Annotated in this window: 52 protein-coding genes and 1 tRNA gene (1 of these 53 only partly in view); 27 read left to right on the top strand and 26 right to left on the bottom strand. The window is 62.9% G+C overall.

Annotation, left to right across the window (positions count from 1 at the left end; all coding sequences use genetic code 11):
* Positions 1-105 precede the first annotated feature (105 nt).
* Positions 106-1,038, top strand: coding sequence for a LysR substrate-binding domain-containing protein (locus ACZ9H4_RS27990; RefSeq protein WP_476121920.1), 933 nt, complete (start codon positions 106-108; stop codon positions 1,036-1,038).
* A 31-nt stretch (positions 1,039-1,069) separates the two neighbouring features.
* Here the strand turns inward: ACZ9H4_RS27990 and ACZ9H4_RS27985 are convergent, their stop codons facing one another.
* Positions 1,070-2,200: a 4-hydroxyphenylpyruvate dioxygenase family protein gene (locus ACZ9H4_RS27985; RefSeq protein WP_408146920.1), complete on the bottom strand. Its 1,131-nt coding sequence runs from the start codon at positions 2,198-2,200 to the stop codon at positions 1,070-1,072.
* A gap of 311 nt (positions 2,201-2,511) precedes the next feature.
* Complete coding sequence (gene pcaQ, locus ACZ9H4_RS27980; RefSeq protein ID WP_408146918.1) at positions 2,512-3,501, bottom strand: pca operon transcription factor PcaQ; 990 nt, start codon at positions 3,499-3,501, stop codon at positions 2,512-2,514.
* 108 nt (positions 3,502-3,609) lie between these two features.
* Between pcaQ and pcaH the strand changes: the two genes are divergently transcribed.
* Together pcaH and pcaG are read left to right on the top strand one after the other, a co-directional pair.
* Positions 3,610-4,314, top strand: coding sequence for a protocatechuate 3,4-dioxygenase subunit beta (gene pcaH, locus ACZ9H4_RS27975; protein WP_476121917.1), 705 nt, complete (start codon positions 3,610-3,612; stop codon positions 4,312-4,314).
* A gap of 3 nt (positions 4,315-4,317) precedes the next feature.
* Positions 4,318-4,905: a protocatechuate 3,4-dioxygenase subunit alpha gene (gene pcaG / locus ACZ9H4_RS27970; RefSeq protein WP_408146914.1), complete on the top strand. Its 588-nt coding sequence runs from the start codon at positions 4,318-4,320 to the stop codon at positions 4,903-4,905.
* 184 nt (positions 4,906-5,089) lie between these two features.
* On the opposite strand, the gene ACZ9H4_RS27965 is transcribed toward pcaG, so the two are convergent.
* Both ACZ9H4_RS27965 and ACZ9H4_RS27960 read right to left on the bottom strand, forming a co-directional pair.
* Complete coding sequence (locus tag ACZ9H4_RS27965) at positions 5,090-6,319, bottom strand: serine hydrolase (RefSeq protein WP_476121915.1); 1,230 nt, start codon at positions 6,317-6,319, stop codon at positions 5,090-5,092.
* Positions 6,320-6,471: 152 nt separating this feature from the next.
* Positions 6,472-6,735: an H-NS family nucleoid-associated regulatory protein gene (locus ACZ9H4_RS27960; RefSeq protein ID WP_408327631.1), complete on the bottom strand. Its 264-nt coding sequence runs from the start codon at positions 6,733-6,735 to the stop codon at positions 6,472-6,474.
* A gap of 431 nt (positions 6,736-7,166) precedes the next feature.
* On the opposite strand from ACZ9H4_RS27960, the gene ACZ9H4_RS27955 reads away from it, so the two are divergent.
* The 3 genes from ACZ9H4_RS27955 to ACZ9H4_RS27945 all read left to right on the top strand — a co-directional run bounded on the left by ACZ9H4_RS27955 (position 7,167) and on the right by ACZ9H4_RS27945 (position 8,828).
* Complete coding sequence (locus tag ACZ9H4_RS27955; protein WP_408146908.1) at positions 7,167-7,802, top strand: LysE family translocator; 636 nt, start codon at positions 7,167-7,169, stop codon at positions 7,800-7,802.
* 306 nt (positions 7,803-8,108) lie between these two features.
* Entirely contained in the window at positions 8,109-8,312 is a 204-nt protein-coding gene (locus tag ACZ9H4_RS27950) for a cold-shock protein (RefSeq protein WP_121320308.1), read from the top strand.
* 291 nt (positions 8,313-8,603) lie between these two features.
* Positions 8,604-8,828, top strand: coding sequence for a hypothetical protein (locus ACZ9H4_RS27945; protein ID WP_408146905.1), 225 nt, complete (start codon positions 8,604-8,606; stop codon positions 8,826-8,828).
* A gap of 129 nt (positions 8,829-8,957) precedes the next feature.
* Here ACZ9H4_RS27945 and ACZ9H4_RS27940 read toward each other — a convergent pair whose 3' ends face one another.
* Complete coding sequence (locus ACZ9H4_RS27940; RefSeq protein ID WP_476121912.1) at positions 8,958-10,589, bottom strand: acyl-CoA synthetase; 1,632 nt, start codon at positions 10,587-10,589, stop codon at positions 8,958-8,960.
* Positions 10,590-10,747: 158 nt separating this feature from the next.
* On the opposite strand from ACZ9H4_RS27940, the gene ACZ9H4_RS27935 reads away from it, so the two are divergent.
* The gene (locus tag ACZ9H4_RS27935) at positions 10,748-11,494 is read left to right on the top strand and encodes a Crp/Fnr family transcriptional regulator (protein ID WP_476121910.1); all 747 of its coding nucleotides are present in this window, start codon (positions 10,748-10,750) and stop codon (positions 11,492-11,494) included.
* 113 nt (positions 11,495-11,607) lie between these two features.
* On the opposite strand, the gene ACZ9H4_RS27930 is transcribed toward ACZ9H4_RS27935, so the two are convergent.
* From ACZ9H4_RS27930 to ACZ9H4_RS27895, 8 genes are all read right to left on the bottom strand, one after another.
* On the bottom strand, positions 11,608-11,961 hold the full coding sequence (locus ACZ9H4_RS27930) for a transposase (RefSeq protein ID WP_408155675.1): 354 nt from the start codon (positions 11,959-11,961) through the stop codon (positions 11,608-11,610).
* A 399-nt stretch (positions 11,962-12,360) separates the two neighbouring features.
* The gene (locus tag ACZ9H4_RS27925; RefSeq protein ID WP_408146896.1) at positions 12,361-13,524 is read right to left on the bottom strand and encodes a porin; all 1,164 of its coding nucleotides are present in this window, start codon (positions 13,522-13,524) and stop codon (positions 12,361-12,363) included.
* Positions 13,525-15,222: 1,698 nt separating this feature from the next.
* Positions 15,223-15,310, bottom strand: a tRNA-Ile gene (locus tag ACZ9H4_RS27920).
* A 151-nt stretch (positions 15,311-15,461) separates the two neighbouring features.
* Complete coding sequence (rpoD, locus tag ACZ9H4_RS27915) at positions 15,462-17,849, bottom strand: RNA polymerase sigma factor RpoD (protein WP_476121907.1); 2,388 nt, start codon at positions 17,847-17,849, stop codon at positions 15,462-15,464.
* Between the two features lie 92 nt (positions 17,850-17,941).
* A complete protein-coding gene (gene dnaG, locus ACZ9H4_RS27910) occupies positions 17,942-19,810 on the bottom strand; it encodes a DNA primase (RefSeq protein ID WP_476121905.1) in 1,869 nt (622 codons plus the stop codon).
* Between the two features lie 78 nt (positions 19,811-19,888).
* Positions 19,889-20,335, bottom strand: coding sequence for a GatB/YqeY domain-containing protein (locus tag ACZ9H4_RS27905; protein WP_476121952.1), 447 nt, complete (start codon positions 20,333-20,335; stop codon positions 19,889-19,891).
* Positions 20,336-20,559: 224 nt separating this feature from the next.
* A complete protein-coding gene (gene rpsU / locus ACZ9H4_RS27900; protein ID WP_028196180.1) occupies positions 20,560-20,772 on the bottom strand; it encodes a 30S ribosomal protein S21 in 213 nt (70 codons plus the stop codon).
* Between the two features lie 68 nt (positions 20,773-20,840).
* Positions 20,841-22,058 carry a BaiN/RdsA family NAD(P)/FAD-dependent oxidoreductase gene (locus ACZ9H4_RS27895; RefSeq protein ID WP_408146890.1) on the bottom strand — a complete coding sequence of 406 codons (1,218 nt, stop codon included), beginning with the start codon at positions 22,056-22,058 and terminating at the stop codon, positions 20,841-20,843.
* Positions 22,059-22,189: 131 nt separating this feature from the next.
* Between ACZ9H4_RS27895 and tsaD the strand changes: the two genes are divergently transcribed.
* Positions 22,190-23,218 carry a tRNA (adenosine(37)-N6)-threonylcarbamoyltransferase complex transferase subunit TsaD gene (gene tsaD / locus ACZ9H4_RS27890; protein WP_476121950.1) on the top strand — a complete coding sequence of 343 codons (1,029 nt, stop codon included), beginning with the start codon at positions 22,190-22,192 and terminating at the stop codon, positions 23,216-23,218.
* A gap of 91 nt (positions 23,219-23,309) precedes the next feature.
* Here the strand turns inward: tsaD and folE2 are convergent, their stop codons facing one another.
* From folE2 to ACZ9H4_RS27870, 4 genes are all read right to left on the bottom strand, one after another.
* A complete protein-coding gene (gene folE2 / locus ACZ9H4_RS27885; protein WP_408327613.1) occupies positions 23,310-24,116 on the bottom strand; it encodes a GTP cyclohydrolase FolE2 in 807 nt (268 codons plus the stop codon).
* Positions 24,117-24,416: 300 nt separating this feature from the next.
* On the bottom strand, positions 24,417-26,324 hold the full coding sequence (dxs, locus tag ACZ9H4_RS27880) for a 1-deoxy-D-xylulose-5-phosphate synthase (RefSeq protein WP_408155685.1): 1,908 nt from the start codon (positions 26,322-26,324) through the stop codon (positions 24,417-24,419).
* A gap of 87 nt (positions 26,325-26,411) precedes the next feature.
* Complete coding sequence (locus ACZ9H4_RS27875; protein WP_476121901.1) at positions 26,412-27,293, bottom strand: polyprenyl synthetase family protein; 882 nt, start codon at positions 27,291-27,293, stop codon at positions 26,412-26,414.
* The gene (locus ACZ9H4_RS27870) at positions 27,290-27,598 is read right to left on the bottom strand and encodes an exodeoxyribonuclease VII small subunit (protein ID WP_121320277.1); all 309 of its coding nucleotides are present in this window, start codon (positions 27,596-27,598) and stop codon (positions 27,290-27,292) included. The genes ACZ9H4_RS27875 and ACZ9H4_RS27870 overlap by 4 nt, the downstream gene beginning before the upstream one ends.
* Positions 27,599-27,885: 287 nt before the next feature.
* Here ACZ9H4_RS27870 and ACZ9H4_RS27865 point away from each other — a divergent pair, with 287 nt between their 5' ends.
* Both ACZ9H4_RS27865 and ACZ9H4_RS27860 read left to right on the top strand, forming a co-directional pair.
* Positions 27,886-28,992: an aromatic ring-hydroxylating oxygenase subunit alpha gene (locus ACZ9H4_RS27865; protein ID WP_408155687.1), complete on the top strand. Its 1,107-nt coding sequence runs from the start codon at positions 27,886-27,888 to the stop codon at positions 28,990-28,992.
* A 179-nt stretch (positions 28,993-29,171) separates the two neighbouring features.
* Positions 29,172-30,041, top strand: a complete 870-nt coding sequence (locus tag ACZ9H4_RS27860) for a sulfurtransferase (protein ID WP_408146881.1) — start codon at positions 29,172-29,174, stop codon at positions 30,039-30,041.
* 102 nt (positions 30,042-30,143) lie between these two features.
* On the opposite strand, the gene ACZ9H4_RS27855 is transcribed toward ACZ9H4_RS27860, so the two are convergent.
* The 3 genes from ACZ9H4_RS27855 to polA form a co-directional block, all read right to left on the bottom strand.
* On the bottom strand, positions 30,144-31,016 hold the full coding sequence (locus tag ACZ9H4_RS27855) for a dienelactone hydrolase family protein (RefSeq protein WP_476121898.1): 873 nt from the start codon (positions 31,014-31,016) through the stop codon (positions 30,144-30,146).
* A gap of 82 nt (positions 31,017-31,098) precedes the next feature.
* Positions 31,099-32,454 (bottom strand): NAD(P)/FAD-dependent oxidoreductase, encoded by a 1,356-nt coding sequence (locus ACZ9H4_RS27850; RefSeq protein WP_408146877.1) that lies wholly within the window; start codon positions 32,452-32,454, stop codon positions 31,099-31,101.
* A gap of 155 nt (positions 32,455-32,609) precedes the next feature.
* Complete coding sequence (gene polA / locus ACZ9H4_RS27845) at positions 32,610-35,351, bottom strand: DNA polymerase I (protein ID WP_476121896.1); 2,742 nt, start codon at positions 35,349-35,351, stop codon at positions 32,610-32,612.
* Position 35,352: 1 nt separating this feature from the next.
* Between polA and ACZ9H4_RS27840 the strand changes: the two genes are divergently transcribed.
* The 3 genes from ACZ9H4_RS27840 to ACZ9H4_RS27830 all read left to right on the top strand — a co-directional run bounded on the left by ACZ9H4_RS27840 (position 35,353) and on the right by ACZ9H4_RS27830 (position 37,477).
* Positions 35,353-36,096 (top strand): LOG family protein, encoded by a 744-nt coding sequence (locus ACZ9H4_RS27840; protein WP_408146873.1) that lies wholly within the window; start codon positions 35,353-35,355, stop codon positions 36,094-36,096.
* A gap of 272 nt (positions 36,097-36,368) precedes the next feature.
* Positions 36,369-36,950 carry a chromate transporter gene (locus ACZ9H4_RS27835; RefSeq protein WP_408146871.1) on the top strand — a complete coding sequence of 194 codons (582 nt, stop codon included), beginning with the start codon at positions 36,369-36,371 and terminating at the stop codon, positions 36,948-36,950.
* A complete protein-coding gene (locus ACZ9H4_RS27830) occupies positions 36,947-37,477 on the top strand; it encodes a chromate transporter (protein ID WP_408146870.1) in 531 nt (176 codons plus the stop codon). The genes ACZ9H4_RS27835 and ACZ9H4_RS27830 overlap by 4 nt, the downstream gene beginning before the upstream one ends.
* A gap of 151 nt (positions 37,478-37,628) precedes the next feature.
* Here the strand turns inward: ACZ9H4_RS27830 and ACZ9H4_RS27825 are convergent, their stop codons facing one another.
* Entirely contained in the window at positions 37,629-39,155 is a 1,527-nt protein-coding gene (locus ACZ9H4_RS27825; protein WP_408146868.1) for an AMP nucleosidase, read from the bottom strand.
* A gap of 200 nt (positions 39,156-39,355) precedes the next feature.
* Between ACZ9H4_RS27825 and ACZ9H4_RS27820 the strand changes: the two genes are divergently transcribed.
* The 7 genes from ACZ9H4_RS27820 to ACZ9H4_RS27790 all read left to right on the top strand — a co-directional run bounded on the left by ACZ9H4_RS27820 (position 39,356) and on the right by ACZ9H4_RS27790 (position 45,199).
* Positions 39,356-39,751, top strand: a complete 396-nt coding sequence (locus tag ACZ9H4_RS27820) for a hypothetical protein (protein ID WP_175165477.1) — start codon at positions 39,356-39,358, stop codon at positions 39,749-39,751.
* 238 nt (positions 39,752-39,989) lie between these two features.
* Positions 39,990-40,985, top strand: a complete 996-nt coding sequence (locus ACZ9H4_RS27815; RefSeq protein ID WP_408146865.1) for a homoserine kinase — start codon at positions 39,990-39,992, stop codon at positions 40,983-40,985.
* Entirely contained in the window at positions 40,976-41,782 is an 807-nt protein-coding gene (locus ACZ9H4_RS27810; protein WP_121320253.1) for a BPSS1780 family membrane protein, read from the top strand. Before ACZ9H4_RS27815 ends, ACZ9H4_RS27810 begins: the two co-directional genes overlap by 10 nt.
* A gap of 171 nt (positions 41,783-41,953) precedes the next feature.
* Complete coding sequence (locus tag ACZ9H4_RS27805; protein ID WP_408146861.1) at positions 41,954-42,406, top strand: MarR family winged helix-turn-helix transcriptional regulator; 453 nt, start codon at positions 41,954-41,956, stop codon at positions 42,404-42,406.
* A 171-nt stretch (positions 42,407-42,577) separates the two neighbouring features.
* On the top strand, positions 42,578-42,997 hold the full coding sequence (locus ACZ9H4_RS27800; protein ID WP_408155697.1) for an organic hydroperoxide resistance protein: 420 nt from the start codon (positions 42,578-42,580) through the stop codon (positions 42,995-42,997).
* A 198-nt stretch (positions 42,998-43,195) separates the two neighbouring features.
* Positions 43,196-44,695, top strand: a complete 1,500-nt coding sequence (locus tag ACZ9H4_RS27795; protein WP_476121891.1) for a cryptochrome/photolyase family protein — start codon at positions 43,196-43,198, stop codon at positions 44,693-44,695.
* 45 nt (positions 44,696-44,740) lie between these two features.
* A complete protein-coding gene (locus tag ACZ9H4_RS27790; protein WP_408146855.1) occupies positions 44,741-45,199 on the top strand; it encodes a TspO/MBR family protein in 459 nt (152 codons plus the stop codon).
* A gap of 102 nt (positions 45,200-45,301) precedes the next feature.
* Here the strand turns inward: ACZ9H4_RS27790 and ACZ9H4_RS27785 are convergent, their stop codons facing one another.
* Together ACZ9H4_RS27785 and ACZ9H4_RS27780 are read right to left on the bottom strand one after the other, a co-directional pair.
* Positions 45,302-45,478 carry a DUF3563 family protein gene (locus tag ACZ9H4_RS27785; protein ID WP_074766744.1) on the bottom strand — a complete coding sequence of 59 codons (177 nt, stop codon included), beginning with the start codon at positions 45,476-45,478 and terminating at the stop codon, positions 45,302-45,304.
* Between the two features lie 108 nt (positions 45,479-45,586).
* Entirely contained in the window at positions 45,587-46,783 is a 1,197-nt protein-coding gene (locus tag ACZ9H4_RS27780; RefSeq protein WP_408155701.1) for an extracellular catalytic domain type 1 short-chain-length polyhydroxyalkanoate depolymerase, read from the bottom strand.
* Positions 46,784-47,149: 366 nt separating this feature from the next.
* Between ACZ9H4_RS27780 and ACZ9H4_RS27775 the strand changes: the two genes are divergently transcribed.
* From ACZ9H4_RS27775 to ACZ9H4_RS27760, 4 genes are all read left to right on the top strand, one after another.
* The gene (locus ACZ9H4_RS27775) at positions 47,150-47,851 is read left to right on the top strand and encodes a phosphatase PAP2 family protein (RefSeq protein WP_476121888.1); all 702 of its coding nucleotides are present in this window, start codon (positions 47,150-47,152) and stop codon (positions 47,849-47,851) included.
* Between the two features lie 134 nt (positions 47,852-47,985).
* Positions 47,986-48,759: a molybdate ABC transporter substrate-binding protein gene (gene modA / locus ACZ9H4_RS27770; protein WP_408146848.1), complete on the top strand. Its 774-nt coding sequence runs from the start codon at positions 47,986-47,988 to the stop codon at positions 48,757-48,759.
* Positions 48,760-48,783: 24 nt separating this feature from the next.
* Positions 48,784-49,458: a molybdate ABC transporter permease subunit gene (gene modB / locus ACZ9H4_RS27765; protein ID WP_408146846.1), complete on the top strand. Its 675-nt coding sequence runs from the start codon at positions 48,784-48,786 to the stop codon at positions 49,456-49,458.
* Position 49,459: 1 nt separating this feature from the next.
* A complete protein-coding gene (locus ACZ9H4_RS27760; protein ID WP_408146844.1) occupies positions 49,460-50,161 on the top strand; it encodes a sulfate/molybdate ABC transporter ATP-binding protein in 702 nt (233 codons plus the stop codon).
* A gap of 69 nt (positions 50,162-50,230) precedes the next feature.
* Here the strand turns inward: ACZ9H4_RS27760 and ACZ9H4_RS27755 are convergent, their stop codons facing one another.
* Positions 50,231-51,067: a TOBE domain-containing protein gene (locus tag ACZ9H4_RS27755; RefSeq protein ID WP_476121885.1), complete on the bottom strand. Its 837-nt coding sequence runs from the start codon at positions 51,065-51,067 to the stop codon at positions 50,231-50,233.
* Positions 51,068-51,275: 208 nt separating this feature from the next.
* Here ACZ9H4_RS27755 and ACZ9H4_RS27750 point away from each other — a divergent pair, with 208 nt between their 5' ends.
* Both ACZ9H4_RS27750 and ACZ9H4_RS27745 read left to right on the top strand, forming a co-directional pair.
* Positions 51,276-52,949, top strand: coding sequence for a methyl-accepting chemotaxis protein (locus tag ACZ9H4_RS27750; protein ID WP_476121883.1), 1,674 nt, complete (start codon positions 51,276-51,278; stop codon positions 52,947-52,949).
* Positions 52,950-53,015: 66 nt separating this feature from the next.
* Entirely contained in the window at positions 53,016-53,660 is a 645-nt protein-coding gene (locus tag ACZ9H4_RS27745; protein ID WP_408146838.1) for a hypothetical protein, read from the top strand.
* A 128-nt stretch (positions 53,661-53,788) separates the two neighbouring features.
* On the opposite strand, the gene ACZ9H4_RS27740 is transcribed toward ACZ9H4_RS27745, so the two are convergent.
* Complete coding sequence (locus tag ACZ9H4_RS27740; RefSeq protein WP_408146836.1) at positions 53,789-54,172, bottom strand: tautomerase family protein; 384 nt, start codon at positions 54,170-54,172, stop codon at positions 53,789-53,791.
* 101 nt (positions 54,173-54,273) lie between these two features.
* On the opposite strand from ACZ9H4_RS27740, the gene ACZ9H4_RS27735 reads away from it, so the two are divergent.
* Positions 54,274-55,128, top strand: coding sequence for a LysR family transcriptional regulator (locus ACZ9H4_RS27735; RefSeq protein WP_476121881.1), 855 nt, complete (start codon positions 54,274-54,276; stop codon positions 55,126-55,128).
* Between the two features lie 145 nt (positions 55,129-55,273).
* Here ACZ9H4_RS27735 and ACZ9H4_RS27730 read toward each other — a convergent pair whose 3' ends face one another.
* Positions 55,274-55,501: the end of a hypothetical protein gene (locus ACZ9H4_RS27730; RefSeq protein ID WP_476121879.1), read on the bottom strand. The gene runs 312 nt beyond the window's last position; the window shows 228 of its 540 coding nt (coding positions 313-540); its start codon lies off the right edge, out of view — the gene reads right to left on this strand; it ends in the stop codon at positions 55,274-55,276.

Here is a 55,501-nt window from a genome sequence, read left to right as displayed (position 1 = left end):
GGCGCAAAAAGGCGGCACGGCATTCTGAAGGCGAGATTATTCAAAATCCGCCGGGGCACCGTAAAGCGAGATAAAATCGCCACTTGATGCGTTTTTGGAATCAACGTGCGAAAGTTCAAGATCCCCAACATGGGCGCGCTGCTTGCTTTCGAAGCCGCCGCGCGGCACGAAAGCTTCACGCATGCGGCGCGCGAGCTGTTTCTTACCGAAAGCGCTGTGTCACGGCAGATCAATACGTTGGAGAGCAATCTTGGCGTGCGGCTGTTCGTGCGCGTCAAACAGCGCGTGGTGCTGACGAAAGCGGGCAAGGTGTATGGCGCGCAGGTGCGGCGCTCGCTGGAACAGCTCGACCGCGACACGTTGTCGATCATCGCGCATGGCAGCGGCGGCGGTTATCTGGAACTGGCCGTGCTGCCGACATTCGCATCGCAATGGCTGATTCCGCGGCTCGCGGCATTCAATACGCAGTACCCGGATGTGCGCGTGAACATGGGCGTGCGCACCGGCACGTTCCCGTTCGCCGAAACCCATTTCGAAGCGGCGATTCACTACGGCAAGCCGACCTGGCCGGGCACGTCGGCGGATTTTCTGTTCTGCGAGGAAGTGGTGCCGGTGTGCGCGGCGAGTCTGCTGAAGCGGCCCGTGCGGCACGCCGCCGACCTGCTGGACTATCCGCTGCTGCACTCCACCACGCGGCCGGATGGCTGGGCGGCATGGTTCGCGAGCCTGGAGGTCGACGACAACCGGACCATGCAGGGCGTGCGTTACGAACTCCACACGATGTTGATCAGCGCCGCCGCGGCCGGTCTCGGCATCGCGCTGGTGCCGCGCTTTTTCGTCGATACGCAGCTCGAGCAGCTTGGGCTCGTGATACCGCTCGACACGCCGGCGGTCGCGGACTCGGCGTACTACCTCGTCTATCCCACCGAACTCAGCCACGGCAAGCCGCTCGCGAGTTTCCGCGAATGGCTGTTGCAGGAAGCCGCGTCCTACAGCGCAATCTATCCCGAGTTGGCGGGCAAGCCCGATACCGATTAAGCGGGCAGGCGCCCGCACAGGCGGCCGGGTATCAGGCGCCGGCTTCGCGTGCCTGCGCGAGCGCGCTCAGATTGCCTTCGCCGAAACCGTGATGCCCCTGGCGCTGCACGATCTCGAAGAAGATCTCGCCGGTGCGGCGGCGCACGAAGGTCTGAAAAAACAGCAGCGGCACGCCGTCGGCACCGATCTCGCCATCCACCAGCACATGCGTGCACTTGAGCCGCTCGACGTCGAGCCCATGGCCCGGCAGACGCGCGTCGAGTTGATCGTAATAGCGCGGCGGCGGTTCGACGAACTCGACGCCGTTCGCGAGCAGTTGCTCGACGCACGCGAAGATATCGTCGGTGGCGAGCGCGATATGTTGCACGCCTTCGCCCGGATGGTCCGGTAAATACTCGTGCATCAGATTGGTTCGGCGCGTGCCCTCTTCATACAGCGGCACGCGGATCGCGCCGCACGGCGACACCATCACGCGCGATTCGGCCGACACGTGCCAGTTCGCGTGCAACTCGTGAATCTCGCGGAAGTTGAGCAGGTCGCGATAGAAGTCGAGCCATTCCTGCATCCGGCCTTCACCGACCGTTTGCGTCAGGTGGTCGACCGCGACGAGGCCGATGCCCGTATGGCTCAGATCGGCGTGCGCCGTGTCGATCTCGATGGGCCGGAAGTCGATGTCGAAGATCGAGATGTCGCCGAGACCGCCGCGCTGGCCGCCGCGCCCGCGCCAGCGGTCGACGAAATAGATATGCGAGTCGCCGATGCCCTGGATCGCCGGAATCAGCAATTCGCCCGCGCCGATCTTCTCGCCTTCGAACGCCCAGGCGCCGAGTTCGATCGCGCGATCGAAGGCGCGCTGCGCGTCGGCCACGCGAATGCCGATCGCGCAGATGCCCGCGCCGTACTCCTCGGCGTAGCGCGCGGCAAACGAATCGGGCTCCGCGTTGATCAGGAAATGCATCTCACCTTGCCGATACAGCGTGACGTCCTTGCTGATATGCCGCGCGATCGCCTTGAAGCCGAGTTTGGTGAAGGTATCGCCGAGCGCTCGCGGGTCGCGCGCGGCGAACTCCACGAATTCGAGGCCGGCGGTACCGAGCGGATTGTGCTCAGGCGCCGACACGGCGCGCAGCGCGGCGTCTGGAGTGGGCAAGTCGCTGGGCATGTCAATCTCCTTGTACAGTCTTTCGACGCTGTGTCCGGTGTTTCTGAGGTTCGGTGCAAACCGCCGGCTATCAGGGGCGGGTAGCCGCAGGGCGGCGCCCGCTGCATGGTGTACTGCGGCACACGCGGCTCCGGCGGCGTTTGCACCGTGTTTGTACACCGGTTGGCGGCGCGTTCGCAACCTTCATTTTGTACTGAACGGTTCATACGGCGGGAGCGGCGCTCCTTGCACCGAGCCGGTGGCGCCGCCGTTTGTGCTCTTCTCACTGCTCCGACCGGTCGCCCCCATCGCACGGAATCGTGCCGTTCGCATCAAGCCGCCGATGCCTTGCGTCGGCTACGTTTGCGCACGGGCTTATCTGAAGCGGCCGCCGCCATCCGCTGCTGCGCGACCTCGCGCACCGCGTCGATGAACGCCCGCGCCACCGGCGACGGCTGCGTGTCCGAGCGCCGGATCAGGCCGACCGGCTCGCCGGTGCCCGCGAACGGCAGCGGCAAACGCGCCAGCATGCCGTGCGCCAGCTCGTATTCCACCGCGCTCAGCGGCACGAACCACACGGCGTCATTCTCGAGCGTCAACGCGCGGCCCGTCGAGACCGACAGCACTTCGACGAACGCCGACAGCGGCTGCACGCCCCACGCGATCAGCAGACTGTCCGCCGATTGCCGGATCAGTGTGCCGAACGGCGGCAGCACCACCGGAAAATCTTCCAGCGACGTCGCCGGCAAACCCGGACCCAGCGCCAGCGGATGCCCCGCCCGCACCACCGCCACCAGCGGCTCGGTGAACAACTGCTCGAAACTGAGGCCGACCATGCGCTCGGGATCGGCGAGGCGCCCGATGGCAAATTCGATCGTGCCCGCTTTCAGGCGCTCGAGCAATTCCGGGTTCGCACCGTTGGCAAGACGCACGATCACGCGCGGCCAGAGCGCCGCGAACCGTTTCAGCACCGGCGGGATCAGCGCCGCCGCGACGGTCGGCAGAATGCCGATCTCCAGCGTCGCCGCCGCGGCGCCTTCGGCGCGCGCCAGCAGGTCGACGCCCTGGCGCAGCGCGCTGACGCACGCGCTCGCGTGCGGCATGAAGAGTTGCCCCTCACGGGTCGGCACAGCACCGTGGCGGCCGCGCTCGAACAGCTTCACGCCGAGAAGGGTTTCGAGTTCGGCAACCGTTTTGGAGACCGCGGGCTGGGTGATCGACAGGCTGTCGGCGGCCCGCTGGACGCTGCCGAACTGGGCGACGGCCAGAAAACACTGCAGATGACGGAATTTGACGCGGCTATCCGCGAGACTGCGTTGCATAACGTAAGGTTATACGAAAAGGGCGAAAACGTCATTTTGCATAACCGCTCGGGTTGGATAAAGTCCCTCCATAACGTCGTATCCCACAATCCCTCGAAGGAGACACTCATGGAAGATTCCTTTCTTACCCCGCGCGATTTCGCGTCCCATCCCCCGTACACCTATTCCAACTATGGTTCGTCGACCAAGCGTGGCCCGACGCGTCAGCTGATTCCGCTCAAGGAACGGCTGCGCGACCAGCGCGTGCCGGTCTACGGCATGGACGACCTCGGCGCGCTCGATCACGATCTGACGCGCAACGCGGTGCGCAACGGCGAACCGCTCGGCGAGCGCATCATCGTGACGGGGCGGGTGCTCGACGAAGGCGGCCGCCCGGTGCGCAATACGCTGGTCGAAATCTGGCAAGCCAACGCAGCCGGCCGTTATGTGCACAAGGCCGATCAGCACGACGCGCCGCTCGACCCGAACTTCCTCGGCTCAGGTCGCTGCATTACCGACAACGAAGGCCGCTACCGCTTCCTGACGATCAAGCCCGGCGCGTATCCGTGGGGCAATCATCCGAATGCATGGCGCCCCCAGCACATCCACTTCTCGCTGTTCGGCAACCACTTCGGCTCGCGTCTCGTGACGCAGATGTACTTCCCCGGCGATCCGCTGCTGGCCTTCGACCCGATTTACCAGGGCACGCCGGAGCACGCCCGCGAACGCATGATCTCGAGCTTCTCGCTCGACACGACGCAAGAGGCCTATGCACTCGGCTACGATTTCGACATCGTACTGCGCGGCCCGAACGAAACCCCGATGGAGCGCTAAGCCATGACCACTCTGAAGCAAACGCCTTCGCAAACCGTTGGACCTTATTTCGCCTACGGTCTTTGCCCGCAACAATACGACTTCGATTTCAAGAGCCTGTTCACGCACGTTCTGGCCGACCGCGAAGCGGCCGGGGAGCACATCACGATCATCGGCCAGGTGTTCGACGGTGACGGCAAGGTGATCGGCGATGCGATGGTCGAGATGTCGCAAGTGGACTCGAACGGCCACTATCCGGAATCGCGTGAGGAAGTCCAGAAGACCGGCTTTCGCGGCTTTGCACGCGTCGGCACGGGTACGGATCCGCACAAGCGCTTTTTCGTGGAAACGGTGAAGCCGGGCCGCGCGAACCCCGATGAAGCGCCGCACGTGAATGTGATCCTGACGATGCGCGGCATGCTGCTGCACACGTTCACGCGTATCTATTTCGAAGACGAAGCGCAGGCGAATGAACGCGATGCGGTGCTGGCTGCAGTTCCGGCCGACCGGCGCGGTACGCTGATCGCGCGTCGCGAACCGAATACGGCGAACGTGTACCGCTTCGACATTCACATGCAGGGCGACAAGGAAACCGTGTTTTTCGACCTGTAAAGTGAGCTGCGAAGCAGCATGTGAAGCGGCCTGTGAAGCAGCCTGTGAAGCGCACATTTAACACTTTCAGATAGCTTTCACATACACTGAACGTGATCCGTCCAGCGACTGGATCGCGAAACTCCAAGTAGTTCAGCCCGCCTCGCGCGGGCTTTTTTTTGTTCTGCGTTTGCCGAAAGACGGCTCAGTGCAGCGAGCAGCGCAGCCAGTGGCCGATTCTGATCACGTCGGCAATATGATCGTGCGCGCCCGGCGCGCCCAGCACGACGATGTCGATGGGCCGGCCATGCACCATCATTCGCACGACGACGCAGTGCCCCGCCTCGTTGATGAAGCCGGTCTTCTGCAAGACGATCGACCGGTCTCCGCCCCGTACCAGCGCATTGGAGTTGTGATAACTCAGTTGTGCCCGGCCGCCGCCGGGAAAAACGATTTGCGCGCGATCGGTCGAATACGCGCGGATCAGCGGATAGCGGCTGGCCGCCTCGACCAGCCGCGACAAGTCGCGTGCGGTCGAGACATTCTGCGGCGACAGCCCCGTGCCATTGACGAACGACGTATGCCACATGCCGAGCGCGCGGGCCTTTGCGTTCATCGCCGCGACAAAGCCCGGCCGGCCGCCCGCGTAATCGCGGCTGAGTGCGGCCGCCGCCCGGTTCTCCGACGACATTAGTGCAATGTGCAGCATGTCGTCGCGTGACAGCCTGGAACCGACGCTCAGGCGCGAGCCCGTGAACTTGTCGAAATCCTGATCCTGCACCGTGACGTTGAGCGGCTTGCTCAGCGCATGCTTTGCATCGAGCGAGACGACCGCGGTCATCAGTTTGGATACCGAAGCAATCGGCATGACCTGGTCGGCCTGCTTTTCGGTGAGCACGGTATGCGTTCGTTCGTCGACGACGTAGACGGCTCGCGCGCGAAGCAATGCGCGCGAGCGGGGCGTATAGCCGCAGCGAGCGAGGAGCCGCGGCCCGGCCTGCGCTGACGCGCGCGACGCCGACGGATGCCGGTCGCTGTGCCGAGCCGCCGGCGCCACGGAGCGCATCGCGTGGCGAGTCCCCTTCGTATTGCGCGCGGCCTGCCGGCGAGGTTTGGATGTGAGCTTGCCGATGTGCACGGGCTGCCCGGCGCTCGTCACGTGCTTGCGCTTGCGCGCGACGCGACGCCGGCCCTTGCCGGTGGGGGGCTTTTTCGCCTTACCGGAATTTCGGATTTTCGCCTTGGACGCGTGCGGCACGGACGGCGCAACTTGCCGGTTCATGCGAGCTGCGGAATGCTTAGTCGCTTCAGAGGCCGCACCGAACGACCAGCCGATATTCAGCCACAACAGACCGAACACCACGCCGTAGCGCAGACACGCAAGGAAACAATGAGAGGGAGATGCAGATGAAAAAATTCGACGACCGTACGGCATGAAGCTTCCAGTTCTGTGCCGCGTGAGCCCGAATGGAATGGTCACGGAGTCGGCAACGACCCGCCCGATGTTAAAGCTAATAGCCGATGCGATCAACGGCCAAGGCGCACGCCGCCCGATGAACAGACGAGGTGCGTGCGGCAAAAATTCGGTTAGCAGCGGAAATGATCGATGTTCTGCCCGGCGTAAATCGCGCGTGCAAGCCAGTCCGGTTTATCGCCGTGACCGTCCCACGTATTGCCAAAGGCGTCGCGATACAGCACTGCGCGAACCGCGTTCGCGTCGGCTTCGAGCGAGTCGGTGAGCGCTTCCATCGTAATGCCGTAATCATCCATGCGACGGAGGATCCACTCGATCAGACGCTCGCGCGCGTTCCCATCGAGGTCGAACAGCCGTTGTTCTTCTCGCTCTTTCATAACGTATCGATGTCGCAGCTAATCATGCTCGCGTTGCACAGAAAGGATTCCGCAAAACAATGCGAAGTCTATGTGTGATTCAGATGGATAGCGTGCAATTCGAATTCACACCAATGTCACGATGCGTCAAAACCGCATCGGGAAATCATGCCTTTAAATCTTGGAGTAAGGAGAATTTGCAGGCAAGCGGCTCGAATTGCGCTCGTGCCTCGCCCGTGATGTCGAGGGAGCTTCAGCGTATGGCAGCCGATTCTAGCATCCAATTTATTCTGTTTGCCGCAACGCGGTACTCGTATGCGAGTGGGGCTTTTCCATTTCTCATTCCTTTATTGCGCTATCCGTGGACACTGCAATAGCCGCCTATTCAGGAACGAACCGGGCTGTGTCATGCTATGTTTCATCAATTAACACCCCGCGCAGGAGACACGACAATGCCCGCCTCAACCGCCATCCTCACCATTCTCGCCGCGCTGCTGCTAGGCGCCATGAGCCCGGGACCGAGCTTCGTCATCGTCGCTCGCAATGCGATCGGGCTGTCACGCGGCGACGGTCTCGCGACGGCGCTCGGCATGGGCATTGGTGGCGTGTTTTTCAGCGGCATCGCGTTGCTCGGCCTCTACACGTTGCTCGCCACGGTCGAATGGCTTTACGTCGGCCTGAAGGTTGCCGGCGGCATCTACCTGATCTATCTAGCGTCGAAAATCTGGCGCGGTGCGGCCAGGCCGCTCGCGTTCGATGCGGCGCAAGCCGCCTCCGGCAATCCGCGTAAATCTTTCTGGATCGGCTTGAGCACGCAACTGAGTAATCCGAAAACGGCCGTCTACTACGGCAGTATCTTCGCGGCGCTGCTTCCGCAGCATCCGCCGCTATGGTGCTACTTTGCGCTGCCGCCTGCGATCTTCGCGATCGAGGCCGGCTGGTACACGATCGTCGCGTTGTGTTTTTCGAGCAAACGGCCGCGCGAAATCTATCTGCAATGGAAGGCCTGGATCGATCGCATTGCCGCGACCGCGGTGGCCGCGCTGGGATTGCGCCTGATTCTGAATGCACACAAAGTGGGCATCTGAAAGCGCCGCCGCCCATTCGAACTCCCGAATGGCATGCCGCGTTGATGGGCGCGGCATGCGCGCCACCGGGACCCTATCGGCAGCCGCCACGTGACGGCGATTTAGCGCACCTCGCAAAACAGTTACAAGTTATGTGTTGACGCTGACACGTCTGCGCGGTTAATGTGGCACCCGAAGTTCAAGAAGTTCGATTGCTGTTCATCAATGTCTCGCTCCCTCAGCGGTATTCGTTGTCCTCTCCCTCCTTGACGCTTCACGCGCTCTTCAACAGAGCAAATTCTTCAATTTTTTCCTCAAGGATTCTTCATGGATACCGGTATCGTTAAGTGGTTCAATGACAGCAAAGGCTTTGGCTTCATCACCCCGGACAAGGGCGGCGACGACCTGTTCGCACACTTCTCGGAAATTCGCAGCGACGGCTTCAAGACGCTGGCTGAAAATCAGAAAGTGAGCTTCGAAACGAAGCAAGGCCCGAAGGGTCTGCAAGCGGCTAACATCAAGCCGCTGTAAGTTTGAAGGGCTCGGTGTCCGGCAACGGACATCGGGCTGCAGCGATATCCTCGCGGAGCTTTTGTCTCCCACAGTTGGCGCGATCGCTTTTAGCTGCATTCGATTTCGAGCAGCTTGCCTAAGCGCCAAACGCCTCGTTGCACCTCATTCTCCCCTCCGGCTTCAACGCCCATTTTTCGCACCCCGACTGCGTCAGGATTCGGCTCGCAATGGCTTGAATCAGCTCGTCCGCGTAACTCGTATCACGGGTTCGTACGGCCGGCGCGCACTCGAACATCATTAAAATATAAAATGCAAAGCAAACATATTCATCATTACAACGGCTATGCCGTCCAACCCTCGGCGCATCGTTTGCCCGACGGCAGTTTTTCATCCAACCTGTTGCTCGAACGCGCCGACAGCGCACGTACCGACGGGCGCTACCAGTTCTATTCTCTCGACTACTTCACGAGCGAAGAACAGGCTCTGCAGCACTCGGCACGCTGGGCGCATCATTGGGTCGACACGCGCGGTTGAGCGCACGGCTACGCTGCACGGTGACGTGCTGAGAGCGCATGTCTTGCGGGCGCGATCCAGCGCCCTCAGTATCCGTAGCGCCGGTAGCGATAATCGCGCGCGCCGGCACGCCGTTGCTCAAACAGCGCGCTATTCGCCGCGCTCCGCCTTGACCCGCGCACGCAGTTCGAACTTCTGAATTTTTCCCGTCGACGTCTTCGGCAATTCGCCGAAGCGCACTGCTTTCGGCAGCTTGTAGCCGGCCAGAAACAATCGGCAGTGCGCGATGATCTCCTCTTCGGTTGCCTGAGCGCCCTCCTTGAGTTCGACGAACGCGCACGGCACCTCCCCCCACTTCGGGTCGGCCATCGCCACCACGGCGGCGACCGATACCGCCGGGTGACGATACAGCGTGTCCTCGACCTCAATGCTAGAGATGTTCTCGCCGCCTGAGATGATGATGTCCTTGCTGCGGTCGCGAATGCGGATATAACCGTCGGGCATCCGCACGCCGAGATCGCCGGTATGGAACCAGCCACCGCGGAAGGTCGCCTCGGTTGCGCGCTCGTTCTTGAGATAACCCTTCATGCAGATGTTGCCGCGAAACATGATCTCGCCGAGCGTTTCGCCGTCGTCGGGAACCGGCGCGAGCGTGTCCGGATCGAGCACGGTGACAGCGGCCTGCAGGTGATAGCGCACGCCCTGCCGCGCGTTCAGCTCGGCACGGGCGCTGTCGTCGAGCGTTTCCCACGCTTCCTGCTTCGCACAGACCGCGGCGGGCCCATAGGTTTCAGTCAGCCCGTACACGTGCGTCAGATCGAAGCCGATCTCCTTCATCTTCGCGATCACCGCGGGCGCGGGCGCCGCGCCCGCCACCATCGTCGAGACGCGATGCGCAATTCCCTCGCGCCATTCGGCCGGCGCATTGGCGAGCGCGCTCTGCACGATCGGCGCGCCGCAATAGTAGCTGATGCCTTCGCGGCGAATCAGGTCGAACACCGTCTTCGCATCGAATTTGCGCAAGCAGACATTGACGCCCGCCCGCGCGGCGACGGTCCACGGAAAACACCAGCCGTTGCAGTGGAACATCGGCAAGGTCCACAGGTAGACCGCGTGCTTCGGCATGTCCCATTCGAGAATATTGCTGAGCGCGTTCAGATACGCGCCGCGGTGGTGGTAGACCACGCCTTTCGGATCGCCGGTCGTGCCCGAGGTGTAGTTCAGCGCGATGGCGTCCCATTCGTCGGCCGGCTGAGTCCAGGCGAAAACCGGGTCGCCGGCTTGCAGGAACGCTTCGTAGTCCGTCGCGCGGACGAATTGCGCGGCATCGGCGGGCATCGCGTCGGCCACGCTGATCACCCGCAACGCGGGGAATTCCAGCGCCGCACGGCGTGCGAACTCGCCGTACTCCGTGTCGACGATCAACGCCCGGGCCTCGCCGTGGCGCAGCATGAACAATAGCGACGACACGTCGAGCCGCGTATTGAGCGTGTTGAGCACGGCGCCCGCCATCGGCACGCCGAAGTGCGCTTCCACCATCGGCGGGATGTTGGGCAGCAACACGGCGACCGTATCGCCGCGTTCGATACCGGCCTGCCGCAGCGCGCTGGCCAGGCGCCGCGCGCGCTCGTAAGTCTCACGCCACGTGCGGCGAATCTCCCCATGGACGACCGCGAGCCGCTCACCGTAGACTTCCGCTGCGCGCACGATGAAATCGATGGGCGTCAGCGGGACATAGTTGGCCTCGCGTTGCTCGAGGCCTTCTTCGAACATGTGCTTCATTGCATCGTCTCCTGAGGCGCGGGCCGCGCCGTCGATTATTCTGATTGATGAGCTAGCCTAGCAAGTGCCATGGTGAACTGTCTGTCATCCAAATGACAGAGTAGTGCGCCCGAGACTTTCCCGAACCGACTTCTGCTGCCGACGCGCTTAACCCGTTTATGACCGACGCCCCGCTCACCGCCCTCGCAGATGCCCGTCCGCACCGGCCGGAGCGGGTGGCGCGCGCCGATCTGGCAGGGCTGTTCGCCAGCTGCACGTGGTTTCGGGCGCTCGCTGGCGAGCACCAGGCGATGGTCCTCGCCACTTCGCACGCCGGGCATCTGGACGGCGGAGCATGGATCGCGCGCCGCCAGGAGCCGTCGGACTACTGGATCGGCGTGCATTCCGGCCTGATCAAGCTCGCCATCTACAACGCGTCAGGACGCAGTTGCACGCTGTCGGGGGTGCCACCCGGCGGCTGGTTCGGCGAAGGCAGCGTGATCAAGCGGGAATTGCGCAAATACGACGTGGCAGCGATCCAACCTTCGCTCGTCATGTTCGTGCCGTCCGCGACCTTTCATGCGCTGCTGGAGTCGAGCCTGCCGTTCACCGGCTTCGTGATCCGGCAACTGAACAACCGCATGGGCGAATTCATCGCGTCAATTCAGAACAGCCGGTTGCTCGATGTGGATGCGCGCGTCGCGCAGTCGCTCGCGCAGTTATTCAACCCGGACCTGTATCCCGAGACGGGCCGCACGCTCGCCATTTCGCAGGAAGAGGTAGGCCTGCTGGCGGGCGTGTCGCGCCAGCGGATCAATCAGGCGTTGCAAAACCTCGAACGGCTGCAAATACTGCGCCTCTCGTATAACCAGATCGACGTGCTCGATCTCGAACGCCTCAGCGCGTTCGGCCGGGAGCAGATCTAGGGGTGGCATCGCAATGGCGCGCTCGTTGCGCGGCCGACAAAAAAGCCGTCACTGGTTGCCCATATGACGGCTTCTGCTTATCGCCGCGCAGCGAATGCCCGATCGTGAACGATCTAACTGGCGTCTGCGTCGCTCTTGCGTACGACGCGCCGCTCCAGAATCGCTTCGGTCTTGAACAGCGCCAACGCCACGGCGTTCAGCACGCCTGCCCTCTTCCAGCGCAGGTAATAGCGATGAGCGGTCTGATACGGCACATAAGCCTCGGGCATCGCGCTCCACGGCTCTCGCGTATGCAGCACCCACATCACACTATTCAGCACCCGGCGGATGTCTATGTTCGGACGTCCGCGCCGAGGTCCGTGATCGAGCATTTCAGGCAGCAGCGGCGCGATACGCTGCCACTGCTCATCGGTCAGTTCCTGAAAAGCCGGCCAATGAACCGCTGGATTCGCAGGGATTGTATTCATGAAGTCAACGCGCGCAGACAGCACACCTGCCGGCATCGCCGCGAAAATGGGTCTATTAATCAGTTATTTTGAGATTAACCGAAGCCTGCATTCGCGAAAGTTAATTCTTGTCAGACCCGTCGGTGCAATCGCCGGAAAGCACAATATGTTATTGCGCCAAAGGGCCAATGGCGCGGTGAAGGCCGTGGTCTTTTCGACAAGGTGTCGGGTGCCGCCTCGGTCGAACTGCCGGGCCGCAGCAATCAGACCGGCGTTGCACTCGGTCTGCGCACGATTTTCTAAAGAGGCGGCGGGGCCCGCGAGGACCCCGCGAGGCGCGTGGCATTCGAATTGCCGCGCGCATAAAAAAAGGTGCCGCGAACGGCACCTTTCTGTACTACAGGCAGCTTCAGCTGAAGCTTAGAAGCGGTGACGCAGACCGACCGTAGCAGCCGTCTGGTTCTTCGACGACGACGTCGGAACCGTGTTGTCGCCGCTGTAGATCGAAGCGACACCGCCGTCGCCCATTGCGTGCTGGTACACGGCTTGAGCGTAGACGTCCGTACGACGCGACAGCGAGTAGTCAGCTTGCAGGCCGATCTGGTGGTAACGGGTCTTCATGTCGTTGCCGTCAACGTTTTCACCGTAGCCACGTGCGTCGGTGAACGTGTATGCAACGCCCAGGCCCAGAGCCGGGGTCACGTTGTACTTGGCGTTGACTTCGTAGTTGTTCGAACGACCTTGACGCTGGCCGGCTGCTGCACCAACGAGGTTGTCGATACGCGACTGCGTGAACGCAGCACCGACCGTTGCCGGGCCGAATGCGTACGAAGCTGCTGCGCCGAATTGACGTTGACGGAACTGACCCTGGATCGGGCCAACCGTGTTTGCCACGACGCCGTCCGAAGCGCCGCCGTTGCTTGCCGTGCCTGCTGCGTTCGTTGCGCCCGGGTTGTTCTGCTGTGCGTAAGCAGCGCCCAGGTGCAGGCCTTGCCACTGGTATGCAGCACCAAGGCTGTACTGGCGGTTGTTCGCGAATTGGCCAGCCTGGTTCGAGAAGCCGTACGTGCCGCCGAACGTGAAGCCAGCGTAGTTAGCGCTCGAGTACTTGATCGAGTTGTTGACCGACAGGCCGCCGTTCGTGTTCAGGTTGTCGTTGTTGAACGGGTGCGCGAAGTACGTACCGCCCCAGCTGCCCGTTGCGGTCAGCGGTGCCAGGTAGTCTTGAGCTGCGTCGTATTGACGGCCCAGGGTAACCGTACCGAATTGCGCGCTCGACAGGCCGACGAATGCCTGACGGTTGAACATGCCGTTGTTGTTAGCGAAACGGCCGTTGTTGACGTTAAAGCCGCTTTCCAACGTGAAGATTGCCTTCAGACCGTTGCCCAGGTCTTCCGAACCGCGCAGACCGAACATGCTTTGGTTGATGCCGCCGCTGCCTGCTGCCCACTTGGAGTTGTGGTCAACGTTGCTGGTGTACGTCAGACCGGCGTCCAACAGACCATACAGGGTCACGCTGCTTTGTGCGTGAGCGACGGATGCGAACGATGCGGCAACCGCAACGACGATGAGACTCTTTTTCATGTGGGACTCCAAGTTCGATAAATTTACGCGGGGAGCGGGACCTGCCTCGGCAGCGCATGCATCGCCTGTGCTGCCGCCCTTTTGGCCGAACTGGTTAGATCAGCCGGGCACCCTTCAAACGAAGCGTGAGTGTAGGGGGACACCCTAGTAGCGGCGCGAGCAATTTACACAACAGGATTTTTCAGAATCCGCAACAATGTCGGCGGCCACGGCATTAAGTCATTGTTTTACATGCGTTTATCGCAAGATATGCGGAGGCGCATATCTGCTCTGGCCAGAAGTTATTTGCAACCTCTCAATATTCGAAGTTGTGCATATGCAACACGTTTTAATACGCCTGACGTAATCGGGTCGGAACGATTAATGATTGAAGCTGGGGAGTGCCTGAAAATAAGGCAATTGAATGAAGCGGATTTCGGCGGCGGATGTAAATTTATTTTACAAAACCGGGAACTTAATGGCGTTAATGCTGTCTCCTTTTGGCTAATCAATTAGCCCTGTTAATTGGTGATTATTCATTTCATCAGTTGCGTGAATTGTTCGTTCAAGAATGGTGGGATTGGCTGGCTACGCTTGCTTGGGCCGCCCTGCCGATCGAATGAAAAAAAACCGCCCTCAGGCGGTTTCATCGATTCTCGCTGCGTCGAGCGCTCATCCATCGCAGGCGGTTCTTCTGCCGGAGCGCATACAAAAGGGGATGCCTTCAGCACAGGCGTTGCCCGGAGGTGAACTGCGGCGCCGGCCGCCGCGTGACAAAACCCGTGCTGAAAGCGGACGGCAAACATCTAACGGCCTTCCCTAGTCTTTTAACGGACAGGCCACTCCCTTTTTGACGCGGAGTTTCCCTAATTCCCGGCGAACTAGAGCCTTAGCCAGCATTTCCCACGGCACCCGAATGGGCTCATTGGCTTGCGCTTCCTCTTGCCCGGCGCAGCACAATCCCACGCTCGTCAATGCAAACTGCAAAAATTGCTTCGGCTCGCAACGAAAGTTTCAACGCCGAAGCACGACGACGTTTCGCACAATGCGCGGCGAACGGCGTGCTGGCGTGGGTTAATGATGCTCGAGCTTCTTCGGGGGCGACTCCGCGTCAGCGGGTCCTGCCAGGAACGGCTCCAATCCAAACAGCCAGGCGAAGCAGAAGGTAACGCGCGCCAACGCGCTGACGTGTCGTCGCGGCGCGTTGGCCCCGGTGTCGTCGAGTGGCATGGCTAGCGGCGGTTGAGCCGGGGCCAGGTCGGTAGCGGTGTGGTCGGATCGGATGATGATTCTCGTTATATTGATATCACGTGGAAGCCGACCTGCAGCAAGCGACGTGCCACGCCCGCGGAACGAAATTCGGACCGACTACAGCGAGATTGCCGGCATCGCGCGCGGGTGGCTGTACGGTAGACCGCCAAGGCAAGAAAGGGATTTTTAACGGCGTGTACTGGAAGAAAAAGACGCTATTGATCGGACCTACTACGATTGGCCCATTTATCAAACCTGTTCGAACACACGAGACGAAGGTGAAAGCGCTTTAGCGAGTTCGCCAGACCGAATGACGAACACACTTTGCGCGGCACCGAGATTCGGCTCGAAATCCGTCAAATGGAATCAATAACGCGGCGCAAGCCTCAATCGCCAGAGCGCTTCAATCATCGCGCCTCGCGCCAAACAAAAAGGGTCCCGAAAACTCGGAACCCTTTCTTCAAGCTTTGGTGGGCCGGGTGGGATTCGAACCCACGGTGGGATTTCTCCGGTGGATTATGAGTCCACTGCCTGCAACCAACACGGCGTCCAGCCCAAGAAAAAGACCCGGTCTTGAAGGCCGGGCCCATTCGCTGATTGGCCGACATACTACACGAAAAAGGGACCTCCGCAACGGCTTCGCCTAAGCGAAACAATCGGGAGGCCCCTTCAAGCACAACATTATCTGCCGCCAACGCCTGCTTCGATCAATTCCCTTCGAGGAATGACTTCAGCTTGTCCGAGCGACTCGGGTGACGCAGCTTGCGCAACGCCTTGGCTTCGATCTGACGGATCCGCTCACGCGTCACGTCGAACTGCTTGCCGACTTCTTCGAGCGTGTGATCGGTGCTCATCTCGATACCGAAACGCATGCGCAGCACTTTCGCTTCGCGCGGCGTCAGCGAGTCGAGCACGTCCTTCACGACGTCGCGCATGCTGGCATGCAGTGCGGCGTCGGCCGGCGCGACCGTGTTGTTATCCTCGATGAAGTCGCCCAGATGCGAATCGTCGTCGTCACCGATCGGCGTTTCCATCGAGATCGGCTCCTTCGCGATCTTCATGATCTTGCGGATCTTGTCTTCCGGCATTTCCATCTTCTCGGCCAGCGTCGCCGGATCCGGTTCGAGGCCGGTTTCCTGCAGAATCTGACGCGAGATACGGTTCATCTTGTTGATCGTTTCGATCATGTGGACCGGAATCCGGATCGTACGCGCCTGGTCGGCGATCGAACGCGTAATGGCCTGGCGAATCCACCACGTCGCATACGTGGAGAACTTGTAGCCGCGACGGTATTCGAACTTGTCCACAGCCTTCATCAGGCCAATGTTGCCTTCCTGAATCAGGTCGAGGAACTGCAAACCACGGTTCGTGTACTTCTTCGCAATCGAGATCACGAGACGCAGATTCGCCTCGGTCATTTCACGCTTCGCCTGCCGCGCCTTCAGTTCGCCGGCCGCCATCTGGCGGTTGGTTTCCTTCAGGTCCTTCAGCGGCAGCACGACACGCGCCTGCAGATCCAGCAGACGTTGCTGCTGTTCGCGGATCGCCGGAATGTTACGCGTGAGGATCGCGCTATACGCGTGACCTTCGCCGACGATCTTGTCCGCCCACTCGAGATCCGTTTCGCTGCCCGGGAAACGCGCGATGAATTCCGCACGCGGCATGCCGCACTTGTCGACCACCGTGTGCAGGATCTGACGCTCGACCTGACGCACTTCATCCACTTGCGCGCGCAACGTGTCGCACAGACGCTCGACCGTACGCGCGGTGAAGCGGATCGTCATCAGTTCGTTCTGGATCGTTTCCTGCGCCTTCAGGTACGACTTGGACTTGTAGCCTTCCTTCTCGAACGCGCGGCGCATCTTGTCGAACCATTCGCTGATCATCGCGAATTTTTCGAGCGACGCACGCTTGAGCGCTTCCATCTGCGCCGCGTTGGCCGTGGCTTGCGCGGTGCCGTCGTCTTCTTCCTCGTCCTCGTCGCTTTCTTCCTCGGCTTCCTCGTCTTCGCTCTCGATCGCTTCCGCCTCCTGCGCGGAGAAGCCGTCGGCATCTTCCGCGTTGGCGTCGATCAGGCCGTCGACCAGTTCGTCGATACGAATCTCTTCATTCGCCACGCGCTCGGCCATCGCGAGGATGTCGGCGATCGTGGTCGGGCACGCGGAGATGGCCATCACCATATGCTTCAGACCGTCCTCGATCCGCTTCGCGATTTCGATTTCGCCTTCACGCGTGAGCAGCTCGACAGTACCCATTTCGCGCATGTACATGCGCACGGGGTCCGTGGTGCGGCCAAATTCGGAGTCGACGGTGGACAGCGCGACTTCCGCTTCCTCTTCCACTTCGTCGTCGGACGAAGCGGCGGGCGCGTTGTCGTTCAGCAGCAGCGTTTCAGCGTCGGGGGCCTGCTCGTAGACCGCCACGCCCATGTCGTTGAACGTGCTGATGATGCCTTCGATCGCCTCGGTCTCGGTGAAGTTGTCCGGGAGGTGGTCGTTGATTTCCGCGTACGTGAGGAAGCCGCGTTCCTTGCCGAGCTTGATCAGCGCGCGCAGCTTGGAGCGGCGTTCCTCGAGCTCCTCCACCGTGCCAGGCTGCGACGACGCGAATGCATCTTTCAGAAGCGCTTTTTCCTTGGCACGACGGTCGCGAGCCTTGACCTTTTCCACCTTGCCCGGTGCGGCGGCAGGGGTTTCTTCGGTCTGGGTTGCATCGTCATCGACGGGTACTTCGTTCAGCTTTTTCGTCATGGAGTTCGCCGTACCGGCTGTAGTCTCGACTCGCGGCTGGTGGACAACAGCCGGTAGAACCGTGGATACTGAAGTCTCGCGCACTACCGCATCGTCCTGCGCGGCAGCCGCTTCCCTTGCGCTTCTGACACCCGGCTGGCTGGCAGCCGGTACAGCTTTCGCCCCCCTGACCGAATCCGCTCGTGCAGCGGAAGCGGCCGAGGATTTCTTCCCGGCAGCCGGTGCAACACTGACAGCAGACGTTTTTCTGGCGGAAGAAACTAACTTGGCCTCGGTGACCTTTCTGGTCGGCTCTTTGGAGCGTGTACCGGTTGCCGCCTGATTTCCGCCTGTAGTCTTTGCCATCGCATCGCCTTTTCGCCTTTGCTAGGAAAACCCTTGAAAAACAAACCGCTAGAAACCTTTGATTATACCACCCAAGGTTTCCGCTCTCTCCCTCACAGACCTAGCTGACGCTTCATGTCGGCCCGTTTCCGATTCAATTCCGAAAGCTCCGCAAACTCCTCCGGCGTATGCCGGGATTGCCGCGAAAGCTGCTCGAGACGGTCGCAATACGCGTCGTACCGCATCTTCAGGATCGCCGCTTTCAGTTCCTCGCCCACGATCCGTTCCTGCTCGCGCCGCTCCTCGACGACGGTCGCGTCCTGAGGGTCTTTCAGCAGCAAATCCCGGACATTTTCATCATAGTCTAGAATTTTGCGAAAGATTTCCTCGAAAGTTGGGGCGTTTGCGCCGTTTCGCAATAGGTCGGACAACAACTGAAACTCCGCCGAATCGCCCAGCGCACGTGCGTGCGTCGTCACTTCCTCGAACAGTTCGCCGTGCCGGGTCACGCTCAGCAGCGCCTGCTCGGCGTCCTCGTCGAGCACCGCCACCGTGCGCGGATACATCACGAGATTGCGCAGCGTCTTTTCTTCGATCCCGGTCACGCTGCGCCGGTCCTTACGGGCCGGCGCGAGGCGCGCCGCAGCCGCGATCCGGGAGTCGACCTCGCAGAGGGCCGCCACCTCGTCGAACGGCACGTCGAGCCGGTCGGCGAACATATGCATGATCTGCGCGCGCAACGCGTTGGCCGGCAGGGCCTGCAGCAACGGTTTGGCGTCGAACAGCGCACGCGCCCGGCCTTCCGGCTGATCCAGCTCCTTGCCCGTCAGCACTTCGTTGAGCATGAACTGCGAGAGCGGCATCGCGCGCTCGACCTGTTCGGCGAACGCCTCGGTGCCGAATTCGCGCACATAGCTATCCGGATCATGCTCGGACGGCAGAAACAGGAAGCGGATCGTCCGGTTGTCCGCCGCATGCGGGAGGCAGGCGTCCAGCGCCCGGCGAGCGGCGCGCCGCCCTGCCGAATCGCCGTCGAAACTGAAGATAACCGTATCGGTCTGGCGCATCAGCTTCTGCACATGAACCGGCGTGCAAGCCGTGCCGAGCGTGGCGACCGCGTTCTGAAACCCCAATTGGGCCAGCGCGACCACGTCCATATAGCCTTCCACCACCAGCACGTAGTGCTGTTCGCGAATCGCCAGACGCGCTTCGAACAGCCCATACAGCTCGCTGCCCTTGTTAAATAGAGGCGTTTCGGGCGAATTCAAATATTTCGGCTCGCCGCCGTCCAGAACACGGCCGCCGAAGCCGATCACCTGCCCCTTCACGTTGCGTATCGGGAACATGATCCGCTCGCGAAAGCGGTCGTAGCGACGGTTCTGCCCCTGTGCGTCGGATTTTTCGCTGACGATCACAAGGCCCGATTCCACCAGCGCGTCGTCGCGATAATTGGGGAAGGCCGCTTCGAGATTCTGCCAGCCGTCCGGCGCATAGCCCAAACCGAAGCGTGCGGCGATCTCGCCGGTCAAGCCGCGTTTTTTCAGGTACTGGATCGCGCCCGGCGCGCCGCGCAACTGCTTGCGGTAGAAGTCGCAAGCGGTGTGCATGACATCGGAAAGCGCCGTGGTGACGGCTTTGGACGCCGCCGGCGCGTAGCCGCCGGAGCCGCCTGCGCCATATCCCGGCGACGGCTCGTTCGGCACCGTCAAGCCCACCGATTGCGCGAGGTCGTTGACCGCCTCCGGGAACGAGGAGCCCACGTGCTCCATCAGGAAGCCGATGGCCGTCCCATGCGCGCCGCAGCCGAAGCAGTGATAGAACTGTTTAGTCGGACTAACCGTAAACGAAGGGCTTTTCTCGTTGTGAAACGGGCACAACCCCATGAAATTCGCGCCGCCCTTTTTCAACTGCACATACCGGCCGACCACGTCGACGATATCGACGCGGTTGAGCAGGTCCTGCAGGAATGACGGTGGAATCACAGTAAATGACGCTGCCTAAAAAGCTCAACGCTGCGCGCGGCGTCGGACGACGGCGCGCGCAGGCCGGACAAACTCAAATTACTTCGCGAGCGCGGCTTTGACTTGCGCCGACACCGCGGTCATGTCGGCGCGGCCGGCCAGCTTCGGCTTGAGCACGCCCATCACTTTGCCCATGTCCTGCGGGCCGGCCGCACCGGTTTGCGCGACCGCGGCCTGGACTTCGGCAACGATTTCCGCTTCGGACATCTGCTCCGGCATGTAGGCGGACAGAATTGCCAGCTCGGCCTTTTCCTTGTCGACCAGATCCGTGCGGCCGGCGGCCTCGAACTGGCTGATCGAATCCTTGCGCTGCTTGATCATCTTGTCGACGACCGTGGTGATCGCGGCATCGTCGAGCGTGACGCGCTCGTCGACTTCGCGCTGCTTGATGGCGGCGAGCAGCAGGCGGATCGTGCCGAGACGCTCGGTCTCGCGCGCCCGCATGGCTGCTTTCATATCGTCGTTGATCCGGTCCTTGAGACTCATCATTCACCTGAATGCGTTGAAAGTTGAAAAAGCGGCCGGGTCAACTGCATCAACACGAATACCCGCTTGGGGACTGCTTCCTCAAGCGGGTTGGCGCAATGTGCGTAGTGGATGCGACCCTGCCGGCTGGCCCGATGGACCGTGTTTTCCGTGATGGCACCTCGCGTGCCCTCACCGGGTGGATGTCGCCGCTCCGTTTGACCGGAACCGCGGCAACGCCAGAATCAGTAGAACTTCTTTGGCAGCATCTGGCCACGCAGACGCTTGAAATGACGCTTCACCGCGGCGGCCTTCTTGCGCTTGCGTTCAGCCGTAGGCTTTTCGTAAAACTCGCGAGCGCGAAGTTCCGTCAGCAAGCCGTTCTTCTCCATGGTGCGTTTGAAACGGCGCATGGCGACTTCAAACGGCTCGTTGTCTTTTACGCGGATGGTCGTCATTTTTCAATAACGGAACTTTGTAAAGGTTCAGGAGTATAGCAGAGCTTTCTCACAAAGCTAATGCGCCGTCAAGCCCCCTGGACGTACTCCGCGGCCGCCTGGCCGGCCGCCACGCCCGAGGCCCACGCCCACTGGAAGTTGTAGCCACCGAGCCAGCCGGTCACGTCGACCGCCTCGCCGATGAAGTACAGCCCCGGCGCCTTCGCACTCATCATCGTCGTTGACGACAGGTCTCGCGTGTCGACGCCGCCGCGCGTCACCTCGGCCTTGCGATAGCCTTCGGTGCCGTTCGGGGTGAGCGTCCAGCGCGACAAAGCCTCACCGATGCGCCGCAAGGTCTTGTCCGGCAGATCGGCCACGCGGGCTTCGGCAGGAATCTGGTGGGTTTCCAGCCAGACGTGGGCGAGCCTCTGGGGCACCCATTCGGATAGCAGATTGGCGATCTGGCGCTTCGTGCCGGTTTTCGCTTCGAGCAGCGCGGTCGTCGCGTCGCGCTCCGCCAGCAGGTTGATGTGAATCGGCTCGCCGGGTTGCCAGTAGCTGGAGATTTGCAGCACGCCCGGACCCGACAGGCCACGGTGCGTGAGCAGCAGATCCTCGGTAAATTCGGCGCCGGTCTTCCTGTTACCGGTCGCCAGTTGCACTTCGAGCGACACGCCAGAGAGCGCCGAGAACGGCTCCCAGTCGGCGGCGGCGAAGGTCAGCGGAACGAGCGCGGGACGCGTGTCGATCAATTTGTGACCGAACTGTTTGGCAAGCCGATAGGCGAAATCGGTGGCGCCAATCTTTGGGATCGACAGCCCGCCGGTCGCGATCACGAGCGCGCGCGTGGTGATCGGGCCCGACAGCGTATCCAGCGTGTACCGGCCCTGTGCGTCCTGCCGCACGCCTTCCACCGACAACGGCGCGCGCCATGCGACGCGCCCCGCGTCGCACTCGCTCTTCAGCACGTCGATGACCGCGTCGCTCGACTGGTCGCAAAACAGTTGCCCCTTGTGCTTCTCGTGCCACGTCACGTGATGGCGCTTGAGCAACGCCATGAAATCGCGCGGCGTGTAGCGCGCGAGCGCGGAGCGGCAAAAATGCGGATTGGCCGACAGGTAATTGGCCGGCCCGGCGTACAGGTTCGTGAAGTTGCAGCGGCCGCCACCGGAGATGCGGATTTTTTCCGCGAGACGTTGCGAGTGGTCGATCAGCACCACGCGCCGGCCGAGTTGCCCGGCCACGGCCGCGCACATCATGCCGGCCGCGCCTGCGCCGATTACCGCGATATCGAAGGATTCCATGGGGCCGCATTGTACCTGCGCGTCCACCGCCGTCTGCGGCCTGGTGCCCGCACTGCTATACTTTCAGGCTGGCCTTTTTATTTCTGGACGCAGGAGTGTCGTCACTCGCGCGTCCGCTCAAACCCACCATCATGCTCGTTCTCGGCATCGAAAGCTCCTGCGACGAAACCGGTCTCGCGCTCTACGACACTGAGCGCGGCCTGCTCGCGCACGCGCTGCATTCGCAGATTGCGATGCATCGGGAATACGGCGGCGTCGTGCCCGAGTTGGCGTCGCGCGACCACATCCGGCGCGCGCTGCCGCTGCTCGAAGAGGTGATGGAGCGTGCCGGCGCAGCGCGTAGCGACATCGATGCGATCGCCTACACGCAAGGGCCGGGGCTCGCGGGCGCGTTGCTGGTCGGCGCGAGCGTCGCCAATGCGCTGGCAATGGCGTGGGACAAGCCGACTATCGGCATCCACCACCTCGAAGGGCACCTGTTGTCGCCACTGCTGGTGGACGAGCCGCCGCCGTTCCCGTTCGTCGCGCTGCTGGTGTCGGGCGGACATACGCAACTGATGCGCGTGACGGACGTGGGCGTCTACGAGACGCTCGGCGAAACGCTGGACGACGCCGCCGGCGAAGCGTTCGACAAAACCGCCAAGCTGCTCGGCCTCGGTTATCCGGGCGGCCCGGAAGTGTCGCGCATGGCGGAATTCGGCACGCCCGGCGCGGTGGTCCTGCCCCGCCCGATGCTGCATTCCGGCGACCTCGATTTCAGCTTCAGCGGCCTGAAGACCGCCGTCCTCACGCACGCGAAGAAGCTCGGCGGCGCGAATATCTGCGAACAGGCGAAGGCCGATCTGGCGCGCGGCTTCGTCGACGCCGCGGTGGAAGTGCTGGCCGCGAAGTCGCTGGCGGCGCTGAAAAAGACCACGCTCAACCGGCTGGTCGTCGCAGGGGGCGTGGGTGCCAACCGGCAACTGCGCGAAGCGCTGTCCGCCGCCGCGAAAAAGCGCAACTTCTTCGTGCACTACCCCGACTTGTCGCTGTGCACGGACAACGGCGCGATGATCGCGCTGGCCGGTGCGTTGCGATTGCAGCGCTGGCCCGATCAATCGGCTAAAGACTACGCGTTCACGGTCAAGCCGCGCTGGGATCTGACTTCCCTTGCACGCTGAACCGAAGATCGTCGCACCATAAGAAAAGCCGCTTCAAAAAGCGGCTTTTTCAATGCGGTCAAACCAGAGCGAACACGCGCAGGGGCCTACCTCATCCCACCCGCTTGTCCCGCTCGATCACCGCATACGCGCTGTGATTGTGAATCGACTCGAAGTTCTCCGCTTCGAGCACATACGCGACGATCCGCTCGTCCGCATTCAGACGTTGCGCGACGTCGCGCACGAGGTCTTCGACGAACTTCGGATTCTCATATGCGCGCTCGGTGACGAACTTCTCGTCGGGACGCTTGAGCAAGCCCCACAGTTCGCACGACGCTTCTTCCTCGGCAATGCGAACCAGTTCTTCCACCGCCACGTCGCCGGTCACTTCGGCATGGATCGTGACATGCGAGCGCTGGTTATGCGCGCCGTACTGCGAAATCTTCTTCGAGCACGGGCACAGGCTCGTGACTGGCACCAACACCTTCAGGAACAGGCGCGTCGTGCCGTTACGGGTGTCGCCCGTCAGCGTGACTTCGTAGTCGAGCAGACTCTGCACGCCCGAAACCGGCGCGGTCTTGTTCACAAAGTACGGGAACGACACTTCGATGCGGCCCGCCTCGGCTTCGAGCTTCTCGAGCATCGCCGCGAGCATGGTGCGAAACGTGGCCGGTTCGAGCGGCGCCTTGTTCTCTTCGAGCAACGCGACGAAACGCGACATGTGCGTGCCCTTCTGCTCAGCCGGGAGATGCACGTCGAGAGTCCACGTGCCGACCGTCGGCTGCACTTCGCCGCTTTGCGTGCGCACCGTCAGCGGGTGACGCACGCCCTTGACGCCGACCCGCTGAATCGGGATCTGACGCGTGTCGGGCGTGCTTTGCACGTCGGGCATCACAAAGGCGGGATTCATCTGGTTCATTCTTTTGTCCTTTCAGGAAAGCGCCGGGCCGCCCCGAGTTTTCCGCTCCGCAGAAAGTCCCAACCCGAACGAAGTCCCCTTGGGGAATGGGAGGATTGGGCGATGGCCCAACGGGGGCTGCCGCGAACCGACAGATTCAGGGGCTCTCAGCGGCCGTGCGGATAGTGCGCGCAACGGCGAACGCCGGCCTTGGCCGGCGCTGGAAGATGGACCCGGAAGCCCATCGATTCAAGTTGGAGATGGCAAAAACGAGAGCGGCAGCCGCCATTGCATCGCGGCGGCATGCCGGCCGGCAACGCCTTACGCGACGCGCTTCACCGACGATTGAACGCCGAGCGCGCCGTTCGACAGAAACCGCTCGCGAATCGACTTGGCGATACCCACGGCGTCGAGACCGCATGCGGCGAGCAGCTTGGCCGGGTCGCCGTGATCAATGAAGCGGTCCGGCAGGCCCAATTGCAGCACCGGCCGCATCACGCCCGCTTCGAGCAGCGCTTCGACGCAAGCCGAGCCCGCGCCGCCCATCACGCAGCCTTCCTCGACGGTGACGATGGCGTCGTGCGTCTCGGCCAGTTGACGGACCAGCTCGGCATCGAGCGGCTTCACGAAGCGCATGTTCGCGACGGTGGCGTCCAGTTGCTCGGCCGCCGCCAGCGACGGCGCGACCATCGTGCCGAAGGCGAGAATCGCGATGCGCTTGCCCACCGGCTGCGAAGTCTCGCGCCGCACTTCACCCTTGCCGAGCGGCAGCGCCGCCATCTGCTTGACGGTGGCGACACCCGTACCCGCGCCGCGCGGATAACGTACCGCCGTCGGGTTCGGCTGCTGCAGCGCGGTGTACAGCATCTGCCGGCATTCGTTTTCGTCCGACGGCGCCATCACGGTCATGTTCGGGATGCAGCGCATGAACGCGAGGTCGTAAGCGCCCGCGTGCGTTGCGCCGTCCGCGCCGACCAGACCCGCGCGGTCGATGGCGAACACCACCGGCAAGTTTTGCAGCGCGACGTCGTGAATCAGCTGGTCGTAAGCACGTTGCAGGAAGGTCGAGTAGATCGCGACCACCGGCCTCATGCCGTCCGCGGCGAGACCGCCGGCAAACGTCACCGCGTGCTGCTCGGCGATGCCGACATCGAAGTAACGATCCGGGAAGCGCTTTTCGAACTCGACCATGCCCGAGCCCTCGCGCATGGCCGGCGTGATGCCGACCACGCGCGAATCCAGCTCGGCGGCGTCGCACAGCCATTCGCCGAACACCTGCGTGTAGGTCTTCTTCGACGGCGTGGTGGCCGGCTTGATGCCTTCGGCCGGATTGAACTTGCCCGGGCCGTGGTACAGCACCGGATCGGCCTCGGCCAGCTTGTAGCCCTGGCCTTTCTTCGTCACGACGTGCAGGAATTGCGGGCCGCGCAGTTCCTTGATGTTCTGCAGCGTCGGGATCAGCGAATCGAGGTCGTGACCGTCGATCGGACCGATGTAGTTGAAACCGAATTCTTCGAACAGCGTGGCCGGCACGATCATGCCCTTCGCGTGCTCTTCGAGCTTGCGGGCGAGGTCGAGCATCGGCGGCGCGACGCGCAGCACGCGCTCGACGCCCGCGCGAGCGGCGGCGTAGAAGCGGCCCGACATCAGGCGCGCCAGATGGCGATTGAGCGCGCCGACCGGCGGCGAGATCGACATGTCGTTGTCGTTCAGGATCACCAGCAGCGGCACGTCGTCTTCGACGCCGGCGTTGTTCATGGCCTCGAAGGCCATGCCGGCCGTCATCGCGCCATCTCCGATCACCGCGATGCCCATGCGGTTGTCGCCCTGCAGCTTGCTCGCGACCGCCATGCCGAGCGCGGCGGAGATCGACGTGCTGGAGTGCGCGGTGCCGAAGGTGTCGTATTCCGACTCGTCACGTTTCGGAAAGCCCGAGATGCCGCCGAGCTGACGCAGCGTGTGCATCTGGTCGCGGCGGCCCGTCAGGATCTTGTGCGGATAGGTTTGATGGCCCACGTCCCAGACGATCCGGTCGTGCGGCGTGTCGAACACATAGTGCAGAGCAATGGTCAACTCGACCGTGCCGAGGTTGGACGAAAGATGGCCGCCCGTCTGCGATACGCTGTCGAGCACGAAGGCACGCAACTCGTCGGCAAGCGGTTGCAATTGGCGGCGATCGAGGCGGCGCAAGGCTGCCGGGTCGTCGATGGTTTTCAGCAAGTCGTACATCGTCGTTCCATTGTAGGAAAACTTACGCGCCCGCACTTCATACATGCACCCCGAGGATAAAAGGTGCGCGGCGGCGGGCTTTCGCGTTCAGCTAACCCGGTTCACCACCAGGTCGGCCAATTCGGCAAGACGCTGCGCGCGTGCGCCGAACGGCGCCAGCGCGGCGTGCGCGTCGCTGCGCAGCTGCGCAGCGAGCGAGCGCGACGCGTCGAGCCCGATAATCGACACGTAGGTCGGCTTGCCGTCCTTCGCGTCTTTGCCGGCGGTCTTGCCGAGCGTCGCGGAATCGGTCGTGACGTCGAGAATGTCGTCGACGACCTGAAACGCGAGACCGACGGCGGCCGCATAAGCGTCGAGCGAACGCATCGCGTCCGCATCCAGCGCTTCGCCCGCCAGTGCGCCCATGCGTACCGCGGCGCGCAGCAACGCGCCGGTTTTCATCCGGTGCATGGTTTCGAGCTGCGTGCGCGTCAGCGTGTGGCCGACGCTCGCCAGATCGATGGCCTGCCCGCCGCACATGCCGAGCGAGCCGCTCGCGAGCGCCAGTTCACGCACGAGCGAAGCCTGCTGCGGCGCGGCCAGCACGTCCGAGGTCAGCGCGACGAAAGCCTGCGATTGCAGCGCGTCCCCGACCAGCAGCGCTGTGGCTTCGTCATATTGGACGTGTACCGTGGGCTTGCCGCGACGCAGCGCGTCGTCGTCCATGCAGGGCATGTCGTCGTGCACCAGCGAATACACGTGGATCATTTCGAGCGCCGCTGCCGCCGCATCGAGGCATTCGGCGCGCGCGCCGGTCAGCTCGCCCGCCGCATGGCACAGCAGCGGACGCACCCGCTTGCCGCCGCCCAGCACCGCGTAGCGCATCGCTTCATGCAGTTTGGCGGGCTCGGTAGCCTCGCCCGGCAGATAGTGTTCCAGTGCCGTTTCAACACGTTCGAGTACCGAGCGCGTCCATTGTTCGAATGTCATAGGTCGTCCCCGCTTTCAGTAGCGGCTGTGCCTGCGGTATTCATGGGCAGCGGCTTGAGCGTCTCGCCATCGAGCACGCGCACCTGCTGCTCGACCTTTTCGAGCTGCTGCTGGCAAAACGCCACGAGGGCCGCGCCGCGCCGGTATGCGCTCAACGACTCCTCGAGACTCAGGCTGCCGCCTTCCATGCGCGCCACCAGCGCTTCCAGCTCTGCCTGAGCGGCCTCATAGTTCTCGGGCAGCGGCGTGGTATCGACGCCTTCGGCTGGCGCAGCAGCAGTATCTTTCGACGCGGTCTTCGCCATGAATAGTCGCAAAATTAAAACAAGTCGGACATTCTACGGCAAAAGCGCCATTTCCGAGCCGCTCGCCGGCCTGAGTCGACCGTGCGCGTCCCGCGCCGCCCCTGAAGTCTCGCAGAAAAAAAACGATTGGTCTGCGGCGAAAATCCCGAACTTTCATGACATTTTTGACCCAAATCAGGGACTTAAGCGCCCCAAAGAAGGGGAAACGGGTATAATCGCGGGCTCCCTAAATCGAATCTATCGATGGTTGGGTTGTTCACTGCTTTCACGTCTTCACGGGAGTGGGAATGTCCAATCTGAGCAATGCATTGCAGTTGCGGTCTGTCCACAGCCAGCTGCCAGTCACGGCTTACTTTGACGAAGCGCTCCTTACGCGCGAAATCGAAACCCTTTTCAAGAAAGGTCCTCGTTACATCGGCCACGATCTCATGGTGCCCGAAGCGGGGAATTATTTTGCCTTGCCCAGCGAAAGCGAGGGGCGGGTGCTCGTCCGTAACCAGCAGTCGCAAGTCGAATTGCTGTCGAACGTGTGCCGCCACCGGCAAGCCATCATGCTCAACGGCCGCGGCCAGACGGAGAACATCGTCTGTCCGCTGCATCGCTGGACGTACGACCTGAAGGGCGAACTCCTCGGCGCGCCGCATTTCGCGGACAACCCCTGCCTGAATCTCGGCGCCACGCCGCTGCAGAACTGGCAAGGGCTGCTGTTCGAAACGCAGGGGCGCGACGTCGCACGCGATCTGGCACGCCTCGGCACCAAGGAACACTTCGACTTCTCGGGCTTCATGTTCGATCACGTCGAAGTGCACGAGTGCAACTACAACTGGAAGACCTTCATCGAGGTCTATCTGGAGGACTATCACGTCGCGCCGTTCCATCCGGGCCTCGGCAGCTTCGTCAATTGCGACGACCTGACGTGGGAGTTCGGCGAGTGGTACAGCGTCCAGACGGTGGGCGTGCACAAGGATCTGGAGCAGCCGGGCAGCCCGACCTACCGCAAGTGGCACGACGAAGTGCTGCGTTTTCGCGGCGGCAACCCGCCCGACTTCGGCGCGATCTGGATGGTGTATTACCCGGGCATCATGATCGAGTGGTATCCGCACGTGCTGGTCGTGTCGTGGCTGATTCCGCGCGGTCCGCAGAAAACCACCAACGTGGTGGAGTTCTATTACCCTGAGGAAATCGCGTTGTTCGAGCGTGATTTCGTCGAAGCGGAGCGCGCCGCGTATATGGAAACGGCCCGCGAAGACGATGAGATCGCCGAACGCATGGACGCAGGCCGCCGCGCGCTGATGGAGCGCGGCGAGTCGCAGGTCGGCCCGTATCAGAGCCCGATGGAAGACGGCATGCAGCACTTCCACGAGTTTTTGCGGCGCGAACTGGGCGCGATCTGAGCGCGCTCGCTCGGCGTTCGATCACGAACCCTCCGACTCTTGCGCAAGCCGCATCGACATCAGGAAAGACGGGCTCGGCCCGTCTTTTTTTTGTTTAGACTTACAAGATAGCCCGGCCATCCGTCCGTGGCGCCGAGACGCCCGGCCGCAACCGCCATCGCCCGTATCGAGGAGACATCATGCCCCACACTCACTACACCACCCTGATCTCCGCGACCAATCTTGCGGAACGGCTCGCCGCCGCGCCAGGCAGTGTGTTCGTCATCGATTGCCGCTTCGACCTGACCGACACGGAAGCGGGCGAGAAAGCGTATCTGGCCGGACATCTGCCGGGCGCGCATTACCTGCATCTCGATCGCGATCTGTCCGGGCCGAAGAACGGCACGAATGGGCGGCATCCGCTGCCCGATCGCGCGCGGCTGGTCGAGACGCTGGAATCGCGCGGTTTGAAGCAGGGCCAGCAAGTAGTCGCTTATGACGCGCAAGGCGGCATGTACGCCGCTCGCGTCTGGTGGCTGCTGCGCTGGCTCGGGCACGACGCGGTGGCGTTGCTCGACGGCGGCCTGCCGGCCTGGCAAGCCGCCGGTCAGCCGCTGACGCAGGACGTGCCGGCCCAGAACACCGGCGACTTCAACGCCGGCGCGCCGCTCGCCGTGACCGTCGATGCACAGACGGTCGAGCGCAATCTCGGTTCGAAGGAGCACGTGGTGGTCGACGCACGCGCGGCCGATCGCTATCGCGGCGAGAACGAAACGCTGGATCGCGTAGGCGGCCACATCCCCGGCGCGCTCAACCGCTTCTTCAAGGACAACCTCACCGCCGACGAGCGCTTCAAATCGGCTCATACGCTGCGCGAGGAATTCCACGCGCTGCTCGGCGACACGCCGCCCGAACACGTGGTGCTGCAATGCGGCTCGGGCGTGACCGCATGCGTGAACGCACTGGCCATGGAGATTGCCGGCCTGCATGGCGCGGCGTTGTATGCGGGTTCGTGGAGCGAATGGAGTTCCGATCCGAAGCGGCCGGTTGCGACCGGCGCGAAACCCTGAGTCCAGGACGCCCTGAGCGATAGGCACAAAAGCCGTTGCCGCGCATAGGCGGCAACGGCCTTTTTTTGATCGTACGAAGGACGCCACGATCCAGTTGAATCCTCAGGCCACCCCGTGCTGCTTGAACCACACCAGCGCACGGCGCCAGCCATCTTCGGCATCGGCCTTCTTGTAGCTCGGCCGGTAATCCGCGAAAAACGCATGGCCTGCATCGTCATAGACGACGAACTGCGAGCCGCGTCCTGCCTGCGGGCCTTGCGCAATGGCCTGCTTCATCTGCTCGAGCGTGTCTTGCGGGATGCTCTGATCCTGCAACCCGTAGAGTCCCAATACCGGCGCGTGCAACTGCGCAACCTCATCGAGCGGATTGGCCGGCGTGTTCGCGGTTTTGGCGCCCGCCACGCGGCCATACCAGGCGACGCCGGCCTTGAGCCGCGGGTTGTGTTCGGCATACAGCCACGCAATCCGCCCGCCCCAGCAAAACCCGTTAACACCGAGCCGGTTCAGATCGCCGCCGTGCTCGCCAGCCCACGCGACGGTCGCGTCGAGATCGCCCATGACCTGCTCGTCCGGCACCTTGCTGACCAGTTGGTCGTTGAGCTGCTGCATGCTCGTGAAAACGGTCGCGTCGCCCTGCCGCTGATACAGATCCGGCGCGATTGCCAGATAACCCTGTTTGGCGAAGCGGCGGCACACGTCGGCGATGTGCTCGTGCACGCCAAAAATCTCATGAACGACGATGATCACCGGCAGATGCGTCTTGCCCTTGGGCTGCGCGCGATACGCCGGCACCAGCGTGCCGCCCGAATGCACAGCCACTTCGCCGGCTTCGAGGCCGTCGCTGTCGGTATGGATGGTTTGCGCCGAGACCGGCAGCACGGCCGCCGCAAAACCGGTGCCGAGCGCGGCCTTGATGAAGGTGCGTCGATTGAAGGGAACGTGGGGGACCAGGCTATCGATTTCGGGCTTCAGCATGCGCGCTCCTCGGTTGATTGTTAGAGGCAACAGGATACGCCTGACGCGCATCCCGTTGCAGTTTCAACCACGGCTTACGCCGTCAGTGCAGCTTCACGCGCGGCAAGGTGGAGCGGCGCAGCCAGTGCGCGAAGGTATCGAGCACCATCCGTGCGTAGCCGTGCAGCGCCGCGATATGCAGCCGGTACAGCGACATGTACATGAAGCGCGCGAACAGCCCTTCGATCAGCATGTTGCCGCCGATCACCCCGCCCATCAGATTGCCGACCGCGCTGAAGTGCCCGAGCGAGACCAGCGAGCCGAAGTCGCGATAGGTGAATTCCGGCAGCGGCTTGTTGTCGAGCCGCGCGGACAGCGCTTTCAGCAGGAAACTCGCTTGCTGATGCGCGGCTTGCGCGCGCGGCGGCACGTTGCGCTCGTTGCCCGGCCACGGACACGCGGCGCAATCGCCGAGCGCGAACACGTTGTCGTCGATTTCCGTTTGCAGCGTGCGGCGCACGTTGAGCTGGCCGAGCCGGTTGACCGTCAAGCCGTCGAGCTGGCTCAGGATGGGCGGCGCCTTGATGCCCGCCGCCCACACCGTCAGGTCGGCGCGCACGGTGTGCCCGCTCGCGGTACGGATGATGCCGGGCGCGACTTCAGCGACCGTCTCGCCGATCAGCAGCTTCACACCGAGCTTGGTGAGCAGTTCGGCGGTCGCCGTCGAGACGCGCTCCTGCAGAGCCGGCAAAATGCGCGGCCCCGCCTCGATCAACACGATGCCGACGTCATGCCGCGGATCGAGCTTATGCAGACCATACGCCGACAACACTTGCGCGGTGTTGCGCAATTCCGCCGACAGTTCGACCCCGGTCGCCCCGCCGCCGACGATGGCCACCTGAATGCGCGGCTCACTGGCAGACGATGTGCCCGGCCCCGGCCTCGATTCGACAGGCTCATGCACCTGATGCTCGGCGCGCATGCAGGCCGCGATCAGGCGTTTGCGGAAACGCTCGGCCTGGCTGACCGTGTCGAGTGCGAGCGAAAACTCGGCCGCGCCCTTCACGCCGAAGAACGCCGTGGTGCTGCCGATCGCGATGATCAGCGTGTCGTATTCGAGCTCGCGTTCGGGCAACAGTTCGGCGCCGTCGTCATCGATCACGGTGCCGAGCGTGAGACGTTTGTTGGCGCGGTCGAGCCCGATCAGCTCGCCCTGCTGAAACTCGAAGTCATGCCAGCGCGCTTGCGCCGCGTATTCGAGCTCCTGTGTGAACGGGTCCATGCTGCCCGCCGCCACTTCGTGCAACAGCGGCTTCCAGATATGCGTGGGGTAACGGTCGACGAGCGTGACTTGCGCACGCGCACCGCCTTTGCGCTTCTGGGCGCCATAGCGGTCGCCCAGACGTGTCGCCAGTTCCAGCCCTCCCGCGCCCCCGCCAACGACGATAAATCGATGCATTGCACTCTCCGTGTTTGCCGATGAATTATGCGTCGCGGACGGCGCGTGGCCACGCGCCGTCTTTCAGCAATTGTCCGCGAGCAGCACGGGTTGTCACAAGCCATCAATTAGCATGTGTGACATGCGCACGACGGTATCGCGCCGTCACCCATGTATCAATGGGCCTCTTCCCAGTTCAGGCCGGCGCCCACCTCGGCGACCAGCGGCACTTTCAGCTCGGCGACACCACACATCAATTCGGGCAGGCGCTTGCGCACTTCGGACAATTCGGCGTCCGGCACTTCGAGGATCAGTTCGTCGTGTACCTGCATGATCATGCGCGTGCCGATTTTCGACTCTTCGATCCAGTTCTGCACCGCGATCATCGACAGTTTGATCAGATCGGCGGCCGTGCCTTGCATCGGCGCGTTGATCGCGGCACGCTCGGCGCCCTGGCGGCGCGGACCGTTGCCGCCGTTGATCTCCGGCAGCCAAAGGCGGCGGCCGAACACCGTTTCGACGTAGCCCTTTGCCTTCGCACTCAGACGCGTTTCGTCCATGTACCTGGCGACGCCCGGATAACGCGCGAAGTAGCGGTCGATATACATCTTGGCCGCGTCGCGCGTAATGCCGAGATTCGACGCGAGGCCGAACGCGCTCATGCCGTAAATCAGGCCGAAGTTGATGACCTTGGCCACGCGCCGCTGATCGCTCGACACTTCGAGCGGCGTCACGCTGAAGATTTCCGCCGCGGTGGCGCGGTGAATGTCTTCACCTTGCGAGAACGCGCGCAGCAGCGATTCGTCGCCGGAAATATGCGCCATGATGCGCAACTCGATCTGCGAGTAATCCGCGGAGACCAGCTTGTGGCCTGGCGGCGCAATGAACGCCTCGCGGATACGACGGCCTTCGCCGGTACGCACCGGAATGTTCTGCAAGTTAGGATCGTTCGATGCGAGACGCCCCGTCACCGCGACCGCCTGCGCGTAGTTCGTATGCACGCGGCCTGTTTGCGCGTTGACCATGCGCGGCAGCTTGTCCGTGTAGGTCGACTTCAGCTTCGACAAACCACGGTGTTCGAGCAGGATCTTCGGCAGCGGATAGTCTTCGGCGAGTTTCTGCAGCACTTCTTCGTCGGTGGACGGCGCGCCGCTCGGGGTCTTCTTGACCACCGGCAGTTCCAGCTTCTCGAAGAAGATCTGACCGATCTGCTTGGGCGAGCCCAGATTGAATTCGCCGCCGGCGAGCGTGTACGCCTCGCTTTCCAACTGGATCAAACGCGTGGCGATTTCACTGCTTTGCTGACGCAGCTTTTCCGCATCGATCAGCACGCCGGTGCGCTCCATCTTGCGCAACACACGCGAGGTCGGCACTTCGATCGCCCGGTAAACGTGGTCGAGCACCTTCTCGGCGGCCACCTGCGGATACAAGGCCTGATGCAAACGCAGCGTGATGTCGGCGTCTTCGGCCGCGTATTCGGCGGCCTGCTCCAGCGCGACTTCATCGAAGCCGATCTGCGATGCGCCCTTGCCCGCGACCTCTTCGTACTTGATCGTCTTGATGCCGAGATGGCGCAGCGCGAGGCTGTCCATGTCATGCGTGCGATGCGATTCGAGCACGTACGACTGCAGCAGCGTGTCGTGTTCGATACCGCGCATTTCGATGCCGTAGTTCGCGAGCACCTGCTCGTCGTACTTCAGATGCTGACCGACCTTCTTGTGCTCCGCGCTTTCAAGCCACGGCTTGAGCTTCGCGAGCACTTCGTCGCGCGGCAGTTGCACGGGCGCGTCCGGACCGCGATGCGCGAGCGGCACATAAGCGGCGCGGCCGGGTTCCACCGACAAAGACAAGCCCACGATCTGCGCCACCATCGGATCGAGCGCGGTGGTTTCGGTATCGATGGAAGTCAGTTCGGCCGCGTTGATTTTTGCGAGCCACGCGTCGAACTGCTCCCACGTCTGCACGGTGTCGTAGTGCCGCTCGTGATCGACCGACAGCGCCGGCGGCACGTCGGTTTCCGGGCCTTCCACCGCGTCCGCGATTTCCACCTCGCGCAGCCAGGTCTTGAAGCCGTGGCGCGTGAACACGTCGCGCAGTTCCTCGCGCGATTCGGGCCGGCTTTGCAGGCTTTCCTCGATCGACACGATATGGTCGGTCAGATTGCAATTGCGCTCGACGGTGACGAGTTTCTTCGCCATCGGCAGAAAATCGAGCGCACGCCGCAGATTGTCTCCTACCGCACCTTTGATCTCGTCCGCATGTGCGACGATGCCATCCAGCGACTCGAATTGCGTGAGCCATTTGAGCGCGGTTTTCGGCCCGCATTTCTCGACGCCCGGCACGTTGTCGACGGTATCGCCGATCAGCGACAGGTAGTCGATGATGCGCTCCGGCGGCACGCCGAACTTGGCGATCACGCCGGCGCGGTCGAGCTTTTCGTTGGTCATCGTATTGATGAGGGTGACATGATCCGACACGAGCTGCGCCAGATCCTTGTCCCCAGTCGACACGATCACGTTCATGCCGCGCTCTTCCGCTGCGGTGCTGAGCGTGCCGATCACGTCATCGGCTTCGACGCCGTCGATCATCAGGAGCGGCCAGCCGAGCGCGCGCACGGCGACGTGAATCGGCTCGATCTGGCGCGACAGGTCATCCGGCATCGATGGGCGGTTCGCCTTATAGTCGGGATACCAGTCGTCGCGAAATGTTTTGCCCTTGGCGTCGAACACGCACGCGCTATACTCTGCTGTGACTTCCTTGCGCATGCGCCGCAGCATGTTGATCATCCCGTAGAGCGCACCCGTCGGACCACCCTCGGGCCCGCGCAGATCAGGCATCGCATGGTAGGCCCGGTACAGATAACTCGAACCGTCGACCAATAGCAGGGTCTTACCTTCAAGGCTTCGTTCTTCAGGCATTATGACTAAGAGAAAAGTGATTCCGAGTCTGCGATCACTCGCAGATCAAGAGCGCGCAACGGCCAAGAAGGCCCGCGCATCGTGGCAGATGTTCACGATTATGGCAGAGTTTATCGAGGCGACCGAGTACCTCTCGGAGATTCGCCCGGCTGTCAGCATCTATGGTTCGGCGCGCCTGAAGGCGAGCTCGCCGTACTACAAGCTCGCCACACAAATCGCCCGCAAGCTGTCGGACGCGGGCTTCGCGGTGATCTCCGGCGGCGGCCCCGGCATCATGGAAGCGGCCAACAAGGGCGCGCATGCGGGCAAGGCACCTTCCGTCGGCCTGAATATCGAACTGCCGCACGAGCAATCGGGCAACCAGTGGCAGGACATCTCGTTGCGCTTCCGCCATTTCTTCACGCGCAAGGTCACGTTCGTAAAGAATTCGGACGCGGTGATCGTCATGCCGGGCGGCTTCGGCACGCTGGATGAATTGGCCGAAGTGCTCACACTGATTCAAACCAAGAAGTCGCGCCACGTGCCGATCATCCTGGTGGGCGCTGAATTCTGGGAAGGCCTGCTTGCGTGGTTCAAGAGCTCGCTCATTCCGATGGGCCTCATCAATCCGAACGACATCGATCTGATGCAGGTGATCGACGATCCGGATCAGGTGCTCGAAGCGGTGCTGAAATTCTATGAAGACCGCGAAGAAGCCGAGCCGCAGCCGACCAAATCGGATGAAGACCGGATGTTCTATCTGTGATGTGATGCTGCGTACCCGCTGCGCGCGTTCGCGCGGGCAAGTACGGCCCATGCAATGCACATGGCACGCGGGTTCTGGCGGGCAGCCTGTGGGCTGCCCGTTTTCGTTTCTTTCTTTCGCTTGACGACGGCTCGACACCAGGCTCGCGCCGCGCCCAGGCCGTCAGCCACGGCAACACCACCAAGCCCGTCACACGCCGCGCAAAAATGGTTTTGCTCGCCGCCGGGTTCGGCGCTAATCTCCCGAGCTTGAACTGCAAGCCGGTTAGCGACATGGACCACAATCTCTCCTCTTCCGAACTCCAACCCGAGTCCCCACTCGCCCCTACGCCCACGCTGCGCGAAATCTTCGGCGGCTTTCTGGGGCTTGGTCTGATCTCGTTCGGCGGCGCCTTGCCGCTCGCGCGCCGCGCGCTGGTCGAACAGCGCCGCTGGCTCAGCGCCGAAGAATTCACCGACCTGCTCGGCCTGTGCCAATTCCTGCCGGGCGGCAACGTGATCAATCTGTCGGTGGCAATGGGCATGCGTTTTCGCGGCGTGCCCGGCGCGCTCGCCGGCCTGCTCGGATTGATCGCGGGGCCGTCGCTGGTGGTGATCGGCCTTGGCGTGCTGTACGAACACACGCAAAACGATCCGCACGTGCGTCATCTGTTCGCCGGCCTCGCCGCTGCCGCGGCCGGCCTGTTGATCTCGATGGCCGTCAAGATCGTGCTGCCGTTACGCAGCAAGCCGCTCGCCGCGCTCATCGCCGCACTCGGCTTCGTCGCGATTGCGATTCTGCGGCTGCCACTGCTGCCGACCATGCTGGTGCTGACGCCGCTCAGCATCTACATCGCAGCGAGGAGCGCGCGATGAACGACACGCTCATTTCGCTTGCGGTCATTTTCAGTCAGCTTTCGCTGCTCGCGTTCGGCGGCGGCAATACGATTCTTCCGGAGATGCAGCGGCAGGTGGTGGAGGTCCATCATTGGATGCCGGCCAGCGAATTCAGCGCGCTGTTCGCGCTCGCACAGGCCGCGCCCGGGCCGAATCTGATGATCGTCACGCTGATCGGCTGGCACGTGGCCGGGTGGGCGGGCATGCTGGTGACGTCGGTCGCGAAGTTCGGGCCGTCGTCGCTCGTGACGATCCTCGCGCTGCATGCCTGGGACCGCTTCAAGGACCGTCCGTGGCGGCGCTACGCGCAGCTGGGGTTGATGCCGGTGACGGCGGGCATCGTCGCGGCGAGCGCGGCCTTGATCGCCAAAGCGTCGAATCCCACAGCGATTGCCTGGGCGATCACCGCATTGACCGCCGTGATGGCGTTGAAGACGCGGATTCATCCGTTGTGGCTGCTGGCTGCCGGCAGCTTGATCGGGTTGACTGGGTTCGGGCAGTTCTAGCGCAACACGGTTGAAGCATGCCGATTGAAGCACGGCGGCAAAAGCAAAAGCACAAGCAGGAGCAGAAGCAAGGCCTCATGCGAACGCATTGCGCCGGCATGGACGAGCCCCATCGAAGGCTGCCCACGCCGGCCGCCCGCCAACACCGCGCTTACTGAAACGCCACCTCGGCAAAGCTGCGCAGCTTCCGGCTATGCAAACGATGCAGCCCGTTCGTGCGCAATATCTCCATCGCTTTCACGCCGATCTGCAAATGCTGATCGACCTGCGCACGATAGAACTGATCCGCCATGCCCGGCAGCTTCAGTTCGCCATGCAATGGCTTGTCCGACACGCACAGCAAGGTGCCGTAAGGCACGCGGAAACGGAAACCGTTCGCGGCGATCGTCGCGCTTTCCATGTCGAGCGCGACCGCGCGGCTTTGCGACAGTCGTTGCACCGGCTCGCGATGATCGCGCAACTCCCAGTTGCGGTTGTCCACGCTCGCCACCGTGCCCGTGCGCATCACGCGCTTCAACTCGACGCCGTCCAGTTGCGTGACCTGCGCGACCGCGCGCTCCAGCGCGACCTGCACTTCGGCGAGCGCCGGAATCGGCACCCACAGCGGCAAATCGGCGTCGAGGACGTGGTCCTCGCGCACATAGCCGTGCGCGAGCACGTAGTCGCCGAGGCGCTGTGTATTGCGCAGACCCGCGCAGTGACCGAGCATGATCCACGCATGCGGACGCAGCACGGCGATGTGATCGGTGATGGTCTTCGCGTTCGACGGGCCGACACCGATGTTGATCATCGTGATGCCGCTGCCGTCCGCGCGCTTCAGATGGTACGCGGGCATCTGCGGCAGACGCGGCGGCGCGGTGCCCTCCTGCGACTGCTCGCCGAGATTCTCGTTGTACGTGACCACGTCGCCGGGTTCGACGAACGACGTGTATTCGCTACGATAGGCACGCAGATCCTCGTCGTCGGTATGGGCCATCATCGTTCGGCCGAGCTTCACGAACTCGTCGATATAGAACTGGTAGTTCGTGTACAGCACATAGTTCTGGCAATGCGTGGGCGACGTGGCCGTGTAGTGCTTCAGCCGATGCAGCGAGAAATCGACCCGCGCCGCCGTGAACAGCGCGAGCGGATGCGGCTCGCCGGGCAACGGCTCATACGTGCCGTTGACGATGCGGTCATCGAGCAGCGCGAGGTCCGGCGTATCGAACACGTCGCGCATCAAAAACAGGCGCTCGCGATCCAGATCGCCTTCGAGGTGAATGCCCTCGGCGAACGCGAAATGAATCGGAATCGGCTGGTCCGACACGCCGACTTCGATCTGCACATGGTGGTTCTTCGCCAGCAGGCGCAACTGTTCGCGATAGTAGTCGCCGAACAGATCGGGCCGCGTCACGGTCGTTTCGAACACGCCCGGACCTGCGACGAAACCATAGGAGCGGCGCGAGTCGATATGCGTGTTGACTTCGGTGCATACGCGCACGAACGGATAGCAGGCGCGCACACGGCGCTCGAACTTTTCGTTGCGGCGATAGCGCGCGAACGCATCGCGCAGGAATGAGGTGTTCGCTTCGTAGATCGCCGAGAGACGGGTGACGGCTTCGGTCGCGTCGTCGAAGGATTCGGTTCGGAAGCTGCTGGCGGGAGTCTGCACCGCGCGTTGATTGGTATCGTTGATCATCTTCATTCGCCCCTATTGATGAGACGACATTACCACGGAACACTGGTTAGCCAAATCACCTGGCGTTACCTGCAACACATGCGCACGCACTGTCTGCAAGATTGCAGACGCCTCGCGCGAAAGCGGCGCAAAATAAGGCGATCGCGCCCGATCGCCAGGCTGGATTTGCTAGAATCGGGGCACCATATTGGAGAATCACCATGAAGCCGCTCCTTCCCGTCGCCGTTGCACTGGCCCTCGCCTTTGGCAACGCCGCGATGGCTGCCCAGCCTGTCGATGACACTCCGCCGCCCAACGCGCCCCAGTCCGCCAACGAACGGGCCGGGCTGCCTGACCTGGAGAAGATCAATCGCCCGGGCGCCGAGGTCAGCTCGAAGGTCGAAATCAACGTGCCGCGCACGCCGAGCTTCCACGAGCGCAGCGCCAACGGCACCGAAATCACCGAATACCGCGACAAGGGCAAACCGGTTGAAATCAACGTGAATTCGAACCTCGGCACGCGCTACCAGATGAGCGCGCCGCTCGATACCTCGCCCACCGTGCGCGACAACGGCCGCGCCAGCACGCGTTTGCCGTCGGTGAATCTGCGCTATTGATGGATGCCGGGCAGCGGCCCGGTGCGGACCTCCGCAGCGCTTGCCACGCACTTCGCAAGGCGGCGCCCGGGGTTGGGGCCTGGCCGCCGTGCTTTATCCTCGCAACATGGCGTTGCGATGCGGGGTTCGCCACGCGGCCCTGATCGCTCCCGCACAACACCTTTTCAGCACCGCATTTGCCACATATCGCACTGGCCGCCTCGCGCCAGCCCGACCAACCTGATCCGACGTTTCCCGCATGGCTGTCTTCACCGCTGTCAACGAACCCCAACTAGCAGAATGGATGCGTCACTACGATCTCGGCGATGTCGTCGAGTTTCGCGGCATCTCGTCCGGCATTGAAAACAGCAACTTTTTTCTGACGACGACGCGCGGCGAATACGTCCTGACGATTTTCGAAAAGCTGACCGCCGAACAACTGCCCTTCTACCTCGACCTCATGCGTCACCTGGCCGCGCACCGCGTGCCGGTGCCCGACCCGATGCCGCGCGAGGACGGCGCACTGTTCGGCCTGCTGCTCGGCAAGCCCGCGGCCATCGTCACCAAGCTCGAAGGCGCGCCGGAGCTGGCGCCGGGCGTCGAGCACTGTGTCGAAGTGGGGCAGATGCTGGCGCGCATGCACCTCGCCGGGCGCGATTACACCGGCTATCAGCCGAATCTGCGCAGCCTGCCGTGGTGGCGCGAAACCGTGCCGACCATCCTGCCGTTTCTGGAGGGCGCGCAGCGCGATCTGCTGTCGTCCGAACTCGCGCATCAGGAAGCCTTCTTCGCCTCGGCCGACTACGCCGCGCTGCCCGAAGGCCCCTGTCACGCCGACCTGTTCCGCGACAACGCGATGTTCGCGCATGCCGCGCCGGACACCGGCCATGAAGTGCGCCTCGGCGGATTCTTCGATTTCTATTTCGCCGGTTGCGACAAGTGGCTGTTCGATGTCGCCGTGACGGTCAACGACTGGTGCATCGACCTCGCCACCGGCAAGCTGGACGACGCGCGCACCGAAGCGATGCTGCGCGCCTACCAGACCGTGCGCCCGTTCACTGCCGAAGAAAACCGCCATTGGGGCGACATGCTGCGTGCCGGCGCGTACCGCTTCTGGGTCTCGCGCCTGTATGATTTTCATCTGCCGCGCGCGGCCGAACTGCTCAAACCGCACGATCCCGGCCATTTCGAGCGCATTCTGCGCGAACGCCTGTCCGGCGTTGCACATCCAGGCATCCATACTCCATGCAACTGATCGAAGTCCCCGCGAAAACCGGCTATGTGTGGTTCCGGCAGGGTATCTGGCTGTTCCGCAAGAACCCGCTCGCATTCCTGACGCTGTTCTTCACCTACTTGCTGGTGATGACGCTCGTTTCGCAGATTCCGGTGGTCGGCGGCGTGCTGCCGCTGGCGTTCATTCCGGGTGTCGCGGTCGGCTTCATGGCGGCGTGCCGCAACACGATCGCGGGCAAGCCGGTGTTTCCGACCATTCTGGTGGACGGCTTTCACTCGTACGGCCCGGTGGTCACACGGCGGCTGCTGGTGCTCGGCGTGCTGTATGTCGTCGCGATGGGCCTCGTGCTGGCCGGCTCGGCGCTCGCCGACGGCGGCATGCTGCTGAAGGTGATGCTCGGCGGCGGCGCGCTGGATCAGGAGGCGATCGCCAACAGCAATATTCCGCTGGCGGTGATCACGGCCTTCGCGTTCTACATTCCCGTGGCGATGATCTTCTGGTTCTCGCCGATTCTCGCCGCATGGCATGACGTGCCGCCTGCGAAGGCGATGTTCTTCAGCGTCGTCAGTTGCTGGCGCAATCGCGGCGCGTTCGTCGTATTCGGCGCGCTGTGGTTCGCAGTGGCGATGACGGTGTCGCTCGGCCTGTCCGCGCTGATGCAGGCGCTGGGCGCGGCCGACTTCGCGTTCGCGATCCTGATGCCGGCCACGATGATCGTCACGACCATGCTGTACTGTTCGTTCTACGCGACCTATCGCGGCTGCTTCGGCGTGCAAACGCCCGAAGCGCCGGATCTGCCGACCACGCCGGCGGCCTAGGCGTCCGTTCGAATGCCATCGCGGCGCGGGCGCTGTTCTGGCGCCCGCCCGCCAGTTTCTTCCCCTGCGCCGCTTCATCCGCGCCTTCTCCACACTCGTCACGCTGCATGAATTTGCGGCACAATGGTTTGTGTGCAATCGATTTGTACGCTACTTCAGACGAGATGCATCATGACCCAGCGCCCCGCTTTGCCCTTCACGCTCGACGAACAACTCTGCTTCGCCCTCTACTCGACGTCGCTTGCCATGACGAAAGCGTACAAGCCGTTGCTCGAAAAGCTAGGCCTCACGTACCCGCAATATCTGACGATGCTGGTGCTGTGGGAAAGCGACGACGTCACCGTCAAGGACATGGCCGCGCGCCTGAATCTCGATTCGGCGACGGTCACGCCGCTGCTCAAACGCCTCGAAGCGCAAGGCCTGCTGGAGCGGGTACGCGGCGTCGACGATGAGCGGCTCGTGTATATCCGGCTCACCAAAGCCGGCGCGGCGCTCAAGCGCCAGGCGCGCGAGGTGCCTGCGGAAATTCTCTGCGCGACCCAACAGACACCGGAATTCCTGCTGCGCCTGCGCGACGATCTGACGCGCCTACGCGCCACGCTCAACGACTACATGGATCAGTAACCGCGCTGCCGTCAAACGCACGCTATCGTGCCGATTCAAAAATTAGTTTGCACACAAATGATTTGTGTACTATTTTAACGACATGCCGCTTCGATAGGACACCGCCGGAATGGCAGCCCAGCAGACAGCGGCAACCATGCAGACCCTGACAACCGAATAAGGAGCAACGCCATGAACATCCTCTACAAAGCAAGCGCAACGAGTACTGGTGGCCGCGACGGCCGTGCTGTGTCGTCGGACAATGCGCTGGACGTCAAGCTGGCCGCACCGCGTGAACTGGGCGGCAACGGCGCGGCGGGCACGAATCCGGAACAACTGTTTGCCGCCGGCTACTCGGCCTGTTTCCTGAGCGCGATGAAGTTCGTCGCCGGCCAGAAAAAGCAGGCTTTGCCAGCTGACACGCAAGTGACCGCCGAAGTGGGCATCGGTCCGAACGACAAGGGTGGTTTCGCGCTCGATATCGATCTGCGCATCTCGCTGCCGGGCTTGCCCGCGGATGCGGCCAAGGAACTGGTCGATGCGGCGCATCAGGTCTGCCCGTACTCGAACGCCACGCGCAACAACGTCGCGGTTCGTCTGGAAGTCGCCTAAGTGGTGGCACGGCCAAGTGGTTATTGAGTCGGCCAAAGCGGCGCGCGGTCTGCGCGTCGCCACAAATGGCGCCCGCACCCTGCACAATAGGGGCGGGCGCTGTTCCGTTTGGCGGACGCGGCACGCAATCTGCGACACCGGCCCGTGCTGCCTCGTATGACGCAGCCTCTTCACCCCGACCGAAAACTAACCATCCCGATGACACGCGCCCGACGACTGAACGACTCCTTCGACACCGGTCTGGTCTGGTTCCGCCGCGATCTGCGCAACACCGACAACGCTGCCCTCTACTACGCGCTCAAGCATTGCGAGCGGGTCTGGTGCGCGTTCGTACTCGACACGACGATCCTGCAACCGCTCGTCGACGCCTGGCAGGCTCGTCATCCGGGCACCCAGGTGCAGGACCGCCGCGTCGAATTCATCCTCGAATCGCTGCATGAACTGGACGATGCGCTGCGCGCGAAAGGCGGCGGCCTGATCGTGCTGCACGGCGATCCTGCCGACCTCGTGCCGAGTCTCGCTGCCGAACTCGGCGTCGATGCGGTATTCGCGAATCACGATTACGAGCCGGTCGCGATCGAGCGGGACGAGACGGTGCGTGAGCGTCTCACCGAAGCCGGGCGCCAGTGGCTGACGTTCAAGGATCAGGTGATTGTCGAGCGCGACGAGGTGTTGACCGGCCAGAACAAGCCGTTCACGGTGTTCACGCCGTACAAGAGCGCGTGGCTCAAGCGATTGACGGCCTTCGATTTGAAGCCGTATCCGGTGGAAACGTATGCGAAGCATCTGGCAGCGCCGCCACGGAAGCTCGACCGGAAATTGCCCGTGCTGGATCAGCTCGGCTTCACGCCGAGCAACCTCGCGGAACTGGAGTTGTCCACCGGCATGAGCGGCGCCCAGCGTCTGCTCGACGACTTTATGAGCCGCATTGACAGCTACGCGGAGCGGCGCGACTTCCCGGCCGCCAACGGCCCGAGCTATCTTTCGGTCCATCTCCGCTTCGGCACGGTGTCGATCCGCACGCTCGCGCGGCTCGCCCACGAGATGTCGTTGCAGCCCGACGGACAAGGTTCGGCTACGTGGCTCTCGGAGCTGATCTGGCGGGACTTCTACTTCATGATCCTCGCGCATCATCCGCGCCTCGCGAGCGGCGCATCGTTCAGGCAAGAGTACGACCGGCTGCGTTGGGAGCGAGGCCCACAGGCCGACGAAGCGTTCGCCGCCTGGTGCGACGGGCGTACCGGCTATCCGCTGATCGACGCCGCGATGCTGCAACTGAACCGCACCGGCTACATGCACAACCGTCTACGGATGGTCACGGCGAGCTTTCTGGTGAAAGATCTGGGCGTGGACTGGCGGCTCGGCGAGCGCTATTTCGCCGAACAACTCAACGATTTCGATTTCTCGGCGAACAACGGCGGCTGGCAATGGGCGGCATCGACGGGATGCGATGCGCAGCCGTACTTCCGGATCTTCAATCCGATCACGCAATCCGAAAAATTCGATGCCGAGGGGCGCTTTATCAAAGGCTATTTGCCGCAGCTTGCGAAGCTGCCGTCCAGATGGATTCACGCGCCGTGGCAGGCCGGCGCGCAGCGTCTCGCGGAATTCGGCGTGGAACTGGGCAAGGACTATCCGGAGCCCATCGTCGATCACGCCGAAGCACGCGCTCGCACGCTGGCACGCTTCGGGAAGTGAGCACCCGCTTACATTGCTTGGTCGGTATTTCAAGGGGAGGTGAAGATGCGCCGTTTGCCGTCGCTGCTCGTGTTTCTGATTTTGACGCTGGCTACCGGGCTGGTCGCGAGCCAGTTTCTGCCCGATGCCTGGTACGCGTCGCTGCAAAAACCTGGGTTCAATCCACCCAACTGGGTGTTCCCGCCGGCCTGGACGGTGCTTTATGTGCTGATGGCGATTGCGGCGTGGCGCGTGTGGAAACGCGACGGTTCGAGCTCGGCGATCGTCTTATGGGTGGTGCAGCTGCTGTTCAACGCCGCATGGATGTGGCTGTTTTTCGGCCTGCATCGACCGGATCTTGCGCTGGCCGATATCGTGATTCTGCTGATCCTGATCGTCGCGCTGACGTTCGTGTTCTGGCGACGGGATCGCTTGGCCGGCGTGTTACTGGTGCCGTACGTCGCCTGGGTGGCGTTCGCCGCGGTGTTGAATTACGCGCTGTGGCAATTGAATCCGGCTGTGTGAGCCGTTCTTTGCGTCAGCCTGGCTGAGCGTGGGTCACGGCTTGGGCGCTTCGCCCGGGGCATCGGCGTTTCACTACGCGCCGATGCTTTTGACTCGCTCAGCTTAGTGCTGGCTCATCCACGACGGTTGACGGACGTTCGCCTCACGATCGAGCTTGCGCATGCGGAATTCGAGATCGTACAGATCGGTCGCTTCGGCGAGGAACGCGTCAGCGCGCTCTTTCGCGAGTTGGTCGGGCGATTTCGTCAGAAAGAGGAACAGTCGGCTAAGCAGGTACATGATCGACCTCGTCAATGAATTTAGGCGTTAACTCTTAAGGGATAACCCGTATTATAGGGAAAACCCTAGGATCGCGCTACTGCTCATTTCCGAGGCGTTGTTTCCGGGTCACCGTCCGGCCGACGAGGCCGCCGTGGCGGCGCTTTCCGCGATACGGCCGCCGCCCGTCCGGCGCTGATGCCTGAAGAATTCCCACACCATGGCGCTCGCATCCGGGCCTTTCGACGAATGGAACGGCACGGCGTCGTCGCCGCCGCTCCAGGCGTGAGCGAGCCCTTGCACCCGGCACAGCCGCACCACGCGCCGACCGCCGCGCACGAAATCGCGCGTCACGACGCCACCCTTGCGCTCCTCGCGGACTTCACCGGATTTGCGGGCGCCGTTCGCGTCGACGATCCGGTTCAGGCGGAGGAATTGCTCCGCCAATTGATCCGCATTGACCGGCGCGACGACGTGATCGGCGTCGCCGTGGATGACAATCGCCGGCATGCCGGGGTAGTGGGCCACGTCGGTCATCTCGTCGGCGAGCGCAGCCGGCTCGCGGCGTGCGCCGCGCCGCATCACATCCATCGCGGTAATGCCCGAGCGGGCTTCGCCGAAAGCAGGGCCAGAATGCAACGCGACTGCGGCAAAATGCTGCGGATATTTGACGGCGAGCAACGCTGTCAGGCCCGCACCGGCGGAAATCCCGGCCACGTACACGCGCTCGGAATCGAAGCCATGCTGCGCGACCAGCGCGTCCACGAGCGACACCACGGCGCGCGCCTCGGCCCCGCCGGCGTTTTCGCCCGCGTCATACCAATGCCAGCAGCGGTGCGAATGCGCATGCTTCGATTGCTCCGGATACACCACGGCAAAGCCGAAGCGGTCCGCCAGCACGTTCATCCGCGTGCCTTCGGCGAATTCGTCGATCGACTGGGTACAGCCGTGCAGCATGACGACCAGCGGCATCGCCTCCAACGCATGTCCCGACGGGATATACAGGCCGTATTGAAGGTGATTGACGAGGCGCCCGGGTGCGGCCGGCGCGGAATGGAACGAGCGCGTCCACGAGCCGCTCGCCCAGGCCGACGCGCGCGGGCGCACCCGCGACTCGCGCACGACGGCGCGCGGCGTCTCGCGCTTCGCGGGCACGCGCAGCGCGGCCGCCGGCTTGACCGGCCGAACCTTACTCGACGGCTTGGTGGTGGCGCTCCGCGTCGGGCGCGGCGTGGGGCGCTTGGTGGTCTTTTGAGCGTGCTCGGTTTGAATCGCGAGCAGCCGCTTCAGCCCGCGCAGCCAGATTTTCGATAGGCTTTTTGCCATCAGCGGATAACCTCGCAAAAAGGGACAGGATTCGTTCGGTAAAACTTTGAACGACGTTTCGTTGTGCAATGCACAATAACACCAATCCTCATGCGATGCTGAACACCCAGGACCGCAGCCAGGTCCAACATTTCCACCCGGAGAACCTTCGAAGCGCTTAGGCGTCGAACTGCTTCAGTGCCTGTTTGACGCCTAAGCTTCGGCGGCCAAAGGCGCGGCGCCGGGCAAGACCGCGATGCAACAGCCGTCTATACTGGCGGCTAAATCAATCGATGTGCAGGCCTGCGCCGCGTCGGCGCCTCGCGCCGTTTGCGCCTCGATTTCTTCACCAATCCGATTCTGCGCGGCCTGGGCCGCACTCCTGCCATGCCCGATTTACCTCTTCATTTGTGGTATTCGATCACCAGTCTCGGCGGTGCCGGCATGACGCTGCCGCTCGCCTTCGCCATCGCGCTCTGGCTGGGGCTGGGCTATACGTGGCGCATGGCGGCAGGCTGGCTGCTACTGCTCGGGGCGGCGATCGGCTTGGTAACTGTCACCAAGCTGGCGTTTCTCGGCTGGGGCGTCGGCGTGCGCGAGCTGGATTTCACCGGCGTCAGCGGACACGCGATGCTATCCACTGCCGTCTATCCCGTCGCACTGTTCCTGATGCTGCTGCCCGCGCGTCCCGCCGTCCGGGTGATCGGCGTCGTGCTGGGGCTGGCTGCGGGGATTGCGGTGGGCTTGTCGCGCGTCGTGCTGAGCGCTCACTCGCCGTCTGAAGCGGTCACTGGTTGCCTCGTCGGTGCACTGGCTGCGCTGGTGTTCGTGCGCATGGCGTGGAATGCCGAACCGGGCCGTCTGTCGGCATTGCCGGTCGCGATCAGCATGCTGGTTCTCGCTGTGCTCATGCACGGCGTACACGTGCCGACCCAGCGCTGGGTGACGAACATCGCGCTGACGGTATCCGGCCATGACAGGCCTTTCATCCGGGCCAAGTGGAAAGCCTTGCGCAATGTCCATCCGGCCACGGCACCGTTCTCGCAAACGCTGAACACGCTCGCCCCTCCGCCCGCGCCCCGCGTCTGAACACCCCCTGCTGCATCCCAAAGCGCTTTATGCGCGTGGATAAGGCTTCGTCGTGAGTACCGTTATAACTAGTCATATATTACGATGAGGTTTTATTCCGTCGCTCCGGTCCGCGCCGGACATCCAGGTCCTCCATGACACTTGCCCGCCGCTTTCTGAAACACGCGCTGTGCGTCGCCAGTGCGCTGCCCGTCGTGATCAGCGCGAATGCTCGCGCCGATGAACTCGTCGTCTCCGCCGCCGCCAGCCTCACCAACGCGTTCAAGGCGGTCAGCGACGTCTTCGAGCAGCAGCATCCGGGCACCAAGGTGTTGCTGAACTTCGGCGCTTCCGACGTGTTGATGCAGCAGATCGTCAAAGGTGCGCCCGCCGACGTGTTCGCCTCCGCGGATCAGAAGGCCATGGACAAGGCCGCCGCCGAAAAGGTGATCGTGCCGGCCACCCGCCGCGACTTCGCCGCTAATTCGCTGGTGCTGATCGTGCCGTCCGACAGCCGTTTCGCACCGGCCACGTTGAGCGATCTGACGTCGGCGAACGTGAAACGTATCGCATTCGGCGATCCGGCCTCGGTGCCGGTCGGCCGCTATACGCAGGGCGCGCTGCAGGCCGCCGGCGTGTGGGACGCGGTGAGCGCGAAGGCCGTGCTGGCGTCGAACGTGCGTCAGAGCCTCGACTACGTGGCGCGCGGTGAGGTCGACGCCGGCTTCGTATTCAGCACCGACGCCGCGGTCATGCCGGACAAGGTCAAGGTCGCGCTGAACGTGCCGACGCAAACGCCGATCACCTATCCGATCGCGCAGGTCGAAGGCAGCCGTCACGCGGCCGATGCCCGGGCCTTCATGAACTTCGTGCTGTCGCCGGCCGGCCAGAGCGTACTCGCGAAGTACGGCTTCAAGCCCGCTCATTAACGCCAACGGGACTCGCACGCGCTCATGCAACAGGCCTGGATTCCGCTTCTGCTGTCGTTGAAAGTGGCGGGCTGGGCTACCGCGCTCACGCTGGTGTTCGGCGTCGCGGCGGCCTTTGGTTTGTCGCGCTGGCGCTCCGGCGCGCGCGACGTGATCGATTCGCTGCTGATGCTGCCGCTCGTGCTGCCACCCACCGTGCTCGGCTACTACCTGCTCGTGCTGCTCGGACGCCGCGGCGTGATCGGCGCGTGGCTCGACCGCTTCGATATTCAGCTGGTGTTCACGTGGCAGGGTGCGGTGATCGCGTCGACGGTCGTGGCGTTTCCCTTGGTGCTGAAATCAGCGCGCGCCGCGTTCGAATCTGTCGATCCGCAGCTCGAACGGGCCGCGCGCACCCTCGGCGTCAGCGAAACGGCGGTCTTTTTCCGCGTGACCCTGCCACTCGCCGCGCGCGGCATTCTCGCAGGCGGCCTGCTGGCGTTCGCGCGCGCGCTCGGCGAATTCGGCGCGACGCTGATGATCGCGGGCAACCTGCCGGGCCGCACGCAAACGCTCTCGGTGGCGGTGTATTCGGCGGTGCAAGCCGGCGACGACAGCACCGCGAATTTCCTCGTGCTCGTGACCTCCATGACGTGCGTCGTGATCCTGTTGCTCGCGGGCCGTCTGGTGCCGCAGCACACGCTTTTGAGTTCGCGCTGACATGCCGCTCGCCGTCGACATTCGCAAGACCTTCGAGAGCGCCGAGCGCCGCTTCACGCTCGACGTGTCGTTCCGGGCGACCACCCAGCGCGTGGTGTTGTTCGGGCCGTCCGGCGCGGGCAAGAGTCTGACCTTGCAGGCGATCGCCGGGCTCCTGCGTCCCGACGAAGGCGCGATTACGCTGCATGGCGACGCGCTGTTCGACAGCGCGCGCGGTGTCGATCTGAAACCGCAAGCGCGCAAGATCGCCTACCTGTTTCAGGACTACGCGCTGTTTCCGCATCTGAACGTGCGGCAGAATATCGGCTTCGGCTTGCGGCAGGGCTGGTTCAATCCGCGCGCGCGGCATGCGCATCCGCAAGTCGACTATTGGCTCGACGCGCTGGAATTGCAAAACGTCGCGGGCAATCATCCCGTGCAGTTGTCGGGTGGTCAAAAGCAGCGTGTGGCGCTGGCGCGGGCGCTGGTCGCGCAACCCCGGCTGCTACTGCTGGACGAGCCCTTTTCCGCGCTCGATAGCGCATTGCGCCAGCGTATGCGCCAGGAGTTGTCGGATCTGCAAACGCGGCTCGACATTCCGATGGTGTTGATCACACACGATCCCGACGACGTCGCCGCGTTCGGTGATCAGGTCGTGCAAGTCAGCGACGGTTGCGTGCGCGAGAATCATCCGTTTGCCGGCTACGCGCGCAGCGAGTCTTGACTCAGACGGGCATGCGGCGCTGGACGTTTTTTACGGGTGTGGCGTGCGCCACCGCCCCCTTCACCGCCCTCAATCCTTCACCCCAAGAATCACGCTCGATGCCTTGAACGCCGCGACGGCGTTCGAGCCCTCGGCGAGACCGAGCGCATCGACGCTGTCATTCGTGACGACCGCCGTGACGACCCCGCCGCCAGCAAGCATCAGCGAGACCTCGGCATTGACCGCGCCGCGCTTCACGCTCTGCACGGCGCCGCGCAACTGATTGCGCGCCGACAGCTTGAGCGGCGCGCCGCTTTCGTCTTCGACGAGCAGCACGATCCACGACGCCTTGATCAGCGCGAACGCGGCCACACCCTCGACCAGGCCCAGCGCCTCGGTGCTCTCATGGGTGAGGACCGCGACGATCCTGTGACCGCCGGGCAGCGCCAGCGAGACTTCGTCATTGACCGTGCCGCGCGTGATTGCCGACACCGTGCCGTAAAACTGATTGCGCGCGCTGGTCTTCACGCCGATGCGGCCGATCAGATCCCAATCCGTCGCGAAGCCTTCGATCGCCGCGCCCGCGCGTTCGAGAAAGCGCCGATGCTCGCGTTCGACCGCGTGAAACGTCTCGATCAGCTTCACCGCGCGCGGCGTGAGCGTGGTGCCGCCACCACCTTTGCCGCCGGTCAGGCGCACGACGAGAGGCTCGCCGGCGAGGTTGTTCATCGTATCGACGGCGTCCCACGCGCCTTTGTAGCTCATGCCAACCGCTTTCGCCGCGCTGGTGATCGAGCCGGTTTCGCCGATCGCCGCGAGCAGCGCGATGCGCGGCGCGCCGCCGAGCGTCTGCGCGCCGGCCTGGAACCAGACGGAACCGCCGAGTTCAAGAGATTCGTGGGGAGGATCGGTGCGGTCGGATGTCATGGCGAGGAGCGGGTGGAAGGTCCGGAAAGGGACAGCGAATCATTATAACGACGCGTAGGTGCACCACCGCCCGCCCGACCGGCGCGTCAGGCTTAAGAAGCCGCCCTGGATTGCCGTTATCCCGCATTAACGTCAGACAACCTGAATTTTCTATAAAACAACACGAAGTCGGCGTCCCCTTTGTTCCAATCGAGAGACTTATCCCAAGATGCAGTGGCTTTCCAATCTCAAGCTTAGCCAGAAGCTTGTGGGCTCATTGATGCTGTGCGCATTCGTTACGGCCATCGTCGGCACGGTTGGTGTGCTCAAGGTGCGCGAAGTCGCGACGATGCAGACCGAAATGTACGATCGCGAATTCATTCCGATGCGCCAGGACGGCACCGCCGCCTGGCAGGCCGCTTCGCATTTTCGCCGGCTGTATTCATACATCCTGAACCCCGATCCTGCCGGCCGGGCCGACACGGTCAGACTGAATCACGGCGGCGAAGCAGCCATCCTCGCCGCGTTCGACTACGAACGCACGCACGCATCCAACGACGCGCAAAAGCAGTTGCTCAGCGATTTCGACACTGCCTGGCCGGCCTATATGAAGTCGGTCGCAAAGGTCGAAGCGCTCGCCGATCAGGGAGACCAGACGGGTGCGCTTGCCGAGTTGAAATCGACCACCGACCCGATGCACGTCAAGCTGCGCACCCTGGTGATCAAATTGTCGGACGTACGCGACGAGCTCGCGAAGCAGCGTGTCGCCGACGGCGCCACGCTGGTCGCGTCGGTGACGTGGTGGATCGCGATCTGCGCGCTCGTCGGCGTGGCGGTTGCCATTGGCCTCGGGCTGGTGGTCACGCGCGCGATCGTGCAACAGATCGGCGGTGAACCGGCGGCGGTCGCGCAGGTTGTCGAGCTGATTGCCAGCGGCGACCTGAGCGCGCGTGTCGACGTCGGCGGCGCGGATCGCCGCAGCATCCTGTACGCCGTCGCGCGCATGCAGGAGCGGCTCGCCACGACGATCGGCTCGATTCGCGAAAGCGCCGAGTCGGTCAGCGTGGCGTCGAAACAGATCGCCAGCGGCAACATCGACTTGTCCGCGCGGACCGAAGAGCAGGCCGCCTCGCTCGAACAGACCGCGGCCAGCATGCAGGAACTGACGCAGACGGTCAGCCAGAACAGCGACAACGCGCGTCATGCGAATACCCTCGCGCTGAAAGCCGCCAGTGTCGCCGACACGGGCAGTACCGCCGTGGAAGGGATGGTGCAAACGATCGGTCAGATCAGGGGCAGCTCGACGAGAATCTCCGAGATCACGGGCGTGATCGAAGGCATCGCGTTTCAGACCAACATCCTCGCGCTGAACGCGGCGGTCGAAGCCGCACGCGCGGGTGAGCAGGGCCGCGGATTCGCGGTCGTCGCGAGCGAGGTGCGCAGTCTCGCGCAGCGCTCGGCCAGCGCGGCAAAGGAGATCAAGGAAATGATCTCCACGTCGGTCGCGACGATTCAGGGCGGCACGCAACAGGCGTCGGAAGTCAGTGCGACGATGGTCGACATCAAGGAAGCGATTCGCCGCGTGTCGGATATCGTTGGCGAGATCGCCACGGCCTCCGAGGAACAGAACCGCAGTATCCAGCAGGTCGGCCAGGCCGTGACGCAAATGGACGAGACCACGCAGCAGAACGCGGCTCTCGTTGAACAGGCCGCGGCGGCTGCGCAATCGCTCGAAGGGCAGGCGGGGAAGATGAAGCAGGCGGTGTCGGTGTTTCGCATTGGAGAGGCTCGAGGCTTCGCTGCGGCGATGAGGCCTGTGGTCGATGAGGTGTCGGCGAAGTCTGCAGGTGCGGTGCCGAAGCGGGCGCTCGCGAGTGGGGATAGTGACTGGGATACGTTCTAGTCTCGCCTGTGCCAATCACTTGATCCTTGCATCACGCACGTCGCTCAAATGGGAGTCGGGTTTGCCATGGACATGTTCATTTCAATTCACGATGTATATTTGTCGATATCTCGCTGGAAGGTAATAACCAGGATTTACAGCGAAGCAAGCATTTTCTGGAAAATCACGCTGTGGGCAACAAAGGCTCTCTTTCTGGCCGCTGCCACATTCGGATTCTTTGCGTCGTCATGGCATCCGTACTTTGCGGCTCTTCTGGCAATAACGGTCATATGGGCGGTATCGTTTCAGAGGGCTCGTTCGGAGGTCTTCGCCGAACTCTACCGCCTCCATCCAAAGCCGATGCGGTACTTCTCAAAGAACTATCAATACATTCGATATTTGACATTCAAAAACCGTCTTGAAGCAGATTCTCTTGCGGCAAGAGCGAAAGAGGTACTTGCATTCACCGATACGCTAAACGACCCTCACCCTCGCTCACCAATAATGTCGCATCCGTTGATCACTTTTATGCTTGGCGCCGTCCTGGCCATATTGAGTGGTGGTGCCGGACATTGGCCGATGCAGTATGTTGTCGGCGTGATAATGGTTTTGGTGTTGATGGCGTACGTCTCGTGCATGATTCTTGATGTCACGCAGAGGCCAACATCCGACCTGAAGGAATTCAGGCAGTTTTTGCTGTGGGTGAATGACCAATCTGGAACTCATCCGTGATGTAAATGGCAGTTTTAGAAAATCTGAAAGTTCGTTCAGGGCGCATGAGGGGACTCAGCCAACCTCCCCTCATCCGGCGACTCGCGTCCACAATCAACCGCCAGCCCCCACCGATTTCACCCACTCATTCACGTCGCGTACTGCGCCACCCCATTCCCAAACGACCAATTCTCCTTCTCCACCTCGACGAGACTGATAAACACATCCTCTCGCCGCAGCCCCGGTGACTTCGCCAGCTCATCGACAATCCGCCGATACAGCGCCTTCTTCTGCTCGATCGAGCGCGTGTTGCTCACAGTCAGCTGAATCACGACGAAATCGTCGCTCCGCTCGATATTCAGATACTGGCGGTCATAGATCAGATTGTCGGCCTCGTGCTCGGTGATTAGCACGAACTGGTCGTCCTTCGGCACGTTGAAAGTGTCGACCAGCGAGCGCTGAATGCCCTCGGTCAGCGCTTTCCGGTATTCGGCCGGCTTGCCGGCGCGCAATGCGATTCGTGTGAGCGGCATGATGACTCTCCTTTGCTTGCTTCGATTAGGTCAACACAGCTTAGGCGCGTCCATCCATAATAAACAGACATCATTGGCTATTTCATCTATATTCATTGGAAATGAAAGTCCTCGATCTCGATGCGGTGCGAGCCTTCGTTCTGGTCGCCGATCTGCACAGTTTCACGCGTGCAGCGGACGCGCTCGACACGACGCAATCGGCCGTCAGTCTGAAGCTCAAACGGCTGGAGGCGCATCTGGGCAAGCAATTGCTGGAGCGCACGCCGCGCGTGGTGCGCCTGTCCGCCGACGGCCACGCGTTTCTTGCCGCCGCGCGCGAATTGCTGAACGCGCACGAGCGCGCGCTGGGTTCGTTGTCGGTGGAGCGCCGGCGGCTCGTGCTGGGACTCAGCGAGCATGTCGCCGGGCCCGATCTGCCGCTGCTGCTCGGCCGGCTCAATGCGCACGACCCCGGTCTGGTGGTCGAATTGCACATGGGCCAGTCGGCGGCACTGCTCGCGCAATTCGATGAACGTCGGCTCGATGCGGCGATCGTTCGCTATGGCGCCGACGAACCGCCGCGCGACGACGCCCAAGTGCTGTTCAGCGAGCCGCTCGGCTGGCTCGCGACACCCGCGTGGCTGCCCAGGAGGGCCGGCGAGCCGTTGGCGCTGGCGCTGCTGAGTCCGCCGTGCAACGTGCGCGACGTGGCACTGCGCACGCTGAAGGAGGCGGGAATTGCGTGGCAGGAAGTATTCATCGGCGGCGGGGTCGCGGCGGTCGGCGCAGCGGTGGCGGCGGGACTGGCCGTGTCGCCGCTGGCGCGCAGGGTGGCGCCGCGCGGTTTGGTCGATGTCGGCGCGCGGCTTGGCTTGCCGGCGCTGCCCGAGTCACGCGTTACGCTGCATTCGCGGGTGCGCGACCCGCGCTCGGTGGAAACGCTGCGCCTGGTGGCGAACGGGCTGGCGACCGCGTGACGCGCCGGTCGCCGCGCTCAGTCGCGGATCAGGCTCGGCGCGATGCGCTACCGGCTAGCATCGGCGGCGTTCGTCGAGCCTGGCCGCACGGCGTTGGAACCGCAGGGCGGCAAGTCCAGACGCAAATGCGCCGCGTGAGTCGCGATCAGCGGAGAATCGGCGGCAGCGATCCGCTGCTGGCGGTCGCCGGATTGGCGGCCGCGTCGAGCGGAGCGGCGCTAACGTTTGCGGACGCGGCCGGCGCGTTCATATGCGAGGCCGCCGGTTTCGCCGCGACCTTGACCGGATGGGCATGCGCAGTGCGGCTTTGAACCAGGTTCGCATGGACGATCTTGCCTTGATGCGACTTCGCCTGCGTCTGCGCGAGCGATGC

Source organism: Paraburkholderia sp. TE9906 (assembly GCF_056279605.1).
Note: the sequence above shows the minus strand (reverse complement) of the source record. Positions and strands in the feature narration are given on the sequence as shown.

Excerpts from the sequence above, each read along its gene's own strand:
- ACZ9H4_RS27985 (WP_408146920.1), bottom strand. The coding sequence starts at position 2,200 with ATGCCCAGCGACTTGCCCACTCCAGACGCCGCGCTGCGCGCCGTGTCG.
- pcaQ (WP_408146918.1), bottom strand. The coding sequence starts at position 3,501 with ATGCAACGCAGTCTCGCGGATAGCCGCGTCAAATTCCGTCATCTGCAG.
- pcaH (WP_476121917.1), top strand. The coding sequence starts at position 3,610 with ATGGAAGATTCCTTTCTTACCCCGCGCGATTTCGCGTCCCATCCCCCG.
- pcaG (WP_408146914.1), top strand. The coding sequence starts at position 4,318 with ATGACCACTCTGAAGCAAACGCCTTCGCAAACCGTTGGACCTTATTTC.
- ACZ9H4_RS27965 (WP_476121915.1), bottom strand. The coding sequence starts at position 6,319 with ATGCCGTACGGTCGTCGAATTTTTTCATCTGCATCTCCCTCTCATTGT.
- ACZ9H4_RS27960 (WP_408327631.1), bottom strand. The coding sequence starts at position 6,735 with ATGAAAGAGCGAGAAGAACAACGGCTGTTCGACCTCGATGGGAACGCG.
- ACZ9H4_RS27955 (WP_408146908.1), top strand. The coding sequence starts at position 7,167 with ATGCCCGCCTCAACCGCCATCCTCACCATTCTCGCCGCGCTGCTGCTA.
- ACZ9H4_RS27950 (WP_121320308.1), top strand. The coding sequence starts at position 8,109 with ATGGATACCGGTATCGTTAAGTGGTTCAATGACAGCAAAGGCTTTGGC.
- ACZ9H4_RS27945 (WP_408146905.1), top strand. The coding sequence starts at position 8,604 with ATGCAAAGCAAACATATTCATCATTACAACGGCTATGCCGTCCAACCC.
- ACZ9H4_RS27940 (WP_476121912.1), bottom strand. The coding sequence starts at position 10,589 with ATGAAGCACATGTTCGAAGAAGGCCTCGAGCAACGCGAGGCCAACTAT.
- ACZ9H4_RS27935 (WP_476121910.1), top strand. The coding sequence starts at position 10,748 with ATGACCGACGCCCCGCTCACCGCCCTCGCAGATGCCCGTCCGCACCGG.
- ACZ9H4_RS27930 (WP_408155675.1), bottom strand. The coding sequence starts at position 11,961 with ATGAATACAATCCCTGCGAATCCAGCGGTTCATTGGCCGGCTTTTCAG.
- ACZ9H4_RS27925 (WP_408146896.1), bottom strand. The coding sequence starts at position 13,524 with ATGAAAAAGAGTCTCATCGTCGTTGCGGTTGCCGCATCGTTCGCATCC.
- rpoD (WP_476121907.1), bottom strand. The coding sequence starts at position 17,849 with ATGGCAAAGACTACAGGCGGAAATCAGGCGGCAACCGGTACACGCTCC.
- ACZ9H4_RS27905 (WP_476121952.1), bottom strand. The coding sequence starts at position 20,335 with ATGAGTCTCAAGGACCGGATCAACGACGATATGAAAGCAGCCATGCGG.
- rpsU (WP_028196180.1), bottom strand. The coding sequence starts at position 20,772 with ATGACGACCATCCGCGTAAAAGACAACGAGCCGTTTGAAGTCGCCATG.
- ACZ9H4_RS27895 (WP_408146890.1), bottom strand. The coding sequence starts at position 22,058 with ATGGAATCCTTCGATATCGCGGTAATCGGCGCAGGCGCGGCCGGCATG.
- tsaD (WP_476121950.1), top strand. The coding sequence starts at position 22,190 with ATGCTCGTTCTCGGCATCGAAAGCTCCTGCGACGAAACCGGTCTCGCG.
- folE2 (WP_408327613.1), bottom strand. The coding sequence starts at position 24,116 with ATGAACCAGATGAATCCCGCCTTTGTGATGCCCGACGTGCAAAGCACG.
- dxs (WP_408155685.1), bottom strand. The coding sequence starts at position 26,324 with ATGTACGACTTGCTGAAAACCATCGACGACCCGGCAGCCTTGCGCCGC.
- ACZ9H4_RS27875 (WP_476121901.1), bottom strand. The coding sequence starts at position 27,293 with ATGACATTCGAACAATGGACGCGCTCGGTACTCGAACGTGTTGAAACG.
- ACZ9H4_RS27870 (WP_121320277.1), bottom strand. The coding sequence starts at position 27,598 with ATGGCGAAGACCGCGTCGAAAGATACTGCTGCTGCGCCAGCCGAAGGC.
- ACZ9H4_RS27865 (WP_408155687.1), top strand. The coding sequence starts at position 27,886 with ATGTCCAATCTGAGCAATGCATTGCAGTTGCGGTCTGTCCACAGCCAG.
- ACZ9H4_RS27860 (WP_408146881.1), top strand. The coding sequence starts at position 29,172 with ATGCCCCACACTCACTACACCACCCTGATCTCCGCGACCAATCTTGCG.
- ACZ9H4_RS27855 (WP_476121898.1), bottom strand. The coding sequence starts at position 31,016 with ATGCTGAAGCCCGAAATCGATAGCCTGGTCCCCCACGTTCCCTTCAAT.
- ACZ9H4_RS27850 (WP_408146877.1), bottom strand. The coding sequence starts at position 32,454 with ATGCATCGATTTATCGTCGTTGGCGGGGGCGCGGGAGGGCTGGAACTG.
- polA (WP_476121896.1), bottom strand. The coding sequence starts at position 35,351 with ATGCCTGAAGAACGAAGCCTTGAAGGTAAGACCCTGCTATTGGTCGAC.
- ACZ9H4_RS27840 (WP_408146873.1), top strand. The coding sequence starts at position 35,353 with ATGACTAAGAGAAAAGTGATTCCGAGTCTGCGATCACTCGCAGATCAA.
- ACZ9H4_RS27835 (WP_408146871.1), top strand. The coding sequence starts at position 36,369 with ATGGACCACAATCTCTCCTCTTCCGAACTCCAACCCGAGTCCCCACTC.
- ACZ9H4_RS27830 (WP_408146870.1), top strand. The coding sequence starts at position 36,947 with ATGAACGACACGCTCATTTCGCTTGCGGTCATTTTCAGTCAGCTTTCG.
- ACZ9H4_RS27825 (WP_408146868.1), bottom strand. The coding sequence starts at position 39,155 with ATGATCAACGATACCAATCAACGCGCGGTGCAGACTCCCGCCAGCAGC.
- ACZ9H4_RS27820 (WP_175165477.1), top strand. The coding sequence starts at position 39,356 with ATGAAGCCGCTCCTTCCCGTCGCCGTTGCACTGGCCCTCGCCTTTGGC.
- ACZ9H4_RS27815 (WP_408146865.1), top strand. The coding sequence starts at position 39,990 with ATGGCTGTCTTCACCGCTGTCAACGAACCCCAACTAGCAGAATGGATG.
- ACZ9H4_RS27810 (WP_121320253.1), top strand. The coding sequence starts at position 40,976 with ATGCAACTGATCGAAGTCCCCGCGAAAACCGGCTATGTGTGGTTCCGG.
- ACZ9H4_RS27805 (WP_408146861.1), top strand. The coding sequence starts at position 41,954 with ATGACCCAGCGCCCCGCTTTGCCCTTCACGCTCGACGAACAACTCTGC.
- ACZ9H4_RS27800 (WP_408155697.1), top strand. The coding sequence starts at position 42,578 with ATGAACATCCTCTACAAAGCAAGCGCAACGAGTACTGGTGGCCGCGAC.
- ACZ9H4_RS27795 (WP_476121891.1), top strand. The coding sequence starts at position 43,196 with ATGACACGCGCCCGACGACTGAACGACTCCTTCGACACCGGTCTGGTC.
- ACZ9H4_RS27790 (WP_408146855.1), top strand. The coding sequence starts at position 44,741 with ATGCGCCGTTTGCCGTCGCTGCTCGTGTTTCTGATTTTGACGCTGGCT.
- ACZ9H4_RS27785 (WP_074766744.1), bottom strand. The coding sequence starts at position 45,478 with ATGTACCTGCTTAGCCGACTGTTCCTCTTTCTGACGAAATCGCCCGAC.
- ACZ9H4_RS27780 (WP_408155701.1), bottom strand. The coding sequence starts at position 46,783 with ATGGCAAAAAGCCTATCGAAAATCTGGCTGCGCGGGCTGAAGCGGCTG.
- ACZ9H4_RS27775 (WP_476121888.1), top strand. The coding sequence starts at position 47,150 with ATGCCCGATTTACCTCTTCATTTGTGGTATTCGATCACCAGTCTCGGC.
- modA (WP_408146848.1), top strand. The coding sequence starts at position 47,986 with ATGACACTTGCCCGCCGCTTTCTGAAACACGCGCTGTGCGTCGCCAGT.
- modB (WP_408146846.1), top strand. The coding sequence starts at position 48,784 with ATGCAACAGGCCTGGATTCCGCTTCTGCTGTCGTTGAAAGTGGCGGGC.
- ACZ9H4_RS27760 (WP_408146844.1), top strand. The coding sequence starts at position 49,460 with ATGCCGCTCGCCGTCGACATTCGCAAGACCTTCGAGAGCGCCGAGCGC.
- ACZ9H4_RS27755 (WP_476121885.1), bottom strand. The coding sequence starts at position 51,067 with ATGACATCCGACCGCACCGATCCTCCCCACGAATCTCTTGAACTCGGC.
- ACZ9H4_RS27750 (WP_476121883.1), top strand. The coding sequence starts at position 51,276 with ATGCAGTGGCTTTCCAATCTCAAGCTTAGCCAGAAGCTTGTGGGCTCA.
- ACZ9H4_RS27745 (WP_408146838.1), top strand. The coding sequence starts at position 53,016 with ATGGACATGTTCATTTCAATTCACGATGTATATTTGTCGATATCTCGC.
- ACZ9H4_RS27740 (WP_408146836.1), bottom strand. The coding sequence starts at position 54,172 with ATGCCGCTCACACGAATCGCATTGCGCGCCGGCAAGCCGGCCGAATAC.
- ACZ9H4_RS27735 (WP_476121881.1), top strand. The coding sequence starts at position 54,274 with ATGAAAGTCCTCGATCTCGATGCGGTGCGAGCCTTCGTTCTGGTCGCC.